The 53981-nt window shown below is 75.3% G+C and carries 60 protein-coding genes; 25 read left to right on the top strand and 35 right to left on the bottom strand.

Annotated features, from left to right (window positions below):
* A partial coding sequence (locus FHL79_RS13015; protein WP_138759020.1) for a DUF4190 domain-containing protein occupies nt 1-270 on the top strand: 270 nt, incomplete at its 5' end.
* 4 nt (nt 271-274) lie between these two features.
* Here the strand turns inward: FHL79_RS13015 and FHL79_RS13020 are convergent.
* The 3 genes from FHL79_RS13020 to FHL79_RS13030 all read right to left on the bottom strand — a co-directional run bounded on the left by FHL79_RS13020 (nt 275) and on the right by FHL79_RS13030 (nt 3145).
* A complete protein-coding gene (locus tag FHL79_RS13020) occupies nt 275-1228 on the bottom strand; it encodes an HpcH/HpaI aldolase/citrate lyase family protein (protein WP_138759021.1) in 954 nt (317 codons plus the stop codon).
* A 61-nt stretch (nt 1229-1289) separates the two neighbouring features.
* On the bottom strand, nt 1290-2264 hold the full coding sequence (locus tag FHL79_RS13025; RefSeq protein ID WP_138759022.1) for a DMT family transporter: 975 nt from the start codon (nt 2262-2264) through the stop codon (nt 1290-1292).
* Nucleotides 2261-3145, bottom strand: coding sequence for a PhzF family phenazine biosynthesis protein (locus FHL79_RS13030; protein ID WP_138759023.1), 885 nt, complete (start codon nt 3143-3145; stop codon nt 2261-2263). Before FHL79_RS13030 ends, FHL79_RS13025 begins: the two co-directional genes overlap by 4 nt.
* 49 nt (nt 3146-3194) lie before the next feature.
* Here FHL79_RS13030 and FHL79_RS13035 point away from each other — a divergent pair, with 49 nt between their 5' ends.
* Together FHL79_RS13035 and FHL79_RS13040 are read left to right on the top strand one after the other, a co-directional pair.
* Nucleotides 3195-4409, top strand: coding sequence for a magnesium transporter MgtE N-terminal domain-containing protein (locus tag FHL79_RS13035; protein ID WP_246080729.1), 1215 nt, complete (start codon nt 3195-3197; stop codon nt 4407-4409).
* Nucleotides 4402-4938, top strand: coding sequence for a DUF1003 domain-containing protein (locus FHL79_RS13040; protein WP_138759025.1), 537 nt, complete (start codon nt 4402-4404; stop codon nt 4936-4938). The genes FHL79_RS13035 and FHL79_RS13040 overlap by 8 nt, the downstream gene beginning before the upstream one ends.
* Here FHL79_RS13040 and FHL79_RS13045 read toward each other — a convergent pair.
* The 3 genes from FHL79_RS13045 to FHL79_RS13055 are packed head-to-tail and all read right to left on the bottom strand — an operon-like array spanning nt 4931 to nt 6603.
* Nucleotides 4931-5539, bottom strand: coding sequence for a DUF6518 family protein (locus FHL79_RS13045; protein ID WP_138759026.1), 609 nt, complete (start codon nt 5537-5539; stop codon nt 4931-4933). The two genes, FHL79_RS13040 and FHL79_RS13045, sit on opposite strands and share 8 nt — an antisense overlap.
* 54 nt (nt 5540-5593) lie before the next feature.
* Nucleotides 5594-5911: an AzlD domain-containing protein gene (locus FHL79_RS13050; protein ID WP_138759027.1), complete on the bottom strand. Its 318-nt coding sequence runs from the start codon at nt 5909-5911 to the stop codon at nt 5594-5596.
* Nucleotides 5908-6603 (bottom strand): AzlC family ABC transporter permease, encoded by a 696-nt coding sequence (locus FHL79_RS13055; protein ID WP_138759028.1) that lies wholly within the window; start codon nt 6601-6603, stop codon nt 5908-5910. The genes FHL79_RS13050 and FHL79_RS13055 overlap by 4 nt, the downstream gene beginning before the upstream one ends.
* Nucleotides 6604-6806: 203 nt before the next feature.
* Here FHL79_RS13055 and FHL79_RS13060 point away from each other — a divergent pair, with 203 nt between their 5' ends.
* Nucleotides 6807-7967, top strand: coding sequence for an Mrp/NBP35 family ATP-binding protein (locus FHL79_RS13060; RefSeq protein WP_138759029.1), 1161 nt, complete (start codon nt 6807-6809; stop codon nt 7965-7967).
* Nucleotides 7968-8017: 50 nt separating this feature from the next.
* Here FHL79_RS13060 and FHL79_RS13065 read toward each other — a convergent pair whose 3' ends face one another.
* From FHL79_RS13065 to sigE, 6 genes are all read right to left on the bottom strand, one after another.
* Nucleotides 8018-8251: a helix-turn-helix domain-containing protein gene (locus FHL79_RS13065; RefSeq protein WP_138759030.1), complete on the bottom strand. Its 234-nt coding sequence runs from the start codon at nt 8249-8251 to the stop codon at nt 8018-8020.
* Complete coding sequence (locus FHL79_RS13070; RefSeq protein WP_171058152.1) at nt 8248-8901, bottom strand: DUF2975 domain-containing protein; 654 nt, start codon at nt 8899-8901, stop codon at nt 8248-8250. Before FHL79_RS13070 ends, FHL79_RS13065 begins: the two co-directional genes overlap by 4 nt.
* A gap of 149 nt (nt 8902-9050) precedes the next feature.
* Entirely contained in the window at nt 9051-9443 is a 393-nt protein-coding gene (locus FHL79_RS13075; RefSeq protein ID WP_138759032.1) for a twin-arginine translocase TatA/TatE family subunit, read from the bottom strand.
* A gap of 92 nt (nt 9444-9535) precedes the next feature.
* Nucleotides 9536-10882: a S1C family serine protease gene (locus tag FHL79_RS13080; RefSeq protein ID WP_246080731.1), complete on the bottom strand. Its 1347-nt coding sequence runs from the start codon at nt 10880-10882 to the stop codon at nt 9536-9538.
* A 248-nt stretch (nt 10883-11130) separates the two neighbouring features.
* Nucleotides 11131-11727 (bottom strand): anti-sigma factor family protein, encoded by a 597-nt coding sequence (locus tag FHL79_RS13085; RefSeq protein ID WP_138759033.1) that lies wholly within the window; start codon nt 11725-11727, stop codon nt 11131-11133.
* Nucleotides 11724-12323: an RNA polymerase sigma factor SigE gene (sigE, locus tag FHL79_RS13090; RefSeq protein ID WP_246080733.1), complete on the bottom strand. Its 600-nt coding sequence runs from the start codon at nt 12321-12323 to the stop codon at nt 11724-11726. The genes FHL79_RS13085 and sigE overlap by 4 nt, the downstream gene beginning before the upstream one ends.
* Before the next feature lie 227 nt (nt 12324-12550).
* Here sigE and FHL79_RS13095 point away from each other — a divergent pair, with 227 nt between their 5' ends.
* Entirely contained in the window at nt 12551-13222 is a 672-nt protein-coding gene (locus tag FHL79_RS13095; RefSeq protein WP_138759035.1) for an O-methyltransferase, read from the top strand.
* Nucleotides 13223-13232: 10 nt separating this feature from the next.
* On the opposite strand, the gene FHL79_RS13100 is transcribed toward FHL79_RS13095, so the two are convergent.
* A complete protein-coding gene (locus tag FHL79_RS13100) occupies nt 13233-13745 on the bottom strand; it encodes a 2'-5' RNA ligase family protein (RefSeq protein WP_138759036.1) in 513 nt (170 codons plus the stop codon).
* Complete coding sequence (gene glgC, locus FHL79_RS13105) at nt 13742-14959, bottom strand: glucose-1-phosphate adenylyltransferase (protein WP_138759037.1); 1218 nt, start codon at nt 14957-14959, stop codon at nt 13742-13744. The genes FHL79_RS13100 and glgC overlap by 4 nt, the downstream gene beginning before the upstream one ends.
* A gap of 70 nt (nt 14960-15029) precedes the next feature.
* Here glgC and glgA point away from each other — a divergent pair, with 70 nt between their 5' ends.
* From glgA to FHL79_RS13120, 3 genes are all read left to right on the top strand, one after another.
* Nucleotides 15030-16220, top strand: a complete 1191-nt coding sequence (gene glgA / locus FHL79_RS13110) for a glycogen synthase (protein WP_138759038.1) — start codon at nt 15030-15032, stop codon at nt 16218-16220.
* Between the two features lie 184 nt (nt 16221-16404).
* Nucleotides 16405-17994, top strand: coding sequence for a multicopper oxidase family protein (locus FHL79_RS13115; protein WP_138759039.1), 1590 nt, complete (start codon nt 16405-16407; stop codon nt 17992-17994).
* Nucleotides 17995-17999: 5 nt separating this feature from the next.
* The gene (locus FHL79_RS13120; RefSeq protein ID WP_138759040.1) at nt 18000-18572 is read left to right on the top strand and encodes a hypothetical protein; all 573 of its coding nucleotides are present in this window, start codon (nt 18000-18002) and stop codon (nt 18570-18572) included.
* Nucleotides 18573-18597: 25 nt separating this feature from the next.
* Here the strand turns inward: FHL79_RS13120 and FHL79_RS13125 are convergent, their stop codons facing one another.
* The 6 genes from FHL79_RS13125 to FHL79_RS13150 form a co-directional block, all read right to left on the bottom strand.
* Nucleotides 18598-19776, bottom strand: a complete 1179-nt coding sequence (locus FHL79_RS13125; RefSeq protein WP_246080743.1) for an alcohol dehydrogenase catalytic domain-containing protein — start codon at nt 19774-19776, stop codon at nt 18598-18600.
* 95 nt (nt 19777-19871) lie between these two features.
* Nucleotides 19872-20462 carry a nitrile hydratase subunit alpha gene (locus FHL79_RS13130; protein WP_138759042.1) on the bottom strand — a complete coding sequence of 197 codons (591 nt, stop codon included), beginning with the start codon at nt 20460-20462 and terminating at the stop codon, nt 19872-19874.
* Nucleotides 20459-20743: an SH3-like domain-containing protein gene (locus FHL79_RS26350; RefSeq protein WP_138759043.1), complete on the bottom strand. Its 285-nt coding sequence runs from the start codon at nt 20741-20743 to the stop codon at nt 20459-20461. The genes FHL79_RS13130 and FHL79_RS26350 overlap by 4 nt, the downstream gene beginning before the upstream one ends.
* Nucleotides 20733-21026: an SH3-like domain-containing protein gene (locus FHL79_RS26355; protein WP_138759044.1), complete on the bottom strand. Its 294-nt coding sequence runs from the start codon at nt 21024-21026 to the stop codon at nt 20733-20735. The genes FHL79_RS26350 and FHL79_RS26355 overlap by 11 nt, the downstream gene beginning before the upstream one ends.
* Nucleotides 21027-21028: 2 nt before the next feature.
* Nucleotides 21029-21448 carry a DUF350 domain-containing protein gene (locus tag FHL79_RS13145; protein WP_138734584.1) on the bottom strand — a complete coding sequence of 140 codons (420 nt, stop codon included), beginning with the start codon at nt 21446-21448 and terminating at the stop codon, nt 21029-21031.
* Between the two features lie 112 nt (nt 21449-21560).
* Complete coding sequence (locus FHL79_RS13150; RefSeq protein WP_138759045.1) at nt 21561-22199, bottom strand: maleylpyruvate isomerase family mycothiol-dependent enzyme; 639 nt, start codon at nt 22197-22199, stop codon at nt 21561-21563.
* A 77-nt stretch (nt 22200-22276) separates the two neighbouring features.
* Between FHL79_RS13150 and FHL79_RS13155 the strand changes: the two genes are divergently transcribed.
* The 4 genes from FHL79_RS13155 (at nt 22277) to FHL79_RS13170 (ending at nt 26734) form a co-directional block, all read left to right on the top strand.
* Nucleotides 22277-22711 carry a MarR family winged helix-turn-helix transcriptional regulator gene (locus tag FHL79_RS13155; RefSeq protein ID WP_138759046.1) on the top strand — a complete coding sequence of 145 codons (435 nt, stop codon included), beginning with the start codon at nt 22277-22279 and terminating at the stop codon, nt 22709-22711.
* Nucleotides 22712-22817: 106 nt separating this feature from the next.
* Entirely contained in the window at nt 22818-23930 is a 1113-nt protein-coding gene (locus FHL79_RS13160) for a spore photoproduct lyase family protein (protein WP_138759047.1), read from the top strand.
* Nucleotides 23931-24041: 111 nt separating this feature from the next.
* Nucleotides 24042-25706 carry a SpoIIE family protein phosphatase gene (locus FHL79_RS13165; RefSeq protein ID WP_138759048.1) on the top strand — a complete coding sequence of 555 codons (1665 nt, stop codon included), beginning with the start codon at nt 24042-24044 and terminating at the stop codon, nt 25704-25706.
* Nucleotides 25700-26734, top strand: coding sequence for an MsnO8 family LLM class oxidoreductase (locus tag FHL79_RS13170; RefSeq protein WP_246080735.1), 1035 nt, complete (start codon nt 25700-25702; stop codon nt 26732-26734). Before FHL79_RS13165 ends, FHL79_RS13170 begins: the two co-directional genes overlap by 7 nt.
* Here the strand turns inward: FHL79_RS13170 and FHL79_RS13175 are convergent.
* On the bottom strand, nt 26683-27651 hold the full coding sequence (locus tag FHL79_RS13175; RefSeq protein ID WP_138759049.1) for an App1 family protein phosphatidate phosphatase: 969 nt from the start codon (nt 27649-27651) through the stop codon (nt 26683-26685). The two genes, FHL79_RS13170 and FHL79_RS13175, sit on opposite strands and share 52 nt — an antisense overlap.
* Before the next feature lie 121 nt (nt 27652-27772).
* On the opposite strand from FHL79_RS13175, the gene FHL79_RS13180 reads away from it, so the two are divergent.
* From FHL79_RS13180 to FHL79_RS13195, 4 genes are all read left to right on the top strand, one after another.
* Nucleotides 27773-28648, top strand: a complete 876-nt coding sequence (locus FHL79_RS13180) for a polysaccharide deacetylase family protein (RefSeq protein ID WP_138759050.1) — start codon at nt 27773-27775, stop codon at nt 28646-28648.
* A 139-nt stretch (nt 28649-28787) separates the two neighbouring features.
* On the top strand, nt 28788-29702 hold the full coding sequence (locus FHL79_RS13185) for an ABC transporter ATP-binding protein (protein WP_138759051.1): 915 nt from the start codon (nt 28788-28790) through the stop codon (nt 29700-29702).
* Entirely contained in the window at nt 29699-30724 is a 1026-nt protein-coding gene (locus FHL79_RS13190; protein ID WP_138759052.1) for a hypothetical protein, read from the top strand. Before FHL79_RS13185 ends, FHL79_RS13190 begins: the two co-directional genes overlap by 4 nt.
* A gap of 84 nt (nt 30725-30808) precedes the next feature.
* Complete coding sequence (locus FHL79_RS13195; protein ID WP_138759053.1) at nt 30809-32302, top strand: phytoene desaturase family protein; 1494 nt, start codon at nt 30809-30811, stop codon at nt 32300-32302.
* A gap of 51 nt (nt 32303-32353) precedes the next feature.
* Here FHL79_RS13195 and FHL79_RS13200 read toward each other — a convergent pair whose 3' ends face one another.
* The 8 genes from FHL79_RS13200 to FHL79_RS13235 form a co-directional block, all read right to left on the bottom strand.
* Nucleotides 32354-33175, bottom strand: coding sequence for an ABC-2 transporter permease (locus FHL79_RS13200; protein ID WP_138759054.1), 822 nt, complete (start codon nt 33173-33175; stop codon nt 32354-32356).
* The gene (locus FHL79_RS13205; protein WP_138759055.1) at nt 33172-34101 is read right to left on the bottom strand and encodes an ABC transporter ATP-binding protein; all 930 of its coding nucleotides are present in this window, start codon (nt 34099-34101) and stop codon (nt 33172-33174) included. Before FHL79_RS13205 ends, FHL79_RS13200 begins: the two co-directional genes overlap by 4 nt.
* A 134-nt stretch (nt 34102-34235) precedes the next feature.
* Complete coding sequence (locus FHL79_RS13210; RefSeq protein WP_138759056.1) at nt 34236-36608, bottom strand: ATP-binding protein; 2373 nt, start codon at nt 36606-36608, stop codon at nt 34236-34238.
* 226 nt (nt 36609-36834) lie between these two features.
* On the bottom strand, nt 36835-38295 hold the full coding sequence (locus tag FHL79_RS13215; protein ID WP_138759057.1) for a hypothetical protein: 1461 nt from the start codon (nt 38293-38295) through the stop codon (nt 36835-36837).
* Between the two features lie 67 nt (nt 38296-38362).
* On the bottom strand, nt 38363-38539 hold the full coding sequence (locus tag FHL79_RS13220; protein WP_138759058.1) for an antitoxin: 177 nt from the start codon (nt 38537-38539) through the stop codon (nt 38363-38365).
* Nucleotides 38540-38622: 83 nt separating this feature from the next.
* Nucleotides 38623-40095, bottom strand: a complete 1473-nt coding sequence (locus FHL79_RS13225) for a leucyl aminopeptidase family protein (protein WP_138759059.1) — start codon at nt 40093-40095, stop codon at nt 38623-38625.
* A gap of 149 nt (nt 40096-40244) precedes the next feature.
* A complete protein-coding gene (locus tag FHL79_RS13230) occupies nt 40245-40412 on the bottom strand; it encodes a DUF3117 domain-containing protein (protein ID WP_081807929.1) in 168 nt (55 codons plus the stop codon).
* 115 nt (nt 40413-40527) lie between these two features.
* The gene (locus tag FHL79_RS13235; protein ID WP_179966091.1) at nt 40528-41082 is read right to left on the bottom strand and encodes a DNA-3-methyladenine glycosylase I; all 555 of its coding nucleotides are present in this window, start codon (nt 41080-41082) and stop codon (nt 40528-40530) included.
* Between the two features lie 24 nt (nt 41083-41106).
* Here FHL79_RS13235 and FHL79_RS13240 point away from each other — a divergent pair, with 24 nt between their 5' ends.
* Nucleotides 41107-42165, top strand: a complete 1059-nt coding sequence (locus FHL79_RS13240) for an NAD-dependent epimerase/dehydratase family protein (RefSeq protein ID WP_138759061.1) — start codon at nt 41107-41109, stop codon at nt 42163-42165.
* Between the two features lie 25 nt (nt 42166-42190).
* On the opposite strand, the gene FHL79_RS13245 is transcribed toward FHL79_RS13240, so the two are convergent.
* Both FHL79_RS13245 and FHL79_RS13250 read right to left on the bottom strand, forming a co-directional pair.
* Complete coding sequence (locus FHL79_RS13245) at nt 42191-43099, bottom strand: DMT family transporter (RefSeq protein ID WP_171058153.1); 909 nt, start codon at nt 43097-43099, stop codon at nt 42191-42193.
* A 55-nt stretch (nt 43100-43154) separates the two neighbouring features.
* Complete coding sequence (locus FHL79_RS13250; protein ID WP_138759062.1) at nt 43155-44522, bottom strand: hypothetical protein; 1368 nt, start codon at nt 44520-44522, stop codon at nt 43155-43157.
* 152 nt (nt 44523-44674) lie between these two features.
* On the opposite strand from FHL79_RS13250, the gene FHL79_RS13255 reads away from it, so the two are divergent.
* The 7 genes from FHL79_RS13255 (at nt 44675) to FHL79_RS13285 (ending at nt 49972) form a co-directional block, all read left to right on the top strand.
* Entirely contained in the window at nt 44675-45625 is a 951-nt protein-coding gene (locus FHL79_RS13255) for a DUF808 domain-containing protein (protein ID WP_138759063.1), read from the top strand.
* A gap of 71 nt (nt 45626-45696) precedes the next feature.
* On the top strand, nt 45697-46350 hold the full coding sequence (locus FHL79_RS13260; RefSeq protein WP_246080737.1) for a glycosyltransferase family 2 protein: 654 nt from the start codon (nt 45697-45699) through the stop codon (nt 46348-46350).
* On the top strand, nt 46347-47006 hold the full coding sequence (locus tag FHL79_RS13265; RefSeq protein WP_138759065.1) for a TIGR04282 family arsenosugar biosynthesis glycosyltransferase: 660 nt from the start codon (nt 46347-46349) through the stop codon (nt 47004-47006). Before FHL79_RS13260 ends, FHL79_RS13265 begins: the two co-directional genes overlap by 4 nt.
* On the top strand, nt 47003-48253 hold the full coding sequence (locus tag FHL79_RS13270) for a molybdopterin-dependent oxidoreductase (RefSeq protein WP_138759066.1): 1251 nt from the start codon (nt 47003-47005) through the stop codon (nt 48251-48253). The genes FHL79_RS13265 and FHL79_RS13270 overlap by 4 nt, the downstream gene beginning before the upstream one ends.
* Nucleotides 48250-48765, top strand: coding sequence for a hypothetical protein (locus FHL79_RS13275; protein WP_138759067.1), 516 nt, complete (start codon nt 48250-48252; stop codon nt 48763-48765). Before FHL79_RS13270 ends, FHL79_RS13275 begins: the two co-directional genes overlap by 4 nt.
* 26 nt (nt 48766-48791) lie before the next feature.
* Nucleotides 48792-49253, top strand: coding sequence for a DUF2243 domain-containing protein (locus FHL79_RS13280; protein WP_138759068.1), 462 nt, complete (start codon nt 48792-48794; stop codon nt 49251-49253).
* A complete protein-coding gene (locus FHL79_RS13285; RefSeq protein ID WP_246080739.1) occupies nt 49223-49972 on the top strand; it encodes a cytochrome c oxidase assembly protein in 750 nt (249 codons plus the stop codon). The genes FHL79_RS13280 and FHL79_RS13285 overlap by 31 nt, the downstream gene beginning before the upstream one ends.
* Nucleotides 49973-49984: 12 nt before the next feature.
* On the opposite strand, the gene FHL79_RS13290 is transcribed toward FHL79_RS13285, so the two are convergent.
* Genes FHL79_RS13290 through dapE form a run of 4 tightly spaced genes read right to left on the bottom strand, consistent with a single transcriptional unit; the run spans nt 49985 to nt 52800 of the window.
* Nucleotides 49985-50446: an SRPBCC family protein gene (locus tag FHL79_RS13290; protein WP_138759069.1), complete on the bottom strand. Its 462-nt coding sequence runs from the start codon at nt 50444-50446 to the stop codon at nt 49985-49987.
* On the bottom strand, nt 50439-50849 hold the full coding sequence (locus tag FHL79_RS13295) for a DivIVA domain-containing protein (RefSeq protein ID WP_138759070.1): 411 nt from the start codon (nt 50847-50849) through the stop codon (nt 50439-50441). Before FHL79_RS13295 ends, FHL79_RS13290 begins: the two co-directional genes overlap by 8 nt.
* A gap of 2 nt (nt 50850-50851) precedes the next feature.
* On the bottom strand, nt 50852-51682 hold the full coding sequence (locus FHL79_RS13300; protein ID WP_138759071.1) for an LOG family protein: 831 nt from the start codon (nt 51680-51682) through the stop codon (nt 50852-50854).
* Nucleotides 51679-52800 carry a succinyl-diaminopimelate desuccinylase gene (gene dapE, locus FHL79_RS13305; RefSeq protein ID WP_138759072.1) on the bottom strand — a complete coding sequence of 374 codons (1122 nt, stop codon included), beginning with the start codon at nt 52798-52800 and terminating at the stop codon, nt 51679-51681. The genes FHL79_RS13300 and dapE overlap by 4 nt, the downstream gene beginning before the upstream one ends.
* A 52-nt stretch (nt 52801-52852) precedes the next feature.
* Here dapE and dapD point away from each other — a divergent pair, with 52 nt between their 5' ends.
* Entirely contained in the window at nt 52853-53839 is a 987-nt protein-coding gene (gene dapD, locus FHL79_RS13310) for a 2,3,4,5-tetrahydropyridine-2,6-dicarboxylate N-succinyltransferase (protein WP_138759073.1), read from the top strand.
* Nucleotides 53840-53981 lie beyond the last annotated feature (142 nt).

Here is a 53981-nt window from a genome sequence, read left to right on the forward strand (position 1 = left end):
AGGTACGGCCCGCCCCCCGGCTACGGCTGGCGGCCGCCGACCAACCAGCTGGCGGTCATCGCGCTGGTGCTCACCTTCGTCTTCCCACCGGCCGGACTGGTCTGCGGCATCGTGGCCCGCCGGCAGCTGCGCCGGACCGGGGAGGGCGGGGACGGGCTGACCCTCGCCGCGATCATCATCGGCGGCATCTCGACGACGCTGATCGCCGTCGGGCTGCTGCTGTGGATCTCCGTGCTCGCCTCGATCGCCAACGGCTCCTTCGCCCCGTAGCCCCTCAGGCCTCGGGTGGGGTGTAGGCCGAGGTGCGGGACAGCCCGGCGCCCCGGCCCTTGCCGGCGATGACCAGCGCCATCTTGCGGCTGGCCTCGTCGATCATCTCGTCGCCCAGCATCGCCGAGCCCTTCGTGCCACCGGCCTCCGACGTCGCCCACTCGTAGGCGTCGAGGATCAGCTCGGCGTGGTCGTAGTCCTCCTGCGACGGCGCGTAGATCTCGTTGGCGGCGTCGATCTGGCCCGGGTGCAGCACCCACTTGCCGTCGAAGCCGAGCACCGCCGAGCGCCTGGCGGCCTCGGTGAACGCGGGCACGTCGCGCACCTGCAGGAACGGGCCGTCGATCGCCTGCAACCCGTAGGCCCGGGCGGCCAGCAGGATCTGCATCAGGACGTGGTGGAACGGGTCGCCCGGGTAGTCCGGGTGCAGCGCCCCCACCACCAGCGACTTCATGTTGATGCTGGCCATGAGGTCGGCCGGGCCGAAGATCATCGTCTCGATCCGCTCGCTGGCGGAGGCGATGTCGTTGACGTTGACCAGGCCCTGCGCGGTCTCGATCTGCACCTCGATGCCGATCCGGCCGACCTCGAGCCCGTTGCTCTTCTCGATCTGGGTGAGCAGCAGGTCCAGCGCCTTCACCTGGACGGCGTCGGCGACCTTCGGCAGCATGATGCAGTCCAGCTCCGCGCCCGCCCCGCCGACCACCTCGATCACGTCGGTGTAGGTCCACTGCGTCGTCCAGTCGTTGACCCGCACGGTGCGGACCTTCGATCCCCAGCCGCCCTCGTTCAACGCAGCCACGATGTTCTTCCGGGCACCGGGCTTGGCCAGCGGCGCGCAGGCGTCCTCCAGGTCCAGGAACACCTGGTCGGCGGGCAACCCCTTCGCCTTCTCCAGGAACCGGGGGTTGCTGCCCGGGACGGCGAGGTTGGAACGGCGGGATCGGAGCTCGGCCACGGTGCCTCTCCTCATCGACGGCGGGTTCCCGGAGGGTAGCCATGCGCCGACACCGTTCGCGCTACAGCGGCTCGGCCTCCGGGGCGGGGCGGCCGGCCCGGACGACGAGGGCCACCCCGATCACGACGGCGACCATGCCGGGCACCGCCAGCAGGGGCGGTGCCTGCTGCAGCAGCACCAGGGCGACGACCAGCGCCCCGGGCACCTCCAGCAGGACGGCGAGCCCCACGACCGTCGGGCCGACCGAGGAGAGCACCAGGTTGAGCAGCGTGTGCCCGAGCAGCTGCGCGCAGAAGGTGATGGCCGCGATCAGCCACCAGTCGCGGGCGCTGAACCCGGTCAGCGGCACGTCGGCGACCAGCGCCGCGACGGCCAGCGCGACGGCGCAGGTGGAGTAGCAGACCACCGCGTAGACCGACGTGCTCAGCCTCTCCCGGGCCCGCGCACCGGCCAGCATGTAGCCACCGGCGGAGATCGCGCCGAGCAGCGCGAGCCCGTCACCGGCGAGCGCCTCCCAGGAGACGGTGACGTCGACCCCGGCGATCAGCGCGGCGCCGAACACCGCGAGCACCAGCCCCCACCACACCCGCGCGGGCAGCCGCACCCCGGCGGCGCGGGCGGCCAGCGACGTCCAGATCGGCGTCGTCGTCACCAGGGCGGTGGAGGCGGCGACCGTCGTCATCGACAGGCTCGGCAGCCAGGTGGCGAAGTGCGCGGCGAGGAAGATCCCGGCGACGACCGAGCTGCCGAGCTGCCGGGGACGCAGGGCCAGCACGGTCGACCGCTCGCGGACGAGCAGCACCGGCAGCAGCACGGCCGCACCCGCCGCGTTGCGCCAGAACGCGATGGCCAGGAACGAGGCGGCCACCAGCGTCGTCAACGGACCGGAGAAGGAGACACCGAGCACCGCGACGGCCATCAGCGCGACGTCCCGGCCGCCTGGCCGGTGCAGGGCCCAGGCCGGCGCCGCGGACCGGCCCTGCTGCAGGGTCCCGCCGCGAGCCTGCGCAGGGCGGGGGGAAGCGGGGTCCGTCACCGTGCGGGCAGGCGGACGGTGCCCGTGGCGATCGGGCGCACCGCCCCGGCCACGCTGACCTCGACCACCGCGCCGTCCGCGACGGTGACCCGGCCGGAGAGCTCGGAGGGCCGGCCGACCGCCGCGCCCTGCGCGAGCCGGTAGTCGGTGATGCCGTCGGCGGCCAGTCCCTCGGCGGCCAGCCAGATGCCGGTGCCCAGCGCCGCGGAGCCGGTGGCCGGGTCCTCTTGGAAGTCCAGCCCGTCGGCGAACACCCGGACGGTGCCGGTGCTGGTGGCCGCGTCCCACTCGAGCACCGAGACACCGCCCTGCACGCCGGGCAGCAGGGCGGTCAGCGCCGCCGGGTCGGGCACGGCCCGCTCGGCCGCCCCGGGACGCACCTCGAGCTGGGCGAAGTCGATGCCGCAGCCGACCAGGTGCGCGGGCCGGCCGGTCAGGTCGGCGGGCTCGAGGCCCAGGGCGCCGGCCAGCGCGCCGGCGTCCGGGCCGGGCCGCAGCGACACGGTCCCGCCGGTGAGCCGGGCGCCGTCGCTGCCCACCTCGACCGCGACCACCCCGGCGCCGCACTCCTGACGGAGCACGCCGGCGGGCAGCCGGCCGAGCCGGACCAGGGTGTGCGCGGTGCCGACGCTGGGGTGCCCGGCGAAGGGCAGCTCGGTGCGCGGGGTGAAGATCCGGACCCGGTAGTCGGCGTCCTCGGTGGTGGGCGCGCTGACGAAGGTGGACTCCGAGTAGCCGAACTCGGCGGCCAGCGCCTGGCACTGCGCGGTGGTCAGGTCACCGGCGTCCAGCACCACCGCGAGCTGGTTGCCGCTGAACGGCCGGGGCGCGAAGACGTCCACGATCTCGTAGCTGAGCTGGTCGGTTCCCAGGGCCACCACGAGGGCGACGGTAGCCTCAGCACCCGTGGCGACGGTGACGAGGGCGTACGTGAGTCGGGTGGCCGGCCTGACCGTCTTCGACCCCAACGGGGACCGGGTCGGCAAGGTGCGCGACGTGCTCGTCGCGCTGCGGGTCGACACGTCCGCGCCCCGCGCGCTCGGCCTGATCGTCGAGGTCGTCGCCCGCCGCCGGATCTTCGTGCCGATGGGCCGGGTGACCGGCGTGGACGCGAGCTCGGTGATGCTCTCCTCGGGCACGCTGAACGTCAAGCGCTTCGAGCAGCGGGCCGGCGAGACCCTGGTGCTGGGCGAGCTGCTGGACCGGTCGGTCAGGATCAACGAGTCCGGGCGTTCGGCCGCGGTCGTCGACGCCGCGATCGAGCAGACCCGGACCGGTGACTGGGTGCTCTCCCGCCTCGCCGTCTCCGAGCCCGGCCGGCTCGGCCGCCGCGGCCAGCTGCGCCAGCTGGCCTGGGACGAGGTCAGCGGGCTGTCGCTGCCGCAGACCGGGCAGAGCGCCGAGACGCTGATCGCCACCTACCGCGAGCTGAACGCCGCCGACGTGGCCCACGCGCTGCAGGAGCTGCCGATCAAGCGACGGCACGAGGTCGCCGAGGCGATGGACGACGAGCGGCTGGCCGACGTGCTCGGGGAGCTGCCCGAGGCGGAGCAGATCGTCATCCTGGGCACCCTGGAGGAGGGGCGGGCCGCCGACGTCCTCGAGGAGATGGACCCCGACGACGCCGCCGACCTGCTGTCGGAGCTGTCCAACGTCGACCGCGACCGGCTGCTGGAGCTGATGGAGCCCGACGAGGCCGAGCCGGTCCGTCAGCTGCTGAAGTACTCCGAGGACACCGCCGGCGGGATCATGACCAGCGAGCCGGTGATCCTGAGCCACGACGCGACGATCGCCGAGGCGCTGGCCCGGGTCCGCGCCCCGGAGATCACGCCCGCGCTGGCCAGCCAGGTGTACGTCTGCCGGCCGCCCTCGGCGACGCCGACCGGCCGCTACCTGGGGCTGGCGCACATCCAGCACCTGCTCCGGGAACCGCCGTCGACCCTGGTCAGCGGTGTGCTCGACGACCTGGAGCCGCTGCACCCGGAGGCCCCGCTCGCCGAGGTCACCCGCTACTTCGCCACCTACAACCTGGTGGCCGCCCCGGTCGTCGACGCGCAGGGCCGCCTGGTGGGTGCGGTGAGCGTCGACGACGTCCTGGACCACCTGCTGCCCGAGGACTGGCGCGAGCGGGCCCGGCGTGGCTGACGAGCGCCGTCCCGAGCAGCGGCTGGACCAGCCGCGCGGCACCCGGAACCTGGGGCAGTTCCTGCGGCTGGACCCCGACGCGGTCGGCAAGTTCGCCGAGGGGATCGCCCGGTTCCTGGGCACTGGCCGGTTCCTCGCCGTCCAGACGATCATCGTGATCGTCTGGATCGTGCTCAACGTCGCCGCGGTCAACCTGCGGTGGGACCCGTACCCCTTCATCCTGCTCAACCTGGCCTTCTCCACCCAGGCCGCGTACGCCGCGCCGCTGATCCTGCTGGCCCAGAACCGGCAGGCCGACCGGGACCGGGTGCAGGCCGAGGAGGACCGCAGCCGGGCCGCGGCGACCCGGGCGGACACCGAGTACCTGGCCCGCGAGCTCGCGTCGCTGCGGGTGGCGGTCGGCGAGCTGGCGACCCGCGACTTCATCCGCGGCGAGCTGAACCGGCTGCTGCCCGACGACGCCGCGGACGACGGCGGGGAGCGCAAGAAGAAGAAGAAGCGCCGCGAGCAGGCCGACCCGGTCAGCTGAGCAGGGCGCGCAGGACGTCGAGCAGCCGGTCGGCGAGCCAGGTCAGCGGCACGGTCAGCGCCACGGCCGCCACCCGGGTGCGGCCGTCGCGGGGCAGGACGGCGACCAGGACCACCGCGACGACGACGTCCGCGATCGCCTGCACCGGGTGGTCGGCCGCGTCCGCGAGCGCACCGCCGCCCAGGGTGATGCCGGCGGCCGTGGCCAGCAGCGCCGCTGCCGGCCAGCCCGAGCGCCGGCCGGCCCACTGCACCGCTGCTGCGGTGACCGGCACGGCCGTCGCCGACAGCACGAGCCAGGCGACCAGCAGCCGGACGTCCCAGCCGAAGCCGAGCACCAGCGCCGCCCACGTGTAGTAGGCCGGCGTCATCGCCGCGAAGAAGACAGCGGACCGGGTCACGGCTGCCTGCACCGACGGCGCCGCCCGCCCCAGCAGCGCGACCGCCAGCACCCAGGCCGCGGGGTAGCTGCCCAGGTCCGCCGCCCACCGCCAGCCGGACTCGTCCGCCGCCTTGGCCACGATCCCGGCGAGCACCCCGGCGACGGCGACGAGTGCGAGCGAGCTGGTGCGTCGGACGGGTGCCTGGGTGGTCGCCGTCACGGCCCGATCGTGCCGTCGCCGTCCGTCCGGGGTCGTGCGCCGCGCCGGGTGGGCTCAGCCGGCGAGGACGTGCACCAGCGCCCCGGCACCACCGGCCAGCAGCAGCACCACGATGAACGGCGCCCGCAGCGCCAGGGCCAGCGCCGCGACCGCCAGCCCGACCAGCCGGCCGTCGGCCACCAGCGCGCCGTCCGAGGTCGCCGCCTGCACCGCGACCAGCGCGGCGAGCAGCGCCGCGGGCACGAAGTCGACCACCCGGACCACCGCGGGGTGCTGCACCCAGGCCGCCGGCACCGCCAGCCCGGCGTACTTGAGCAGGTAGCACCCGGCCGCCCCGACCAGCACGACCGTCCACAGGGTCCCGGCGCTCACCCGGTCACCTCCCGCGTCCGTGGCCGGCCGGCGAGCGCGACCGCCACGACGGCGAGCACGACCTGCACCCCGGCCGGGACGAACGGCGTCAGCGCGAGCGCGACGACCGCGCCACCCAGCGCGACCCGGCGCTGGACCCCCGCCTCGGGAGCACCCCGCCGCAGCCGCGGCCACAGCAGCGCCAGGAACGCCGCCGGGACGACGGAGTCCAGCGCGGCCTGCGCCGTCTCCCCCAGAGCGCCCGCGCCCAGCGCGCCGACCAGCGTCGTCACGTTCCAGCCCAGGTAGATGGTGGCGCCGGTGACCCAGAAGGCGAGCCGGCCGAGCTCGCGGTCGGGGGCGGCGACCGCCATCGCCGTCGTCTCGTCGATCACCCAGTGCGCCGCAGCGGCCCGGCGGAGCCGGCCGCGCGGAGCCAGCATCGGGGCGAGCCGGACGCCGTAGACGGTGTTCCGGGTGCCCAGCAGCAGCGCGCTGCCGATCGCGGCGAGCGCTCCCCCGCCGGCGCCGAGCACGCCGACCAGCGCGAACTGCGACGCACCGGTGAACATCAGCAGCGACATGGTCAGCGCCTGCCACGGGTCCAGCCCGGCGCCCACCGCGGCCGCACCGAAGGCGACCCCGTACAGGCCGACGGCCACGCCGAGGCCGATGGCGTCCCGGAGCGTGGCGGAGCGGGCGGACCGGGGCACCCCGAGGACCCTAGTGATCCGCCGGCCCTGGTGATCACCCGACCGTGGTGACCGGGACCCCGGTGACCGGACCGCGCGGAGTTCCGGGCGTCACACCCCGGGCCGGGCAGGCACCCCTCCTCGCCGCCGTACAGTGGCAGGACGCCCGCGCGCTGGTCACGAGCAGGTGCGCGCAGGCTCCCCGTCGAAGGAGACATCCGCCCATGACCGACACGTTGACCGGTTCGCCGGCGCTCGACGCCGTGAACGCGGCGCTGGCGACCGTCCAGGACCCGGAGATCAACCGCCCGCTGCCCGAGCTGGGCATGGTCAAGGACGTGCAGATCGGCGTCGGGGGCGACCCGGGCGCGGTGCGCATCGAGGTCTACCTGACCGTCGCCGGCTGCCCCATGCGCGAGACGATCACCAACCGGGTCACCCAGGCCGTGGGTGCCGTCCCCGGCGTGACCGCCGTCCAGGTCGGCCTGGACGTGATGAGCGACGAGCAGCGCACCGAGCTGCGCAAGACCGTCCGCGGCACGGACGCCGCCGAGCCGGTCATCCCGTTCGCGCAGCCCGGCTCGCTGACCCGCGTCTACGCGGTCGCCTCGGGCAAGGGCGGCGTGGGCAAGTCCAGCGTGACGGTGAACCTGGCCGCCGCGCTGGCCAGGAAGGGCCTGTCGGTCGGCGTCGTGGACGCCGACATCTACGGCCACTCGGTGCCGCGCATGCTGGGCGTCGACGAGAAGCCGACCCAGGTCGAGAGCATGATCATGCCGCCGCAGTCCTACGGCGTGAAGGTCATCTCGATCGGCATGTTCACCCCCGGCAACACCCCGGTCGTCTGGCGCGGGCCGATGCTGCACCGCGCGCTGCAGCAGTTCCTCGCCGACGTGTGGTGGGGCGACCTCGACGTCCTGCTGCTGGACCTCCCGCCGGGCACCGGTGACGTCGCGATCTCGGTGGCTCAGCTGGTGCCGAACGCCGAGATCCTGGTGGTGACCACGCCGCAGCTCGCCGCCGCCGAGGTGGCGGAGCGGGCGGGCGCGATTGCCACCCAGACGCACCAGCAGGTGGTCGGGGTCGTGGAGAACATGTCCTGGCTGGAGCTGCCCGACGGCCAGCGCATGGAGGTCTTCGGCTCCGGTGGTGGCCAGGCGGTGTCCGACGCGCTGACCAAGACCCTCGGCGCCCGGGTGCCGCTGCTCGGCCAGATCCCGCTGGACACCCGGCTGCGCGAGGCCGGTGACGCGGGTGCGCCGATCGTGCTGGCCGAGCCCGAGGCGCCGGCCGCCCAGGCGCTGGCCGCGATCGCGGACTCCCTCGCCGTCCGCCAGCGCGGGCTGTCCGGCATGTCCCTGGGGCTGACGCCGGTCCGCCGCTGAGCTGAGCACGTACGACGGCCGGTCTCCCGCGGGAGGCCGGCCGTCGCCGTTCACGGGCCCGGTGTGACGGAGAACAGGTCCCCGGGCTGGCACCCGAGGGCGTCGCAGATCGCCGTCAGGGTGGAGAAGCGGACGGCGCGGGCGCGGTCGTTCTTCAGCACCGACAGGTTCACGACGGTCACGCCGACCCGCTCGGCCAGCTCGGTGAGGGTCAGCCCGCGGTCGCTGAGCAGCCGGTCGAGGTGGCAGGTGACCCGGTGCGTCTCCAGGTCCGCGGGGCTCACACCAGGCCCTCGACGTCCTGACTGAGCCGCTCCCCCTGCCGGAACGCCTCGGCCAGGACCACGAGCAGCAGTCCGGTGAGCAGCACCGGGGGAAAGCCGAAGGTCAGGCCCATGACGAACGGGCTCCCGGCGCCGACGAGGTCCAGCCGGTCGAGGACGACGAGCGAGCCGATCTGCGGCAGCAGCGGCCCGATGCCGCCGGCGACGACCACCACCACCGCCAGCCCGTTGAGCCGCCGGGCGTTGTCGGTGCCGAAGGCGCGGCCGGCCGCGACCGAGGTCAGCACCGAGCGCAGCAGCCAGGCACCCACGCCGACCGCGAGGCCGAGCACGACGGCGTCCCCGCGGGCGAGCAGCTGCTCGGCGATCGTGGAGTCCCAGGCGGAGAGCGCGAGCCCGTCGCCCTGGTTCTGCGCGGCGACCGCGGCCCCCTGCGGCAGATCCGGCACCGCCAGCGGGACGCGGTCGAGCGCGCCGGAGTCGCCGACACCGGCGAGCTCGACCGGCACCTCGACCGCGGCGCCCGCCTGGGTCGCCCCGTTGACGGCGTAGACCGGCCCGGCGACGGCGGCCACCACGCCGACCAGCCCGACGAACCAGCTCAGGGACCGGATGGTCGCCGGTCTCACATACGCCTCGCGACGCGACATGCCGCCTCCGGTGTATCGAACGTCGATGGGTCGGACGTTGAGTGTGCCCATCGACAGTCGATGTGTCCAGCATCCCCGGGCAGCGACTCACCCAGCCCCGGTGCACGGGCCGTCGCCGCGTCAGCCCGGGGTGGGAGGACCGGGCCCCGTCAGGTCGCGTCGGGGTCGAACGGCGGGGGTGTCGCGGAGTCCCGTGCCCGGGTGCGCTGCGAGGGCCGGACCCGGCCCGCGGCGGTGGCCGCCGTCGCGCCGGTCGTCCCGGAGGCACTCCCGCGCCGCACCGGGGTGTCGTCGTCGGCGAGCAGCTGCTGCCGGATGAACGTCTTGGGGTGGTACTGCCGCAGGTCGACGTCCCGCAGGTGGTCGAAGTCGTCACCGAGGGACTCGTGCAGCTGCCCGCGCACGCCGGTGATCGCCTCGCGGGCCTTCTTCAGCCCGGCGGCCGCGTCCTTGGCCAGGGTGGGCAGCCGCTCGGGACCGAAGATGAACAGCGCGGCCAGCGCGAGGACGACGATCTCGCCCCAGCCGATCGAGTCGAACACCGTTCCTCCCCTGAGTCGTGCCCAGCGTAGTTCGGCCCCCTGCAGGGGCCCGCCGCGAGCGTGCGAGTGGTGGGGGGGCAGGGGGTCCTTCGTCAGGCGGTGGCGAGGGTGGCCGTGACCTCGCGTGAGCCGCCGTTGCGGACGAGCTCGAGGGTGATCGTGTCGCCCGGTTCGTGGGCGTCGACCGCGACGACGAGCTCCTCGGAGCTCGCCACCGGTGCACCGTCGACGGCGATGACCACGTCCTGCTCCTGCACCCCGGCGTCGGCGGCCGGGCTGTCGGGCTCGACGTTGAGCACCAGCGCGCCGTCCCGGGTGCCGTCGGTGACGGTGCGGGCGTTGACGCCCAGCGAGGCGTGCACCGCGGTGCCGGTGGAGATGAGCTGCTCGGCGATGTCGCGCACCGTGTCGATCGGGATGGCGAAGCCGAGGCCGATCGAGCCGCCGGTCGTGCTGCTGCCGCCGACGGAGGCGATGGCGGTGTTGATGCCGATCACCGCACCGGTGCCGTCGACCAGCGCGCCACCGGAGTTGCCCGGGTTGATCGGGGCGTCGGTCTGCACGGCGCTGATCACCGCGTTCGTGTCGCTGCCCTCACCGGAGAGCCGCACCGGCCGGTCCAGTGCGCTGACGATGCCGCTGGTGACCGTGCCGGCCAGCCCGAGCGGCGAGCCGATGGCCACGACCGGGTCGCCGACCACCAGGTCGTCGGACTCCCCCAGCGCCGCCTCGGCGAGCCCGGGCTTGTCGACCTTGAGCACGGCGATGTCGCTGGCCGGGTCGCGGCCGACGATCTTGGCCGCGGAGCCGCTGCCGTCGCTGAACACCGCGCGGATCGAGGCGTCCTCGGCGTCGGCTGCCCCGGAGACGACGTGGTTGTTGGTGACGATGTAGCCGCCGTCGGCGTCGATCACGACCCCGGAGCCGGTGGCGCCTGCGTTGGTCAGCGTGACCTCGATGGAGACGACCGTCGGGTTGACCCGGCCGGCGATGTCGGCGACCGACCCGGGCTCGCGGCTCACCCCCGGCGACACCGAGGACAGCTGGGTGCCCGGGGCGAGCAACGGCTCCTCGTCGGCGGTCCGCCCCAGCCACCAGGCGGTGGTGCCACCGACGACGCCCACCAGCAGCAGGCTCAGCAGCGCCAGGACCGCGAGCCGGACGGAGACGTCGCGCAGCCGGAGCTTCCTGCGGCCCTGCGCGTCGACGACGACCGGGCCGTCGTCGGTCTCCTCCTCGGCCGGGTACTGGGCGGGGGCACCGAGACCAGCAGGCGCGTACGGGTCACGCCACGGGTCGGCGGCCGCGTCGGGCTTCCAGAACGGTGCGGTCGCGGTGCGGCGGGCGGTCCGCCGGCCGCCGGGCGGCTCACCGAGCCCGCGGGCGCCGTCGCGCGGGGCGAAGGCACGCAGCAGGGCCTCCGGCGGTGGCGGGGGCACCGGACGGGGCGGGGCGCTGGGCCGGTCGGCGCCGAAGGAACCGGCGACGTCACGGGGCCGACCGAAGGCCGCCTGCTGCGCGGGGGGCGTCGGCGGCGGTGCCGGCGTGCTGGGCTGCAGCCGCTCGCCGGTCGGCGCGAACGCCCCGGTCGTACCGGCGGGACGGGCGAAGGTAGCCGCGGCAGGGCGGCCGTCGGCCGGCTCGGCCGGCGGACCGGTCGAGGACGGCTCGGTGCCGGGGGTCTCGCTCAGGGCGTCCCGCCGTTGGGCAGCGGGGTGGTCGCACCCACGGTGAGGGTGCGCGCCACGGGCGGCACGATGTCGGTGCGCTCGGCGGAGTCGGTGCTGCGGACCGCGCCGGCCACCGCTCCACCGGTCGGGCCGTCGTCGCTCGGGACGTCGGCACCGGGCAGCGTCACGGCCAGGACGGCGACGCCCAGACCGATCCCGGCCAGCGCACCGGTCATCCCCCGGCGCAGCCAACGGCCGCCGGTGTCGGCGGGGCGCTCCGGCTCGGGCGGCGTCAGCGGGATCGCCCAGGACCCGCCCGAGCCGCTCAGGGTCAGGCCGTCGGCGTCGGCGCTGAGCCCGCTCAGCCCCCCGCCGCCGGGGACGTCAGCGGTGAACGGGATGGCCTTCAGCCGGGACAGCAGGTCACCGGGGACGGCGACGTCGTCATCGCGCTGCAGCGCGGCCTTGGCCTCGCGCTGCGCGGCGACCGCCATCCGGCACTGCGCGCAGCCGCCGAGGTGCCGGGCGGCCCGGCCCGCGGCGCCGCCGGAGAGCTCGCCGTCGACGAGCGCGGCGATCGCCTCCTGGGCGAGGTGGCTCTCCGGGATGCTCATGAGGTCGCGCCCGCCTCGGTCAACGGCGTGCGGCCGGGGGCGAGGTGGGCCAGCGCCTCGCGCAGCTGCACCCGCCCGCGGTGGATCCGGCTGCGCACCGTGCCCAGCTTGATCCCCAACGTCGCCGAGATCTCCTCATAGGTCAGACCCTCGATGTCACACAGCACCACCGCCACCCGGAACTCCGGGGACAACGCATCCAGCGCCGCCTGCACCTGCGGGTCCAGGTGCGTGTCGGCGTACACCTGCTCCGGACTCGGCGCCGACCCCGGCAACCGCTCGGTGTCCTCGGGCAGCGCGTCGAACCGGATCCGCGCCCGGCGCCGCACCATGTCCAGGAACAGGTTCGTGGTGATCCGGTGCAACCAGCCCTCGAAGGTGCCCGGGGAGAAGTCCGCCAACGACCGGAACACCCGCACGAAGGTCTCCTGGGTCAGGTCCTCGGCGTCCTGCTGGTTGCCCGAGAGCCGGTAGGCCAGCCGGTACACCCGCGCCGAGTGGTCCCGCACGACCTGCTCCCAGGACGGCGCCACCCAGCCCTCGACCGCGGCGACCGGCTCGGGACCGGCGGGTGCGGTCGCAGCGGGTCCGGTCACCACCTCAGGATCGCAGACGGCCGCCGGCGGCGACACCGCCCCATCGGGGGTGGTCCGCAGGGCAGGACGCTGACTGGTGGTACGCGACAGACGCACGTCTCGTCCAACGGGTGGGGACGGGGGCGGTGTTCCCGTCGGCGGCGGACCCACAGGGAGTTCCCAGGCGGTGGTCCCGACCGGCCACCCACTCGGGCGGCCACCTCCCTCCCGCCACTACCCTCGCCCGGGTGACCACCGCCGCCGGACCGCCCCCCGCCGGGTCCCCCACCGGCGCGGCCGACTACGCGGACAGCTTCGCGGCCGAGACCCCCGAGCAGCTGGGGGCCCGGCACCGCGCGCTCGCCTCGGCCACCGCCTTCGGCACGCCCCGGCCGGTGGAGCCGGCGGTCGGCGCGACGCTGGCCGTGCTGGCCGCCAGCGGCAGCGCCCGCTCGGTGGTCTCCATCGGCAGCGGTGGCGGCGTGGCCGGGCTGTGGCTGCTGCAGGGCATGCGCAGCGACGGCGTCCTCACCGCGCTGGACGGTGACCCGGCGGAGCTGCGGGCCGCCCGGCGCGCGTTCGGCGAGGCCGGCATCGCGTCCGGTCGCACCCGGCTGATCTTCGGCACGCCGGGCGAGGTGCTGCCGCGGCTGTCCCCCACCGCCTACGACGTGGTCTTCTGCGACGGCCCGCCGCTGGAGTACTCGGCCCACCTGGCCGGGCTGCTCGGCCTGATCCGCCCCGGCGGCTCGCTCGTCTGCCACGGCCTGCTGGCCGACGGCGGGATCGCCGACCGGTCGGCCCGGGACCCGCAGAGCGTGGCCTGGCGGGAGATCGCCCGCACCGTCCGGGAGGACGAGACGCTCACCTGCGCGGTGCTGCCGATCGGCGCCGGCCTGCTGGTGGCCACCAAGCGCTGAGCCGAGAGGCTCAGGAGAAGGGGAACTCCGAGTCGGGGTCCCAGGGCCCGCCCCGGTAGTGCCAGAGGCCCAGACCGCGGGCGGTGACCGTCTCGGCGACGAACGCCGCGGACAGGTCCGCGTGCAGTGCCCGCGCGACGGCCGGCTCGACCTTGTTCTGCACGGTGACGTGCGGCCTGGACCACTGCCGGTCCTGCGGGGTCAGCCGGGACGCGAAGACCGCGGCCACCGACGCGCGCAGTGCCGTGAGCTCCGGGGCGTCCAGGTCCAGCGCCACCCCGCGGCCGAGGAAGCGCACCCCGGTGACGGCCACACCGAACGGCGGCCGGTCGGCCGCCGTCCGCAGGGCGTCCCGGACCTCGGGCAGCAGCTCGCCGGGCAGCGCGTGGAACAACGTCACGTGCGCGGCCAAGTGGTTGCGCGATGGCGGGAAGTGTGCCGCCCGCAACCGGTCGAACCGCTGCTGCGCGCCCTCGTCGAGCAGCAGCGTGACGATCAGGGGCGAGGGGCCGCCGTTGCTCAAATCGCGCGGGCGCCCTTGCCCAGGACCGTCACGCCGCCGGCGCTGACCTGGTAGCGCTCACGGTCCCGCTCGAGGTCGACCCCGATGTGCGCACCCGGCGGGACGACGACGTTCTTGTCCAGGATCGCCCGGCGCACGATCGCGCCCTCGCCGATGTGGACGCCGTCCATCAGGACGCTGCCCTCGACCCGCGAGCCGCGCTCCAGGCGCACGTTCGGCGAGACCACCGAGCCGTGCACCGAACCGCCGTCGATGATCACCCCGGCGCTGACCATCGACTCCTCGGCCCGGCCGCCGAGCACGAACTTCGCCGGCGGCAGCATGGGCGGCAGGGTGTAGATGGGCCAGCGGTCGTTGTAGAGGTTGAAGATCGGGCTGACCGAGACCAGGTCCATGTGCGCGTCGTAGTAGGCGTCCAGGGTCCCCACGTCGCGCCAGTAGCCGTGGTCGCGTTCGGTCTCGCCGGGCACCTGGTTGTTGCTGAAGTCGTAGACGTAGGCGTCGCCCGCCCCCGCCATCATCGGCATGATCGAGCCGCCCATGTCGTGCACGGAGGACTCGTCGGCGGCGTCGACCCGCAGCGCCTCGAGCAGCGCGTCGGTGGTGAACACGTAGTTGCCCATCGAGGCGAAGGTCTCGTCGGGGTTGTCCGGCAGGCCGGGCGGGTCGGACGGCTTCTCCAGGAACTGGAGGACCTTGCCGTTCACGTCGGAGTCGATGACACCGAACTCCGAGGCGTCCTTGCGGGGCACCCGGAGGCCGGCGACGGTGACGCCGGCGCCGGTGGCCAGGTGCTGCTCGATCATCTGCGCCGGGTCCATCCGGTACACGTGGTCGGCACCGAAGACGACGACGATCTCCGGCCGGTCGTCGTAGATGAGGTTCAGGCTCTGGAAGATCGCGTCGGCGCTGCCGGTGTACCAGCGCGGGCCGAGACGCTGCTGCGCCGGGACCGGCGTGATGTAGCTGCCGAGCAGGGTCGACATCCGCCACACCGTGGTGATGTGCCGGTCCAGCGAGTGGCTCTTGTACTGGGTGAGCACCGCGATCCGGCGGATGTCGGCGTTCACCAGGTTGGAGAGCACGAAGTCGATGAGCCGGTAGTTGCCGCCGAAGGGCACCGCGGGCTTCGCCCGGTCCTCGCTGAGCGGGGCGAGCCGCTTGCCCGCTCCGCCTGCCAACACGATGCCGAGAACTCGGGGGCCGCCACGCATGGGGGCAACGTATCGGCTGTGGTGCCCGTTCGCCCCATCTGCGGCTGCGTTCACCACCTAGGGTGAGCCTGTGCGCGTCGGAGTGATCACCAGGGAATGGCCGCCGGACGTCTACGGAGGGGCCGGGGTGCACGTCGAGCACCTCGTCGCCGCGCTGCGCGGCCTGGACGCCGGACCGGACATCGACGTCCACGCCTTCGGCGGCCCGCGGGTCCCGGGCCAGGCGGGGTACCCGGCGACCGGGTACGGCGTGCCCGCCGGCCTGGAGGCGGCCAACGGCGCGCTGCAGGCGGTCGGGGTCGACGTGGAGATCGCCGCGGCGCTCGGCGGCGTCGACCTGGCGCACTCGCACACCTGGTACGCCAACCACGCCGGGCAGCTCGCGAAGCTGGTGCACGGAGCGGCCCACGTGGTGACCGCGCACTCGCTGGAGCCGCGCCGGCCGTGGAAGGCCGACCAGCTCGGCGGTGGCTACCGGCTCTCCTCGTGGATCGAGCGGACCGCCTACCTGCACGCCGATGCGGTGATCGCGGTCAGCCGCGGCATGCGGGCCGACGTGCTGGAGGTGTACCCCGACCTCGACCCGGACAAGGTCGTGGTCGTGGGCAACGGCGTGGACGCCGAGGCCTACCGCCCGGTCGAGGCCCCCGACGTCGTCCGGTCGCTCGGGGTCGACCCGGACCGTCCCTACGCGCTCTTCGTCGGCCGGATCACCCGGCAGAAGGGCCTGGTGCACCTGCTGGCCGCGGCCGAGCAGCTGCCCGCCGAGGCCGGCCTGGTGCTGTGCGCCGGCGCCGCGGACACCCCGGCGGAGCGCGCGCAGGTCGCCGACGCGGTGGCCGAGCTGCAGACCCGGCGGTCCGGGGTGGTCTGGATCGAGCAGATGCTGCCCCGGGAGCAGCTGGTCCCGCTCATCACCGGCGCCACGGTCTTCGTCGTCCCGTCGGTCTACGAGCCGCTCGGCATCGTGAACCTGGAGGCGGCGGCGTGCGGCACGGCCGTGGTGGCCAGCGACGTGGGCGGCATCCCGGAGGTCGTCGACGACGGCCGGACCGGGCTGCTGGTGCACTACGACGCGGACCGTCCGGCCGACTTCGCCGCCGGCCTGGCCGCGCGGATGGCCGAGCTGCTGGCCGATCCGACGCGGGCGACCGCCATGGGCGCGGCCGGGCGGGAGCGCGTGCTCGCCGAGTTCGGCTGGCCGGCCATCGCCCAGGCCACCGTGGGTGTCTACGAGCAGGTGCTTGCCGCCCGCGGCTGACCTCTCCCCCGCGTCGGCCGGCCGCACCGGGCCGCTCACGGTCGGTCACGGCACTCCGAGCGGTGTCGGCCAGGAACGCCCTGCTGCACGTGCGGGTGCGACGCGTCCCGGTTGCCGGGGCGGGAGGACGAAACTGTCCGCACCCGAGGCCAGGGCCCCCGACCGGCCGTCCAGGAGCTCTGCGATGGACACCCCCGCACTCAGCCGGCGTGACCTCCTCAAGGTGTCGCTGCTCGGCGCCGCCGCGGTGGCCCTGCCCTGGCACCCCGGGCCCTCCCCGCAGGGCACCTCCCGCCTCGCGGCCAGCAAGCTGCCCCGGCCCTACACCGTGCCGTTCGCCGCCCCACCGGTGCTGCGGCCGATCGCGAGCGACGCCACCACCGACTGGTACCGGATCACCCAGACGCCCTTCGTCGGCGAGGTCCTGCCCGGCGTCGCGACACCGCTGTGGGGCTACAACGGCATGGTCCCCGGGCCGACGATCAAGGCCCGCCAGGGCCGGCAGACGGTGGTCCGCCAGGTCAACCAGCTGCCGGCCACCCACCCCACGCTCGGCTACGTGCCCTGGACGTCGACCCACCTGCACGGCATGCCGGCCAAGCCGCAGTTCGACGGCTACGCGAGCGACGTCTCGCAGCCCGGGGAGTGGAAGGACTACGTCTACCCGAACAGCGGCGCCGCCCGGACGCTCTGGTACCACGACCACGGCGTGCACCACACGGCGGAGAACGTGTACATGGGGCTGGCGGCGCAGTACCACCTGACCGACCCGCAGGAGGAGCAGCTGCCGATCCCGAAGGGCCGCTACGACCTGCCACTCATCCTCAGCGACGTGTCGTTCGCCGAGGACGGCTCGCTGCTCTGGGACGACCACGGCCACACCGGGGTCCTCGGCGACGTCGTCCTGGTCAACGGCCGCCCATGGCCCACCCTGCCGGTCGAGCAGCGCAGGTACCGGTTCCGGGTGCTCAACGCCTCGGTGTCCCGCGGGTACGCGCTCGAGCTCAGCACCGGCCAGCCGATGCAGGTCATCGCGACCGACGGCGGGCTGATGGCCGCGCCGCAGTCGGTGCAGCGGCTGCGGGTCGGCACGGCGGAGCGGTACGAGGTCGTCGTCGACTTCAGCTCGCTCGGGGTCGGCGCGACGGTCCAGCTGCGCAACGCCGGGGTGCCCGGCGCCCCGGCCGATGCGGGCACCGGCGAGGTGGTGCAGTTCGAGGTGACCGGGCCCGCGACGAGCACCGAGGGCAACGAGGTGCCCGACGCCCTGGGGAACCCGGCCGCGATGGCAGTGTCGCCGGCCTCGGCCCGGGTCACCCGGACCATGCGGTTGGACCGGAGGCGCGGGCTCTGGACCATCAACGGCGAGACGTGGGACGACGTCGTGGCCAGCGGGTTCACCCGGGTCTTCGCCGACCCGGCGGTGGGTGACGTGGAGATCTGGGAGGTGGAGAACCGCTCCCGGGGCTGGTCGCACCCGCTGCACACCCACCTGGTCGACTTCCAGGTGCTCAGCCGCAACGGCGCGCCGCCACCGGCGCAGGAGCTCGGCGCCAAGGACACCGTGTACGTCGCCGAGGGCGAGGTGGTCCGGCTGCTCGTCCAGTTCGGACCGGAGCACGGGCGGTACATGATCCACTGCCACAACGTGGCCCACGAGGACCACGACATGATGATCCAGTACCAGGTGGGGCCGTACGACGCCGCCAGCGACCCGATCACCGCCGCCCCGCCCCGCTCCGGACCGGAGACGCCGCTCGGCCCGCCGGGGTGAACGCCGTGACCGTCCCCGCTCCCACGGCCGCGCGGTGGCGGTGGGTGGCCGCCACGGCGCTGCTGGCCGCCGGCGGGCTGCACGTCGCCGTGACCGCCGAGCACCTCGCGGCCCACGACCTCGTGGTCGGTCTCGCCCTGTCGAGCGCGTACGCCCAGCTCGGTCTCGGGCTCTGGCTGCTGGTGGGCCCGTGGCTCGGCAGCACTCCGGGGACGGCGCCCCTGGTGGTCGCGCTGGCGGGGACGGTGCTGCTCATCTGCCTGTACCTGGTGGTGCACCTGACCGACCTGCTGGCCGGGATCACCGCCCCGGGGGCGGGCGGAGGCACGGCCGCTGACCACCCTCACTCCCCCGGAGCCCCGATCGACGTCGAGGGCCCGGTCGCCCTGGGCGGCCGGGCGCCGTCGCGCCCGGCGCCAGCCGACCTGCTGGGCACCGTGATGGTCGCCGCGGAGCTCGTGTCGGTGGTCGGGCTGACCGCGTTGCTCCCCCGGTCCTGGCGCGGCCGGGCGCTGGACGCACTGCTCGCGGTCGGCGTCCTGGTCTGGCTCGGGTGGCTGACCGGCGCACTGCGCTGAGCCCGACCGGCACGCGCCGCCCCGGTCAGAGCTCCGGCTTGAGCTGCACCTTCACGTAGCCGTCGGTCTTCTCCTGGAAGGCCTTGTACGCGGCCGGCGCCTCGGACAGCGGCAGCCGGTGGGTGGCGAAGGTGTCGACGCCCAGCGGGTCGGCGTCGGTGAGCAGCGGCATGATCTCCGGGATCCACTTCTTGATGTTCGCCTGGCCCATCCGCAGCTGGACCTGCTTGTCGAACAGCGTGATCATCGGCATCGGGTCGGCGGCGCCACCGTAGACACCGGAGACCGAGATGGTGCCGCCGCGGCGGACGATGTCGATCGCGGAGTGCAGGGCGTTCAGCCGGTCGACCCCCGCCTCCTGCATCACCGGCGCCGCGACGGCCCGCGGCAGCAACCCGACCGCCTTCTGCACCAGGCCGGTGGCCGGCGAGCCGTGCGCCTCCATGCCGACCGCGTCGAGCACCGAGTCCGGCCCGCGCCCGTCGGTCATGTCCCGGATGGCGTCGCCGAGGTCGTCCTCGTGCTCACGCAGGTCCACGACCTCGATGCCCCGCGCGGCGACCCGGGCCAGCCGCTCGGGCACCAGGTCCACGCCGATGACGCGGTAGCCCTTGTGCTGGCCGATCCGGCAGGCGAAGTCGCCGATCGGCCCCAGCCCCAGGACGACGAGGGTGCCGCCGTCGGGCACGCCGGCGTACTCCACGCCCTGCCAGGCGGTGGGGAGGATGTCCGACAGGTAGGCGAACCGGTCGTCGGCCGGGCCCTCGGGCACCTTGATGTGGGTGAACTGGGCCTGCGGCACCCGGAGGTACTCCGCCTGCCCGCCGGGCACCTCGCCGTAGAGCTTGGAGAAGCCGAACAGGGCCGCGCCCATCCCCTGGTCCCGCACCTGCGTCGTCTCGCACTGGGTGTACAGCTGCTGGTCGCACATCCAGCAGTGCCCGCAGGAGATCTGGAACGGGACGGAGATGCGGTCGCCGACCGCCAGGTCACCGACCGCCGAGCCCACCTCGACCACCTCGCCCATCGCCTCGTGGCCGAGCACGTCACCCACGCCCATGAAGGGCGCGAGCGGGTCGTACAGGTGCAGGTCCGAGCCACAGATGTTGGTCGTCGTCACCCGGATGACGGCGTCGGTCGGCAGCTGCACGAAGGGGTCGTCCACCGTGTCGACGCGGACGTCCTGCTTGCCGTGCCAGGTCACTGCCTTCAAGGGTGCTCCACTCATCAGGACGCGCTGGTGCGTCGTCCCTGAGCGGGTGCCCTCCCCTGGAGCAGCGCAACCCCGGGAGCCCGTCCTCAGACGACGGCGGTGCCGATCAGGCCCTTGCGGGTGACGAGGGCGGCCAGCTCGTCCTCGGCCAGCCCCTCGGTGCCGTCGGGACGGCGGGGCAGCACCATGTACCGCGACTCCGCGCTGGCGTCCCACACCGCGACCGACGTCCCGGCGGGCAGTTCGACCCCGAACTCGGCGAGCACGCCGCGCGGGTCCCGGACCACCCGGGAGCGGTAGGCCTCGCTCTTGTACCAGCCGGGGGAGGGCCCGAGCAGCGCGATCGGGTAGCACGAGCACAACGTGCAGACGACGACGTTGTGCTCGTCCGCGGTGTTGGCGACGACCTTGAGCCGCTGCTCCTGCAGCCCGCCGGCCATCGACAGCCCGACCTCGCGGATGGCGCTGTTCGCATCCGCCAGCAGCCGCTCGGCGAACCCGGGGTCGACCCAGGCCCGGGCGACGATCCGCGCACCGTTGGCCGGGCTGCCCCCGGCCAGGAACTCGTCGATGCGGGTGTCGATCTCCCCGGCGTCGAGCAGCCCGCGGGACTCCAGCAGCGACTCGACGTGCCGGACCTGCGCGGAGATCACCGAACTGCCGTGGTCGTCGCTCATGGCGCCTCCTCGATCGGGGTGAGGTAGTCCTGCCACAACTCGACGGTCACCGTGTGGTCACCGACGCCGAACAGGTCCGCGGCGGCGAACCGCACGTGCCAGACCGGCTGCGGGTCCGCCGGGACGCCGCGGGCGCGGTCGTCGGCCAGCGGGTGCCGCCCGGCCTGCTCGACCAGCACGCCGACCGCGCCGCGGGCGTACCGGGGCAGCCGGGTGTGCCCGGCCGGGTCGGTGGCCCGGGTGCGCACCCGCACGCCGGGCGCGAAGGGGTCAGTGCCCATCGGGGAGCTCGAGCTCCTCCGCGGCGACCACGCCCTTCTCCCGGAGCAGCGTGGTGATCGCGGCGAACCAGCGTTCGTAGTAGGAGGCCGCCAGGTACTGCTGCACCGGCAGCCGCTCCTGGGCGTCCCGGAACTCGTCGAGGTTGTAGACGCCCCGCTTGATCAGCGCGCCGTTGAGCGCGAAGACGTGCGCCTCCCAGTCGGAGTGGAACGGTGGCTCGTCCGGCTCCTCGATGACCGCCGGGAACCCGGCCATCCCGCCCACGTCGTTGACCCGGCTCATCGTCAGGGCCAGATCGAGGCGACGATGATCGCCGACACGGCCAGCGTCGAGGCCGCGCTGACCAGGCTGGCCGGGTGGAACGGCACCTGCACGAGCATGTGCCCCAGCTTGCCCGGCGTCAGCACGTCGAGCACCAGGAACGCGACCACCTGCAAGGCGATGCCGACCAGCCCGAAGACCACGGTGTCGGCGAGTGCGTCGCCGAAGCCGCTGGTGCCGTTGGTCCAGATGGTGGCGAAGGCGATGGCGCCCTGGCCGAGGAAGACGGCGGAGAGGGCGATGCCGGCGTTGACCGAGCGCTCCTCGTAGATGTGCTTGGCCAGGTGGCCGGGGGTGAGCAGGTCGAGGACGAAGGCGCCCACGATGAGGAGCAGGATGCCGACGCCGGTGTAGGCGACGGCGTATCCGATGCTGGCCAGCACAGAAGACCTCCGGGGTCGGGACGGCGGAGCGGTGCGAGCCTAGGGGGCCAGGTGACGCACTGGAGCGGCGCCGCCCCGAGCCTGCGAGGGGTGAGGCCGACGGGGTCCTCCGTCAGCCCCGCGCCGCTGGTGCCCTCTCGATCACCGCCACCCCCGGTCCGGACAGCAGCGGGAGGACCGCCCGCCGACCGGTGAGCAACAGCAGCAGCTCGCCGGTGCTGCCGTGCACGACCGGACCGGCACCGGCCTGCCAGTTCGAGTCGGTGGCGACCAGCCGCACCCCGCGCAGCCGCCGGCGCGGCCAGAACGGCCATCCCATCGACCACACCCGGGCAGCCGCGACGGCCGCCGCTGCCGGGGGGACCGCCCGGTGGCGCCCCAGCGGCACGACGATGTCCTGGCCGTGCACCAGGACATCGGTCAGCGGCTCGACCTGCGTCGTCCCCACCGCGTGCCGACGGGAGCCCACCATCGCGCGGATCTGCGCCACCAGCTGCTCCGGTGGCGCGCCGGCCGCGGCGCAGGCGGTGTCGTGCACCATCCGGTCGAAGCTCCCCCGTGCGCGGACCAGCGCCGGGACGGCGGTGGTCGCCCCGGTGTGCGCCAGCGTCAGGTGGGCCGCGACGTCTCGCACCCGCCAGCCGCTGCACAGCGAGCGGTGCTCCCACTCGGCGGGGGTCAGCTCGCTCAGCAGGTCCGCGAGGGTCGACCGCTCGGCATCGATCGTCCTCCAGAGCTCGTCGCGGTCCATGTCGGCCTCCTCGACCGGTACGGTTTGGTCAGGTTTCCTGACCATCCTCCGGCGGAGGCGGCCGCACAAGGGGCGCGATGACCGAGTCCGAGCAGAACACCGGGCTGCTGCTCTTCTACCCGTACCGGGCGATGGAGACCCGGGTGCTCGCCGCCCTGGCCGAGGCCGGCCACGAGGTCACGCTCGCCCAGGCCCGGCTGCTGCAGCGGGTGGCCCGCGAGGGCAGCCGGCTGACCGACCTGGCCGCCCAGGCGCAGGTGACCAAGCAGAGCGCCGGGTCCCTGGTCGACCAGCTCGAGGCGCGCGGCTACGTCGAGCGCGTGCCCGACCCCCGCGACGGCCGGGCGCGGCTCATCCGGCCGGCCCGCCGTGGGCTGGCGGCGGCCGCCCTGGCGGCACCGGTGGTGGCCGCGGTCGAGGCGGAGTGGACCGCCCACCTCGGCGAGGAGGCGATGGCCGCCCTGCGGGCGACGCTGACCCGGCTGCGCGAGGTCACCGACCCCTGGGCCTGACCTCTGGGCAGAAGTGGCCACTCCTGCCCCTCCGGGGGGCGTCGAGGAGTCCGAGGCCACGCCGTCGGGGTGGAACAGCGCAGGTCCGGGCGGTGCTGGACCTGGTGTGACGGACGCGTTGACCCTCTTCGACGACCTCGAGCCCGCCGAGACCCCGGTGGACAGCCGGCTGCTGCAGGTGCGCACCGTCTACGCCGAGCCCGCGGCCGCGGCGTCGGCGCGCGGCCGCCAGGTGCTGGCCCGCTTCCCCGACGCCGAGCTGGTCGAGGTGCCCTCGCACTGGCAGATCCCCGACCTGCACGGCAACGAGGGCAACGTCGAGCGCTGGGTGCGGGTCAAGACCGAGACGCTGGTGCTCGGGGTGAAGAAGGCGGTCTCCGTGCGGCCCAACGGCCGGTCGGCGGACTTCATCGCGCCCTCCACCGCCAACGGTTGCGCGATGGCCTGCGCGTACTGCTACGTGCCGCGGCGCAAGGGCTACGCCAACCCGATCACCGTCTTCACCAACATCGACCAGATCACCGGAGCCGTGCGCCGGCACGTCGGGCGGCAGGGCGTCAAGCCCGAGCCGAACGAGTGCGACCCGGTCGACTGGGTCTACGACCTGGGTGAGAACAGCGACTGCTCGGTCGACGCGCTGGTCAGCGACAACGTCGCCGACCTCGTGGCCACCTTCCGCACGCTGCCGACGGCCAAGGCGTCCTTCGCCACCAAGTTCGTCAACCGGCAGCTGCTCGACCTCGACCCGCAGGGCCGCACCCGGGTGCGCTTCTCCCTCATGCCCGACGCCGACGCGAAGCTGCTCGACGTGCGCACCAGCCGGGTCGACGAGCGGATCGCGGCGATCGACGACTTCGTCGAGGCCGGCTACGAGGTGCACCTCAACTTCTCCCCCGTCGTGCTGCGCGACGGCTGGGAGGCGGACTGGACGGCGCTGCTCCGCCAGCTCGACGACGAGCTCTCCGGCGCCGCCAAGGCCCAGGCGGCCACCGAGGTGATCATGCTGACCCACAACGAGCAGCTGCACGAGGTCAACCTGGGCTGGCACCCGCAGGCCGAGGAGCTGCTCTGGCGCCCGGAGCTGCAGCAGCCCAAGGTCAGCCAGAACGGCATGCGCAACGTCCGCTACCGCAACGACGTCAAGCGCGCCGGGGTGGACCGGGTCCAGGAGCTCATCGGCCAGCACGCGCCCTGGCTGCGGGTCCGGTACGCGTTCTGAGCGGAGCCCTGCCGGGGCACACCGACCCACGGCCGGCCCCGTCGGGCGGCCGGTGTGGGACCCTCGGCAGCCAGAGGTGGGGTGATCAGCCTCGATGCCGGGGGAGGGTCTGTGCGACCGGAGTCGAGTGCTGCGCTGCGCGCGCCGGCACTGCTCGAGGCCCTGCCCGACACCGTCGTCGTCGCCGACCGCGGCGGGCGCATCGCGTACGTGAACCCGGCGGTCAGGACGCTGCTCGGCCACCGTCCCGAGGACCTGGTCGGCCAGTCGCTGACCGTGCTCATGCCCGAGCGCCTGCGCCGGGGGCACGGGACCGGCTTCGCCCGGTATGCGGCCACGGGACGGGGCGAGCTGGTCGGGGCGACCACGCAGCTGCCCGCCCTGCACGCCGGCGGTCATGAGGTGCCGATCGACCTCACGCTCTCCCGCCTGGCCCCCGAGGGTGACGACGGCGATGGCGCCCTCGTCGTCGCCGTCCTGCGTGATGCCAGCACGACCATCCTGCTGGAACGCCAGTTCCAGGTGAGCCGGTACCTGGCCGCCATCCAGCGGGTCACCGCCGCGCTGACCGAGGCGCCGGACGCCGACGCCGCGTTCCGACAACTCCTGTCGACCATCTGCACCGAGCTGGACTGGGACGCCGCGATGATCTGGCGGCCCGACGAGTCCACCGACCGGCTCCGCTATGCCGGCGTCTGGGCTGCGCCGGAGGTGGCCGTGCCGCGGCTGCACGCCCAGGCGCACGGGTCGGCCCTGAGCCGGGGGCATGGACTGCCCGGCATCACCTGGCAGCAGCGCACGCCGGTGGTGATCGAGGACCTCTGGAGCGACGCGCGCTTCGTCCGCGGGGAGAGCGCCCGGGCCGACGGCATCCGCACCGGCCTGGCCTTCCCCGTCCTGCACGGGGACACCCTGCTGGGGGTCTGCGAGCTGTTCTCCCGCCGGGCACGGCCGGTCCCGGCCGACCTGCTCGACGTGCTGGCCACCGCCGGCCGGCAGATCGGTCAGTTCCTGAGCCGGCTGCGCGCCGAGTCGCAGGTCCGCTCGCTGGCCGAGACGCTGCAGCGCAGCCTGCTGCCGCCCTCGCTACCGACCGTCCCCGGCGTCGAGCTGGCTGCTCGGTACCGGGCAGGTGGTGAGGGGCTGCTGGTCGGCGGCGACACCTACGACGTGCTGCCGCTGCCGGACGGCAGGTGGATGGTCCTCATCGCCGACGTCTGCGGCAAGGGCGCCGAGGCAGCAGCCACGGCCGCTCTCGCCCGGCACACCGCTCGGGCCGCGGCAACCGCCGCCTTGTCCGGGCCTGCCGACGTACTGCAGGCGGTGAACTCCGCGCTCGTCCGGGACGCCGGCGCGGGCCCGCTGCGCTTCGTCACCGCCTGCTGTCTGGTGCTCCGGCCGCACGAGGGCGGCGTGACCGCCCGACTCAGCATCGCCGGTCATCCGCGGCCGGTACTGCGCTCACCCGCCAGGGAGTGCACCGAGGTGGGCGACCCGGGCCGCCCGCTCGGCGTCGCAGCCGAGACGCGGTACCAGGAGATCGACGTCGAACTGCCGGCCGGGAGCACCGTGGTGCTCTACACCGACGGCGTGACCGAGGCCCGGGACGACGCCGGTGTCCAGTTCGAGGAGACCGGCCTGATCCGGGTGCTGGAGAGCATCCCGTCGGGCTCCGCCGAGGAGACCGTGGAGGCCGTGCAGAACGCCGTCGACCGGCACCGGGAGGGCTCGCCGCACGAGCGGGACGACCTGGCTGTGCTCGCCCTCCGGTGCTGACCGCCCGGCTCTCGCTGCTCGACCGCGCACGGACCCGGGTCGGGGAGCCCGACACCGCGGCCCTGACCGGCGTCGTGGAGCGGGCCGTCGCCGCCGAGCGGCTCGGGTACGCCCGGTTCTGGGTCGCCGAGCACCACGGTGTGCCCGGCATCGCCGGGTCCGCGCCGGCGGTGCTGCTCGCCGCGGTCGCCGGGCGCACGGCGACGATCCGGCTCGGCTCGGCCGGCGTGATGCTGCCGCACCACCAGCCGCTGGTGGTCGCCGAGCAGTTCGCCACCGTGAGCGCGTTCGCCCCCGGCCGGGTCGACCTGGGGCTGGGCCGCTCCCCCGGCTTCACCCCGCCGGTGCGCCGGGCGCTGCGGGAGACCGAGCGGGACTTCGCCGCCGACCTCGCAGAGCTGCGCGGGTACCTCACCGGGACGGCGGAGATCACCCTGCACCCGCAGCCCGCCGGGCCGGTGCCGCTGCACGTGCTGGCCACCGGCCGCGGGCTGCAGGTCGCCGCCGAGCTGGGCCTGCCGGTGGTCGTCGGCGGTCCGCTGCTCGGCGTGGCCGGCGACCCGGGACCGGGGCGGGCCGCGCTGGCGGACTACCGCCGCCGCTACCAGCCCTCGGCGCAGCAACCGGAGCCGCGGGTGGCGATCAGCCTCGACGTGCTGGTCGCCGACACCGCCGCCGAGGCCGCCGACCTCCTCCTGCCGGAGGCCTGGGCGATGGCCCAGGCCCGCACGACCGGGGCCTTCCCGCCGCTGGAGCCGGTGGCCGCCCTCCGGGGGCGGACCCCCACCGCGCGCCAGCAGCAGTACCTGGAGCAGACCGCCGCCGGTGCGGTCGCGGGCACCCCCACGCAGGTGGCGAGCCGGCTCGCCGAGCTGGTCGAGCGCACCGGCGCAGCCGAGCTGGTCGCCGCCGGCAGCACGTTCGACCGGGCCGCGCTGGCCGCCTCCGACGCGGCCCTCGCCGAGCTCGCCGGGGCTCAGCTGGTGGCGGGCAGCGCGGCCGCGATGGCGTCGCCGTCGGTCCCGTAGACGACCGGCACGTCCCCGAACCGTTCCTGCCGGGACGCTCCTCCGGTCGTGTCCCGCAGCAGCACCGCGCGCACCCGGTCCGGCTGGGCGCGGGCGAACTCCTCGTACAGCGCCGGGTCGTGCTCGCCGGTGTCCCCGACCAGCGTCCAGCGCACCCCGGGCAGGTCCGCGGCCAGCCGCTGCAGCGAGGTGCGCTTGTGCGAGCGGCCGTCGCGGAACCAGCGGGTCGGGGTCGGGCCCCAGTCGGTGAGCAGCAGCGCACCGGGCGGGAAGCCGCTGTGCTCCAGGAACCGGCTGAGCGGGCCGGCCAGGTTCCACGGCCCGTTGCTGAGGTAGACCACCGGCACGTGCGGCGCCCCTGACGTCAGCTCGCGGAGCAGCCGCGCCATGCCGGGCACCGCCTGCCGGCGGGTCATCGGCTGCACGAAGGTGCGCCAGGCGGCGCGCAGCGGGGTGGCGATGCCGGTGACCAGCACGGTGTCGTCGATGTCGCAGACCACGCCGCGTGCGGCGTCCGGCGAGGCGAGGTGGACCACGGTCGCGGACGAGCGCTCACCGGCGGTCAGCCGCACCGGCAGCGCCCCGACGTCGGGCAGGTCCAGGGTCAGGGTCGCGTCGATCAGCCCGTCGTCGTCGCTGCGCACCACCGTGCGGGTGCCGGCGACGTCGACGACCACCTCCGCGGCCGCGCTCTCCAGGGTGAGGAACCGCTGCCAGCCCGGCACCGCCCGGCGGTCCTCCGGATGGGCGCCGGCCGGGGCCAGCAGCACCCGGCCGAGCACCCGCACCCGCCCGCCGCTGCCGTAGCCGGGATGGGCGAGGACCGTCGCCGTCCAGCCGGCGCGACGGGCTCCCCGGGACAGCAGTTCGCGGGTCGCGGCGTCTCCGCGTCGGGCCAGGGCAGGGAGGGAGACCACCCGGGCAGCGTGCCATCCGGACCTGCCCCGGCGGACACGCCGCCGCACGAGGCGCCGGACGGGCGGTTCGGCACGCTCCTCGACGGTTGCAGTCCGCACCGCGACCCGCAAGGGTCGCGGGATGCGCAGACGCGAGTTCCTGGCCCTCGGCGGCGCGTTCGTGCTGGCCGGTTGCACCGCCGAGGCCGCCCGACCGACCGCCGCCTCGGCCCCGGTGACGACGACCGCCGCGTCGACCCCGACCGCCACGCCGACGCCCACCCCGGTGGCGCCCCCGACGCCCGGGACGCCGGAGGAGATCACGGCGCGCTCCACCGTGCCGGTGCTCTGCTACCACCAGCTGCGCGAGTTCGAGGCCGACGACGGCGCGTACACCCGGTCGATCACCACACCACCGGCGGTGTTCACCGCGCAACTGCAGGCGCTGCGCGACGGCGGCCGCACGCCCGTCCGGGCCGAGGAGCTGGTCGACCACCTCGAGTTCGGCACCACGCTGCCGGACCGGCCGGTGCTGCTGAGCTTCGACGACGGCTCGGCCACCCACGTCACCGTGGCGTTGCCGGCGCTGCAGGCGATGGGCTTCCCGGCGGTCTTCTTCCCGATGACCGTCGTGCTGGACAAGCCGGACTGGCTCAGCAGCGAGGACCTCCGCCGGCTGGACGCCGCGGGCATGACGATCGGCGCGCACACCTGGGACCACCAGCGGCTGGACCGGCTCCCCGACGACCAGTGGACGACGCAGCTCGACGAGCCGGCCGCCACGCTGGCGGAGATCCTCGGGCACCCGGTGGACCTGATGGCCTACCCCTACGGCGCCTGGGCGCCGGAGACCCTCCCGCACGTGGCGTCGGCGGGGTACCGGGCGGCCTTCCAGCTCTCCGACCCCGTGGAGCCGACCCAGCCGATGCTCTCCATCCGCCGGATCATGCCGCCGCCGACCTGGGACGGCCCGACGCTGCTCGCCCACCTCGACTCGGACTTCGGCCCGGCCGGCTGACCGCCGTCGGCGTCCTGCGCCGGGCCGGGCGGGCCGTGGGACCAGCCTGGCACCGGTCGGACACGCGCGCCGATGCGGTTCCACCTGGGCGCGGGCTGTGCCACCGTGCAGCGTCCGTCGACCCCCCGAGGAGGCCCTGGTGCCGGCCGTCGAGCTGCACGCGGTGAGCAAGAGCTACACCCGGCGGGGCAGACCGCCCCAGAAGGCGCTGGACGACCTGCACCTGGTCGTCGAGTCCGGCGGCGTGCACGGCTTCCTCGGCCCCAACGGCTCGGGCAAGACGACGACGATCCGGGTGCTCCTCGGGCTGGTCCGGGCCGACGCCGGCGACGTGCGGCTGCTGGACCGGCCGGTGCCCGCCGGGCTGCCCGAGGTGATCGGCAGCGTCGGGGCGCTGGTGGAGACGCCGCTGTTCTTCCCGGGCTTCTCCGGCCGGCGCAACCTGCGGCTGCTGGCCGAGACCGCCGGTGTGCCCCGCGGCCGGGTGGAGGAGGTGCTCGACGTCGTCGCCCTGCGCGACCGGGCCGACGACCGGTTCAAGGGCTACTCGCTCGGCATGAAGCAGCGGCTGGGCATCGCCGCCGCGCTGCTCAAGCGCCCGCGGCTGCTGGTCCTCGACGAGCCGAGCAACGGGCTGGACCCGGCCGGCATCAGGGACGTGCGCGAGCTCATCCGCCGGCTGGGCTCCGACGGCTCGACGACGGTGCTGCTCAGCTCGCACCTGCTGGCCGAGATCGAGCAGGTCGCCGACTCGGTCTCGATCATGGCCCGCGGCCGGTGCATCGCCTCCGGGCCGGTGCGCGAGGTGCTCGCCGGGCGCTCGTCCGGCGACGTGCGGGTGCGGGTGCCCGACCGCGCCGCAGCAGCCGCGGTCCTCACCGCCGCCGGGTACCGGGTCAGCCCCGCCGACGACGCGCTGCTGGTCTCCGCGGTGCGCGCGCCCGGCGAGGTCACCCGGCTGCTCGCCGAGCACGGTCACTACCTGGAGGAGCTGTCGCCGGTGGCCGCGGACCTGGAGAGCGCGTTCCTGGCGCTGACGGCGGACCCGGCATGAGCGCCGTCCTCACCCCGCCACCGACCGCCCCGGCCGGGTCCTTCGGCGGTCTGGTGCGCGCCGAGACGCACCGCTTCCTGGCCCGCCGCTTCATCCGGGTGCTGCTGCTGGTGGCGCTGGCCGGCTGGGCGACCGCGCTGGTGGTCTCCCTGCTGGCGTTCCAGACACCGAGCCCGGAGCGGCTCGCCGAGGCCCGGGCCGCGCAGCAGGAGCAGATCCAGCTGGCCGGCGAGGGCCGGGAGCAGTGCCTGGCCGACCCGGCCCGCCCGGCCGACGTCGCCCCCGACGACTGGTGCGGGCCGCCGGCGACCGCCGACCAGCTGCCGCTGTCGATGTTCCTGCAGCCCGAGCCCTTCTCGCTGTCCGCGGACGGCACCGCCGGCGCGGTATCGGTGGCCGCGCTCGCCGCAGCCCTGGCCTTCCTCGTCGGCGGCACCTTCGTGGGGGCGGAGTGGTCCACCCGGTCGATGGTGGCCCTGCTGTTCTGGGAGACCCGCCGTCCGCGGGTGATGGCCGCCAAGCTGCTGGTCACCGCGGTCGCCTCGGCGGTGCTCGGGCTGCTCATGCAGGCGCTGTGGCTCGGACTCGCCACCCTGCTGCAGTCGGTGGTCGGCGACGGGGTGACCCCGCCGGCGGGCTTCTGGTCCGAGCTCCTGGGTGCGCAGGGCCGCGGCGTGCTGCTGGCGGTGTTCGCCGGGCTGCTCGGGTTCGGGCTGACCAACCTGCTGCGCAACACCGGTGCGGCGACCGGTGTCGCGTTCGTCTACGTCGCGATCGCGGAGAACGCCGTCCGGGCCCTCCGGCCGGCCTGGCAGCCGTGGCTGCTGACCAACAACGCCGCCGCGCTGGTGCTGCCCGACGGGCTGACCCTGTACCTGGACGACCGCGTCGACTCCCAGGGCGTCTACCGACAGGTCGAGTACCTGCTCACCAGCGGGCAGGCCGCCGCCTTCCTGACCCTGGTCACCGCGGCGGTCGTCGGCGTGGGCGTCGTCCTGTTCAACCGCCGCGACCTGCACTGAGGTGCGGCGGGCACCGTTGTGGCAGGAACGCTGCGGCGACAGGACGGCGGCGCCCGCCCCGACCCGCTGGCTACCGTGGGCGGCGTGGCCCGGGTCGTCGTCGTCGGTGCGGGTCTGGGCGGCCTGGCGGCCGCCGCTCGGCTGGCCGCCGCCGGCCATGCGGTCACCGTGGTCGAGGCGGCGCCGCAGGTCGGCGGCAAGCTCGGCTGGTACGCCCGTGACGGCCACGGCTTCGACACCGGGCCGAGCCTGGTCACGCTGCCCCAGGTCTTCGAGGACCTCTTCGCCGCCACCGGCGCACCGCTCGCCGACGTGCTGGACCTGCAGCGGCTCGACCCGGCCGTCACCTACCGGTTCGCCGACGGGACGACGACCTCGGTGCCCGGGTGCCTCGACCGGGTCCCGGGCGCGCTGGACGACGACCTCGGGGCCGGCCGCGGTGCCCAGTGGGCGGCGCTGCTGGCCCGGGCCGAGGCGATGTGGGCCGCGACCGAGCAGCCGTTCCTGCGCTCGCCGCTGGCCGGCGCGGCGACGCTGGCCCGGCTGGCCCGGCGGACCGCCGACCTGCGCACCATCGCGCCCGGGCGGACGTTGCGCGGCATCGGCCGCGGGTACCTGACCGATCCGCGGCTGCGCATGCTGCTGGACCGCTACGCCACCTACTCCGGCTCGGACCCGCGCCGGGCGCCGGCCGCGCTGCTGACCGTGCCGTGGGTCGAGCAGGCCTTCGGCTCCTGGTACGTCCGCGGCGGGCTGCGCCGGCTCCCCGAGGCGGTCGCCGACCGGGCCGTGGAACGGGGCGCCGTCGTCCGCACCGGCGCCGCGGTGGCCGAGGTCCTGATGAGCGGTGGGCGCGCCGCCGGGGTGCGGCTGGCGGACGGCGAGCGGGTGCCGGCCGACGTCGTCGTCTGCAACGCCGACGCCGCCGCCCTCTACGGCCGGCTGCTCCCCCGCCGGGCCCCGGTGCGCCGGGCGCGGGCGGCGCTGCGCCGGGTCGACCCGTCCTTCTCCGGCCTCGTCCTGCTGCTGGCGCTCGACGGCCGGACACCCGGTCTGGCGCACCACACCGTCCTGTTCCCCGAGCGCTACGACGCCGAGTTCGACGCGCTGTTCGGTCGGCGCGGCCCGAAGCGGCCGGTCGAGGACCCGACCGTCTACGTGAGCGCACCCGACGACCCGGCGACCCGGCCCGACGCGGCCAGCGAGTCGTGGTTCGTGCTGGTCAACGCGCCACGGCACGAGCCCGACGGCGGGCTCGACTGGGACGCTCCCGGCGTCGCCGACGGCTGTGCGGACCGGGTGCTGGCGACGATGGCGAGGCGGGGGCTGGACGTCCGGGACCGGGTCCGCTGGCGGGTGGTGCGCACCCCGGCCGACCTGGAGCGGGAGACCGGGAGCCCGGGGGGCTCCATCTACGGCACCTCGAGCAACGGCGCCCGGGCGGCGTTCCTCCGGCCGGCGAACGCCTCTCCGCTGCCCGGCCTCTTCCTCGTCGGCGGCTCCGCCCACCCCGGGGGCGGGCTCCCGCTGGTCGCGCTGTCCGCCGAGATCGTCGCGGGACTCATCGGCCCGGCATGACGGAGGACCCCGCTGCGTGCTCGCGGCGGGGTCCTCCTGCGGGGTCCTCCTTCAGGCGTCGCGGTGGCGGAAGACCAGCCAGCCGGCCAGCAGGAGCGCCGCCACCTCGGCGGTGAAGACGGCGAACCCGGTCCACGGCGCGAGCAGCTCCGGGTTGAAGGAGACCGGTGTGGCCACCCCGCTCCCGGCGTTGCCCGGCAGCAGCTTCGCCACCCACTCCCCCCACGTCCCGGGCAGCAGGAACGCCATGTTGCCGACGACGAAGACCAGCGCCAGGCCGATCGACAGCGCGGCCGCGGTGTGCCGGACGAGCAGCCCGATCGCCATCGCGAACAGGCCCAGACCCGCCAGGTACAGGCCGCTGCCCAGCATCGAGCGCAGCACGCCGTCGTCGGACAGCGCGATGCCGATGCCCTCCCGGTCGAGGAACCAGTTGCCGCCCAGGTAGCCGGCGAACGCCGTGACCACGCCGGCGACGAGCAGCGTGCCGGTGAGCACCGCTGCCTTGGCGGCCAGCACGGCGCCTCGCCGGGGCGTGGCCGACAGCGTCGCCCGGATCATCCCGGTGCCGTACTCGCTGGTCACGATCAGCGTGCCGAGGGCCAGCGCGGTGATCTGGGCGAAGAACAGGCCCCAGGTGATGAACGAGGCCGGCGACTCGTCGGCCTCCCCGCTGGCCAGCCAGGCGGCGCTGGTGGCGCACACCAGGGTGGTCAGCCCGGCGCCGAGCACGAAGAGCATCGCGGTCGACCAGCCGGTGGAGCGGACCGACCAGAACTTCAGCCACTCGGCGTGCAGCGTGTCGGCGGCCCGCGGGTGCCGCCGCGCGCCGGGGACGTGCCGGTCGGGATTCAAGGCGACGGTGTCGATCATCGGGTGGCCTGCGCTTCCTGGGGAGCCGGGTGCGTGGAGTACTCCACGCTGTCGGCGGTGAGGGTCATGAAGGCCTCCTCCAGCGAGGACTGGACGAGGGTCAGCTCGTGCAGGAGGAGCCCCGCCCCACCGACCAGCTCACCGATGCCGGCCGCGTCGAGCCCCTGGACGCGGAGCTCGGCGCCCTGGCGGTCGACCTCCAGGCCGCGGCCGCGCAGCAGCGCCTCGACGTCCCCGGTCCGGGGGCTGCGCACCCGCACGTGGGAGGCGGCGTGGTCGGCGATGAACTCGGCCATCGAGCAGTCGGCGAGCATCCGGCCGCGACCGACCACGAGCAGGTGGTCGGCGGTGAGCGCCATCTCGCTCATCAGGTGGCTGGAGACCAGCACCGTCCGGCCCTGCCCGGCGAGCTCCCGGGCGAGGGTGCGCACCCAGCGGATGCCCTCGGGGTCCAGTCCGTTGACCGGCTCGTCGAGGACGACGACCGGTGGCTCGCCGAGCAGCGCCACCGCGATGCCCAGCCGCTGGCCCATGCCCAGGGAGAAGCGGCCGACCCGCTGGTCGGCGACGGCGTCGAGGCCGACGAGGTCGAGCACCTCGTCGATGCGGGTGCGCGGGATGCCGTTGCTGGCGGCCAGCCAGCGCAGGTGGTTGCGGGCGGTGCGCCCGGGGTGCAGCGCCCGGGCCTCGAGCAGCGCGCCGACCTCGCGCAGCGGCGCCGCCGAGTCGGCGTAGGAGTGGCCGTTCACGGTGACGCTGCCGGCGGTCGGCCGGTCCAGGCCGAGCACCATGCGCATCGTCGTCGACTTGCCGGCGCCGTTCGGGCCGAGGAAGCCGGTGACCCGCCCGGGTTCCACGGTGAAGCTCAGGTCGTCGACGGCGAGCTTGGGGCCGAAGGTCTTGGTGAGCCCGCGGGCGACGATCATCGGGTCCCCCGGAGCGGCCGGGGAGGTGTGGTGTCCATGCCCAGCAGCCTGTCGACGCGCGACTGCCCGGACCATCGGGGAGCGCCCTGACCCGACCCTGAACCGTCCCCGAGCCCCGACCCCGAGGTGTCGGGTCAGCCGGTCGGGGTCTCCCGACGGAGGGCCAGCGCCAGGACGGCCGGGACGTCGAGGACCTCCCCGGCGGCCAGCCCTTCCTCGACGGCGCAGTCCCCGAGCGCCGCGCGCGCCTGCGCCTCGGCCCGCGCGCGCAGCTCCGGGTCGGGGAGGTAGTAGCCGTAGACCCGCGAGCCGACCCGCTCGCGCAGCCCGTGCGCCGCGCCCAGCAGCACCGCCGCGCGGTCGTGCGCACCTCCCGCGCCCTCGACCACCGCCAGGCTCTCCACGAAGAAGGCCAGGTTGGCCAGGTCACCGGTCTGCTCGGAGAGCTCGATCCCCTCGACGAGGTGCTCCCGCGCCGCCGCCGGCCGGCCCTCCGCGAGCTCGGCCTGGACCAGCCCGAACAGCGCGACGTAGGTGGCCAGCCGGTCACCGCGGCGGCGTGCCGAGGCCAGTCCCCGCTCGATGTGCGGCACGGCGCCGCGCGGGTCGCCGGAGACCTGCCGGACCGTGCCCAGCCACACGTGGGTGAGCGCGGCGACCCAGTCGGTGGCCGGGCCGACCCGCTCGGAGACCGCCAGGGCCGCGACGAAGAACGGCTCGGCCCGGTCCGGTGCGCCGCCGCCGAGCGCGGCGAGGCCCTGCCCGGCGAACCCGTAGGCCTGGCCCTCGAGGTCCCCGAGCGCCACCGCCAGCTCCGCCGCCTCGGACCACCGCGCCCCGCTGTGCGGCAGGTCGCCCTGCGCGAACGCCATCGACGCGGCGGTGAGCATCGTCCGCACCCGCACCTCGGGCGGCTGGTCCCGCTCCAGCGCGGCCTCGGCCAGCCGGCGCCCCTGCCGGAGGCGGCCGCGCAGCCACCAGAACAGCCACAGCGCCCACGCCATCCGGCCGGCCCGGGAGCCGTCGCCGACCTGCAGCCACCACTCCACCGCGGCGGCCAGGTTGGCGGCGTCCCGCTCCGCCCGGTCCAGCCAGCCGACCTGCTCACCACCCTGGTAGCCGGGCGCCGCCTGCTCGGCGAGTTCGAGGTAGAAGGTCGCGTGCGCGGTCCGCGCCCGGCGCGCCTCCTCCTCGCCCAGCAGCGACCGGGCGAACTGCAGGACAGGTTCGAGCATCCCGTAGCGGCGCGCGCCGCCCTCCCCCGACACCTCGACCAGCGAGTGCTCCACGAGCCGCTCCAGCGAGCCGAGCGGGTCCTCCAGGTCGGCCGCGACCGCCTCGGCGGCCTCCAGCGTGCAGCCGCCGGTGAACACCGCCAGGCGCTGCAGCAGCAGCCGGTCGGGCGGGTCGAGCAGCCGGTGGCTCCAGTCCAGGGTCGCGCGCATCGTGCGCTGCCGCGGCGGCAGGTCCGCGGCGCCGTCCCGGCTCATCGCGTCGTCGAGCCGCTCGAGCAGCGCGGCGGCGTCCAGCACCCGGGCGCGGGCGGCGGCGAGCTCGAGTGCCAGCGGGATCCCGGCCAGCCGCCGGCAGAGGGCGGCCACCGCGGTCGCTCCCCCCGGGCCGCTGCCGAAGTCCGGCGACACCGCCCGGGCCCGGTCCAGGAACAGGGCGCCGGCGGCGGCCGACGCGACCTGGGTGAGGTCCCGGGCCACCGTCGGCGGCAGGGCCAGCGGGTGGACCGCGTGCTCCCACTCGCCGCGCAGCCGCAGCGCCGCCCGGCTGGTGGCCAGCACCACCAGCCGGGGGCACTGCTCCAGCAGCCGGGCGACGACCGGCACCGCTCCGGGCAGGTGCTCGAGGTTGTCCAGGACGAGCAGCAGGTGTGCGTCGCGGAGCTGGTCGACCACCCGGCCGTCGAGGTCGCCGTCCTCCACCGTCGGCAGGCCGGTGACCCGTCCGATCGCCGGGAGGACCAGCGCCGGGTCGTCCACCGCGGCCAGCGCGACGAAGGCGACGCCGTCGGCGTACCTCCCCGCGGTGCGCTCCGCGACGGCCAGGGCGAGCCGCGTCTTGCCCACGCCCCCGGTGCCGGTGAGCGTCACCAGGCGGGCGTCGGAGCGGTGCAGGGCCTCCGCGACGGCGGCCACGTCGTCGTCCCGGCCCAGCAGCGCGGTCACCGGCGCCGGGAGTCCGCGCAGCACGGCCGTCCGGTCGCCGCGGCCGGGTGGGTCGGCGGGCACCGCGACCAGGCCGGTGCTGGCCACCGCGGACAGCAGCGCCGCGCGTTCGGTCGGAGAGCTGTCGAGGGCGTCGGCGAGGGACCGCACGGTGTGCGGGTACGGGCGTCGGCGCACTCCGCGCTCCAGGGCGCTGACACCGTGCACGGTCAGGCCCGCCCGCGCGGCGAGCTCCTCCTGGGTCAGCCCCCGGGACTCGCGCAGGCGTCGGAGCAGCACGGCGAACGACTCCGGCGGGACGGAGCCGGCGGTGACGTCCGGCGGCGGCACGCCGGGAGCCTACGACCCGTACAGGGCCCGTACAGCGCGACTGTGCGTCCGCTGGTCGTGGTGCACCGCGGCCCGACCGGCCAGGGTCGTCCCTGGCGCGGCGCGACGGGGCGCCTCCTCGTCGCGGCCTGCTCGCCATCGGTGCGCCCGCGACCCCCTGCCCCCGGGCCGGCGGTCGCCCGTTCAACAGCGAGCGGGCGACCGCCCGGTGCGGCCCGCGGCCACGTCAGCTGCGGGCCGCGCCGAGGCCCAGCACCGCGGCCAGGCCGAGGGCGCTGCGCGGGGCGTACGGGCTCCGCCACAGCCCGCCGTGCGCCGCCCCGTACGCCTCGTCCTGCCAGGGGTGCGGGTGTGCGGGGCCGCCCCCGGTGTTCAGGTCGTGCACCAGCAGCGCCGCCATCAGCACGTTGGACGTCGCCGGCTCGAAGACCTCCACCCCGAAGCGGTGCGCGCCGGCATAGGCCGCGGCCAGTGCGCGGTTCTTGAGCACCGACCGGGTGCGCGTCGGCGGCGCGACGTTCATCGAGACGGTGCTGCCCGCGGCCCGGGCGACCGAGGCGCGCCACCGCTGCAGCCGCTTGGCCAGCGCGTAGTTGGGACCCTGCTGCGGCACCAGGCTGTCGTTGACCCCCGGGTCCGAGCCCGGCAGGTAGTTGCGGCGGAGCAGCCGCCCGGCGGACAGCGTGCGCAGCGGCCGGCCCAGCAGCTTCCCCACCGCCGAGCGCCGGGCGTAGCCGGCGACGGAGGCCTCGACCGCCTCGCCCGGGACGGCGAACACGTCGGTCGGGGTGGCCAGGAAGGCCAGCGCCAGGTCGGGGCGGGCCTCGGTCAGCCGGAGGGTGAGCGCGTCGACGGCGACGGAGACCCGCACGTTGGTGGCGCCGTCGGCGTAGACGTAGTTGCCCAGGACCGGCGTCCCCGGAAGACCGGTGAGCCAGTCGGCCACCTCCGGGACCTCGGTGATCAGGTCCGCGCCGGCCGCGTCGTCCGCACCGACCGGGAGCAGCAGGGTGCCCGCCCCCCGGCGGCCGGTGTCCCGGACCCGCTGCCACAGCGCCGGCCGGGGCAGGTCGACGGCGGCCACCCGGGCGCCCCAGCGCAGCAGGGCGGTGAGCGGGCCCATCTCCGCGCCCGCCCCCAGCACGGCGACCGTGCGGTCGGGCAGCGAGAGCCACTCGGGGTGGTCGGCGACCGTGCGCACCGCGTCGGCGCAGCTCGGCTCGACCACGCCCGCGTCGACCCACGCGGTCAGCCGGCGGTCCAGCGCCTCGCCCCGCAGCCGCTGGCCGGCGAAGGGCAGGGACAGCTCCCGTTCGGGCTCGGCCTCGCCGCGCACCTCGACCGTGGTCAGCTCAAGGGCGGCCGTGGCGGTGCGCAGGGCGGCGAGGTCGGTCTCGCCGTCCGGACCGGCCACCCGCATCCGGGTGTGCAGCGAGTCGAGCCCGGCGGCGGCCACCTGCAGGGCCGCCTCGCGGGAGGCCAACCCGGCCTCCACCGTCCGGCGGACGTGCGTCAGGTACCCGGCCCGCCAGTTGGTCTCGTGCTCGGCGGCGAGCGCACCGGCGTGGTCGACCGGGCGCAGCGCGTCGGCGACGACGGCGCGGCCGAGCGTGGCGGTGCTGCGCCGCCCGTCCGCTCCGGCGGGGAAGACGACACCTCGGAGGTCCTGCTCTGCTGGGCCGGTCACCCGGCCGATCCTGCCCGACCGACCGCGGGACGGCGCTTGCTGGCGCCGTCCCACGGTCCCCGGTCTGCTACTCGGTGCCGAGCTTCTTGTCGGCCATCGTGACGCCCTTCTCGATCTGCGCGTCGTGCGTGCCGCCGGTCTTCTGGTCGACGACCTGGCCGGCCTTGTCCAGGCCCTTGTCGCTGACCTGCTCGCCCTTGTCGCTGCTCAGGAAGTCCTTGGCCTTGTCCGCCATGCCTGCCATGTCGTTCCTCCTCGCATCGGTCGCGCCGGGTGCGCGGCTCAGCAGTGCCTGCCCAGGACGCGCCGGGTCCAACCGGGAGGCGGTCAGTCCAGGACGACGGGCCCGGGCAGCTCGGCCGGCGCCCCGGCCTCCAGCCAGCGCAGCAGCGTGCGGGCGGCGAACCCGGTGCCGCCGCGGACCAGCTCGGCGTCGTCGCTGCCCGACCGTGCCGGTCCCGCGATGTCCAGGTGTGCCCAGGGCAGGCCGCCGGTGAAGGGCTGCAGGAACAGCGCGGCGGTCGTCGACCCGGGGTTGCCCGGGGCGTTGTTGGCGTCGGCGACCGCGGACTCCAGCTGCGACCGCAGGTGCCCGACGTGCTCGTCGGTCAGCGGCATCCGCCAGAACGGCTCACCGGCGTGCCCGGCGGCGGTGAGCAGCGCGTCGGCCAGGCCGTCGGTGCTCGCGTACAGCCCGGCGGTGCGCGAGCCCAGCGCCGTCCGCATCGCGCCGGTGAGCGTCGCGACGTCGACCAAGACGGTCGCGCCCAGCGCGAGGCGGGCGTGCGCGAGGCCGTCGGCGAGCACCAGCCGGCCCTCGGCGTCGGTGTTCAGCACCTCGGTGGTGCGCCCGCCGACGTGCCGGACGACGTCGGCGGGCCGGTAGGCGGCGCCGGACACGGAGTTCTCGCACAGCCCCACGACGGCGCTGACCGCGACCGGCAGCTGCAGCCGGGCCGCGGCGTCGACGACGGCCAGCACCGCGGCGGCGCCGGCCATGTCGGTCTTCATGTCCCGCATGCCGGCGTTGGGTTTGATCGAGATGCCGCCGGTGTCGAAGGTGACGCCCTTGCCGACCAGCACCGGGTGTCCGGCGTCGGCCGTGGCCGGCCGGTACGTCGCGACCACCACCCGCGGCGGCGACGCGGCGCCGCCGCCGACGGCGAGCACCCCGCCGAAACCGCCGGCGACGAGCTCCGCAGCGCCGAGCACGGTGACGGTGACGTCGGCCGGCCCGCGCAGTCGCTCGACGGCCTGCTCGGTGAGCCAGCCGGGGTCCGCGGTGTCCGGCGGGGTGTTGACCAGGTCGCGGGCCCACGCCACGGACTCCGCGGTGACCTGCCCGGCGCGCGCGGCCCGGGCCACGGCGTGGTCACCGGCGTCGGCGCAGACGATCGTCACCTCGGCGAGCCGGACCGGGTGCGGGCCGGAGGTCTCCCGGAACCGGTAGCCGGCCAGCAGCACGGTCTCCACGGCGGCGCGCACCTCGTCGGCGCCGGCCGGTGCCACCCCGGTGTCCAGCGGCAGGACCAGCCGGCGGGCACCGTGCTCGGCGAGGGTCTGGCCGCGGCGGACGGCGACCGACACGTAGGAGCGCAGCTCCGGCACGGTGGCGTCGCCGACGCCGACGGCGACCACGCTGCGCGGCCGGCGGCCGGGCACCGGCACGTTGGTGATCCCGCCGGGCTTCCCGCCGTTGCCGGTGTCAGCGAGCGCGCCGGCCAGGAACCCCGGGTCGACCGGCGGCTCGGTGGCCGCGGTCAGCCACTCGGGCAGCGCCCCCCTGGCCCCGACCGGCACGGCCAGGACGTCGTCCTCGCCCAGCGCCGGCAGCGCGGCGACGACCTCGACCCGGGGGAACGGCGCGGCCCCGGTCGCCGGCAGGGTGCCGGCGGCCGGGGCCGTGACGTCGTCCGCGGGGCTGCCGGGCGGCAGGCTCGCGGCGGTGTTCAGCTGGTTGCGCCCTTCAGGGCCTCGGAGAGGGCGGTCGCCTCGTCGGGGGACAGTTCGACGACCAGCCGGCCGCCACCCTCCAGCGGGACGCGCATGACCAGGCCGCGGCCCTCCTTGGTGACCTCGAGGGGACCTTCACCCGTGCGCGGCTTCATGGCCGCCATGCGTGCCTCCTTCACCGGCCACCCACGCACCTGCTGGCCGTGGTGTGGCGACTGTTCGTGCAGAGCTCCGCACACATGATCCCGTATCCGCAGGCGTTCGACCAACCCGGTCCCCTCAGCGCGGGTCGGCGGACCCCGCCCGGAAACACGTCGCGACGTGGTCGTCGACCATCCCGGTGGCCTGCATGAGGGCGTAGCCGGTCGTCGGCCCGACGAAGCTGAAGCCCCGCCGCTTCAGCTCCTCGGCCATCGCCACCGACTCGACACTGGTCGCCGGGACGTCGGCGACCGTCTGCGGCCGGGGCCGCGGTGCGGTCGGCGCGAAGGACCACAGCAGCGCCGACAGACCGCCCGGGACCTCGAGTGCCGCCCGGGCGTTCCGGACGGCGGCGTCCACCTTCGCCCGGTTGCGGACGATGCGGGCATCGGCCATCAGCCGCTCGACGTCGTCGTCGCCGAACTCGGCGACCGCGGGGATGCGGAAGCCGGCGAACGCCTCCCGGAACGCCGGTCGCTTGCGCAGGATGGTGATCCAGGACAGCCCGGACTGGAAGGCCTCCAGGGTCATCCGCTCGAACAGGGCGTCGTCGCCGTGCAGCGGCCGGCCCCACTCCTGGTCGTGGTACTCGACGTACTCCGGGGCACTCGTCGCCCAGCCACAGCGCTCCACGGGGTCCGAAGCTAGCGTCTGCGCGTGCACATCCTGATCACCGGAGGCGCGGGCTTCATCGGCTCGCACGTCGTCGCCGCCTGCCGCGCGGCCGGGCACCAGGTGCGGGTGCTCGACGCCCTGCTGCCCGCCGTCCACCCCGGCTACCCCGACGGCGTGCCCGGGTTGGCCGGGGTGGAGCTGGTGACCGGGGACGTGCGGGACGCCGGCACCGTCGACCGGGCGCTGACGAGCGTCGACGCGGTGTGCCACCAGGCGGCGATGGTCGGACTCGGCGTCGACGTGCAGGACATGCCCGCCTACGCCGGCATCAACGACCTCGGGACGGCGGTGCTGCTGGCCGCGATGGCCCGCGCGGACGTCGGCCGGCTGGTGCTGGCCAGCTCGATGGTGGTCTACGGCGAGGGGCGGTACGAGTGCCTGGAGCACGGCGTCGTCCCGGCCGCCCCGCGCCGGCGGTCCGACCTGGACGCCGGCCGCTTCGAGCCGCCCTGCCCGGTGTGCGGCCGGCAGCTGAGCTGGGGCGAGGTCGGCGAGGACACCCCCGCCGACCCGCGGAACACCTACGCCGCCACCAAGCTGGCCCAGGAGCACCTGGCCGCGGCGTGGGCCCGGTCGACCGGCGGGAGCGCGATCGCGCTGAGGTACCACAACGTCTACGGCCCGCACATGCCCCGGGACACCCCCTACGCCGGGGTCGCGTCGATTTTCCGCAGCGCGCTGGAGTCCGGGCGCGCGCCGCGGGTGTTCGAGGACGGCGGGCAGCAGCGGGACTTCGTGCACGTCACCGACGTCGCGCAGGCCAACCTGGTGGCGCTGGCAGCCACTCCCCCCGACTCGGCGCTGCGGGCCTACAACGTGGCCTCCGGGGTGCCGCACACGGTCGGCGACATGGCCGGCGCGCTGGCCGAGGCCTTCGGCGGCCCGGCGCCCGAGGTCACCGGCGAGTACCGGATCGGCGACGTCCGGCACGTGGTCGCCTCCCCGGCGCGGGCCGAGGAGGAGTTGGGCTTCCGGGCCGGGGTGGACTTCGCCGACGGCATGCGCGAGTTCGCCACCGCCCCCCTGCGCCCGGCCCCCTGAGGGCCATGTTGGCCACCATGGCCCCTTAGGGGACGGCGGCGTCCACGTCGCCGAGCGCGGCCGGCCGGGTCCGGGCCGGGCTGCGCCGGGTGGCCAGCACGCAGCCGAGCAGGACCAGCGGCAGCCCGACGGCGAGCCCCAGGGTGAACGGCTCGTCGAGCAGCAGGACGCCGAGCAGCACGGCGACCGCCGGGTTCACGAAGGTGATGATCAGCGCGCGCTGCGGCCCGGCCTCCCGGATCAGCGCGAAGAACAGCGCCAGGGCGAGCGCGGTGCACACGGTGCCCAGGCCGATCACGGCCAGCCAGGCGGTGCCCGAGGCGTGCGTCGCGTCGCCGAGCCGGGGGACGGCGAACGGCGCGTAGACCAGCGCGGTGAACAGCAGCGCGAACGACGCCGCCGTCACGCCCGGCACGTCCGGGAGCCGGTGGCTGATCACGATCGGGGCGACGGCGTAGCCAATCACCACGAAGCCGACGGCGACGATCGCGGACAGCTGCGCGCCACCGACGTCCAGGCCGAGCAGCGCGCCGATCCCGACCACCCCGAGCACCATGCCGACCACGCGCACCGGGGAGAGCCGGTCGTCGTCGCCGGCCAGCAGCGCGGCTCCCGCCGCGACGAAGGGGACCGCGGCGACCAGCAGCCCGGTCAGCGAGGACGACAGCGACTGCTCGGCCCACGGCAGCAGCAGCCAGGGGCCGGTCATCTCCAGCACGGTGAAGACCAGCAGCGCCCGCCAGTGCCGGCGGAGCGCGGCGCCGAGATGTCCGCGGGCCAACGTCCACGGCACCAGCAGCACCGCGCCGATCGCACAGCGCAGGAAGACCACGACGACCGGCGAGAAGTCCTCGACGGCGACCTTGATCAGCAGGTAGGGCACACCCCAGATCACCGCCATCGCCACGAACAGCACCCAGCCACGGCGGCTCACCCACGTCCTCCCGTCGTCACCGGGACATCATGACGGTCGGCTCGGACAGCCCCGGTCACCACTCGGTGCGGACGACGACCTCGATCCCGATCGCCAGGACCGCCGACAGCAGCAGCCACGCCCGGCGCCCGCGGCGCGGCAGGAACGCGGTGGCGGCGAGCACCCACACGTAGAACGGCAGCCAGATCCGCTCGGTCTCCCCCCGCACCAGGCCCGAGAGGTCGCTGACCCCCATCCCGGCGAGCGCGGCCAGCGGCACCAGCGCGAGCGGGGTACGGCGCAGCGACGCGAGCCCGGCGACGGCGGCCGGGCCCAGCGCGAGCGCGGCGGCGGCCAGGTTGGCGACGAGGAAGAACGACAGCGGCCGGTCGGCGTAGGAGGGCCCCGAGCGCACCCGGTCGCCGGCGGCGGAGAACCCGTCGACCCACCAGTAGCCGCCGACGGCGAACGCCACGACCACCGCCAGGACGCCGACCGCGCCCACCCCGAGCACCCGGACGACGCCGCCCCAGCCGAGCCGGCCGTGGTGCACCCCGACGACGGCGAGCACGACCAGCCCCAGCGCGGTCAGCCCGAAGGACAGGAACAGCGCGACCCCGACCAGCAGCCCCCCGGCGAGGGCACGGACGTCGGCCGCCCGGCCCGGTGCCCGGGCGGCCGCCGCCGCCAGCAGCGCGACCCCCCACGCGGCGACCCCGGCGAACAGCGCGTCGGCGCTGGTGGCCACCCACAGCGCCACCGGTGCGAGCACCAGGAACGGCGCCGCCGTCCGTGCCGGGTCCTCCCCCGCCACGGCACGCACCCCGGTCAGCACGGCCGGCACCGCCAGCGCACCGCCGGCGACGCACAGCGCCGCCGCCCACCCCAGTCCGGTCAGGCCCACCCGGTCCAGCAGCACGAAGGCCAGCAGCGCCCCGGGCGGGTGACCGGCGACGTGGGTGGTCCAGGGGTCGGCGGCGTCGGCCGGCACCGAGTCGACGAACCCGGACAGGAAGGCGCCGATCGACCCGACCCGGGGCACGTCGTGCGGGTACTCGTGGACCACGGCCAGCGGCTTGGTCAGCCGGTCCCGCCCCGACGTCCGGGCCAGCGCGACCGCCCAGCCCGCCGCCGCCAGCGCCGAGCCGGGCAGCAGTGCCCGCCACGGCAGCCGCGCGGCGACCGTCGGACCGGCGAGCACCCCGACCAGGGCGACCACGACGGGCAGCCACACGCGCGAGGACCAGACGACGTCGAACCCGCCGCGCAGCACCCAGCCGCCGAGCAGGTGCAGCACCGTCCCGTCGAGCGTCAGCCGGCGCCCGATCCAGCCCACGACCAGCACGGACGCCACCACGACCAGCACCGCGAGCAGCGGCAGCCACCCGCGCGAGCGGCGCTCCGAGGCCACCTGCGCAGGCGGGTCGGACAGGACGGCGTTCACGGGGAGCGAGCGTAGGTCGGCACCCGGCCATCGAGGCCCGGCGGGGGCCGCCGGAGCCGGGCCGCGGAGATGGTTGCCAGGCACAAGAGGGGCCGGACGGACCACCATCCAGGGCAACAGCACACCGGTGCTGATGATCAGGAGGACCTCGCGTGGCTGGTGGACTGGTAGCGCTGCTGGACGACGTGGCGGTGCTGGCCCGTGCGGCCGCCGCCTCGATCGACGACATCGGGGCCGCGGCCGGCAAGGCCAGCGTCAAGGCCGCCGGCGTCGTCGTCGACGACACCGCGGTCACGCCGCAGTACGTGCACGGGCTGAACGCCGACCGGGAGCTGCCGATCATCCGGCGGATCGCCCTGGGGTCGCTGCGCAACAAGCTGCTGATCATCCTGCCGGCGATCCTGCTGCTCAGCGAGTTCCTGCCCTGGCTGCTGACCCCGATCCTGATGCTCGGCGGCACCTACCTCTGCTACGAGGGGGCCGAGAAGATCTGGCACCGGCTGAGGCCGCACGACGAGGCCCACGGTTCGGTGGAGGACGCCCTGCCGGACGAGAAGACCATCGTGTCCGGAGCCGTGCGCACCGACTTCATCCTGTCCGCCGAGATCATGGTCATCTCGCTGAACGAGGTCGTCGACCAGGGCTTCTGGTCCCGGGCGGTCATCCTGGCGATCGTCGCGGTGGGCATCACCGTGCTGGTCTACGGCGTGGTCGGCCTGATCGTGAAGATGGACGACGTCGGGCTGCACCTGTCCCAGCTCCCCCGCACGGGGGTGGCCGCGTTCGGCCGCGGGCTGGTCCGGGGCATGCCGAAGCTGCTCACCGCCCTCACCGTGGTCGGGACCGCGGCGATGCTGTGGGTCGGCGGCCACATCCTGCTGGTGGGCACCGACGACCTGGGCTGGCACGGGCTGTACGACGTCGTGCACCACCTGGAGGAGGCGGCGCACGAGGCCACCGGCGCCTTCGGCGGGGTCGTCGGCTGGCTGGTGAACACCGTCGCCAGTGCGGTCATCGGGCTCGTCGTGGGCGCACTGGTCGTGCTGGTCATGACCGTCACGGTGCACCGGCGCACGGCCGGCAAGGACGCCGCAGCGCACTGACCGTCCCATCCGGGAACCGCCCGGCCGACGAACACCGGGCGATGACCACCGACCGCGGCTACCGTCCGTCCGTGCCGGACGTCGTCTTCCCCTGCCTGGACGAGGCCGGGGCGCTCCCCCGGGTCCTCCCCCGACTGCCCGCCGGCTACCGCGCGATCGTCGCCGACAACGGCTCCACCGACGGGTCCGCCCAGATCGCCCTCGACCACGGCGCCACCGTGGTGACCGTGCCGCAGCGCGGGTTCGGGGCCGCGGCGCACGCCGGGCTGGAGGCCGCCACCGCCGACGTCGTCTGCTTCTGCGACGCCGACGCCTCGATGGACCCCGCCCAGCTGCCCCGGGTCGCCGGTCCGGTGCTGGCCGGGGAGGCCGACCTGGTGCTCGGCCGCCGGCGACCCACGCACCGCAGCGCCTGGCCGCTGCACGCCCGGGTGGCGAACACCGCGCTCGGGCTGATGCTGCGCCGGCGCACCGGCCGGTCCCTGCACGACCTGGGCCCGATGCGCGCCGGCCGCCGGGAGGCGCTGCTCGCCCTCGGCATCACCGACCGCCGCTTCGGCTACCCGCTGGAGATGGTCACCCGGGCCGCCGACGCCGGCTGGCGGATCGTCGAGGTGGACGTCGACTACGCCCCGCGCGCCGAGGGCACGAGGTCCAAGGTGACCGGCACCGTGCTCGGCACGCTCCGGACGATCCGCGACATGCGCGAGGTGCTGGCCCGGTGACGCAGCTGCTGGTCATCACCAAGGCACCGGTGGCGGGCCGGAGCAAGACCCGGCTGACCCCGCCCTGCACGCCCGAGCAGGCCGCGCAGATCGCGGCGGCCGCGGTCGGCGACACCCTCGACGCGGTCCGTGGCACCCCGGTGCGGCGCCGGGTGGTCGCCCTGGACGGTGCGCCCGGCGACCTGGACCTGTCCGGCTGCGTCGTCCTCCCGCAGGCCGACGGCGACCTGGGCACCCGGCTGGCGCACGCCTTCGCCGACGCCATGCGAGCGCCCGACGGCGACCTGCCCACGCTGCTGATCGGGATGGACACCCCGCAGGTCACCCCCCGGCTGCTCACCGCCGCGCTGGACCGGCTGGTCACGGCCGGACCGGGGACGGCGGTGCTCGGCACCGCCCCGGACGGTGGCTGGTGGGCGCTGGGCCTGCACTCGCCGGTGGCCGCCCAGGTGCTCCCGGACGTCCCGATGTCGCGCGAGGACACCGGCGAGCTCACCCGGGACGCCCTCGAGCTGGCCGGGCTGACCGTGCTCGACCTGCCCTCGCTGACCGACATCGACCACTTCCCCGACGCGGTCGCCGTGGCGGCGCTGTGCCCGCCGGACAGCCGCACCCGGCGGGTCGTCGACGCCGTCCGGACCGCGATCCCGACATGACCTCCGCCCTGGACCGGGTGCTCGGCGCCCGGCTGCCCGAGCCACCGGAGCAGCTGCGCCGCGGCCCGTTCCGGCGCGGCGCGTTCCCCAGCCCGCTGCACTCCGAGCGGCGTGCGGCCCGCACCGGTGCGTTCCTGGGCGTCGCCTTCGCCGTCTGCTTCCTCACCGGGCTGGTCAGCCACTGGGTGCAGCACCCGCCGGGCTGGCTGAGCTGGCCGGCGTCGCCGTCCTGGCTGTACCGGGTCACCCAGGGCCTGCACGTCGCCACCGGCCTGGCCTCGATCCCGCTGCTGCTGGTCAAGTTGTGGACGGTCTACCCGAAGTTGTTCGAGTGGCCGCCGGCCGGGTCGCCGTCCCGGGTGGTCAGCCGGCTGTCGGTCCTGGTGCTGGTCGGCGCGAGCACCATGCAACTGCTGACCGGCCTGATCAACATCGCCGAGTGGTACCCGTTCGGCTTCTTCTTCACCACGACGCACTACTGGACCGGGTGGCTGGCGATCGGCGCCGTCGCGGTGCACGTGGGGGCCAAGGCCCCGGAGATCCGCCGCGGCCTGGCCCGCCGCGGCTCGGCGGGGGCCACCGCCGGGCTCACCGGGGAGCAGGCCGCCGAGCGTGCGGGGGTCGACGACGCCGCGGAGACCAACGGCGTCCCCCGGCGGGCGTTCGTGGTCGCCGCCGGGCTGAGCGTCGGCGCGGTCACCCTGACCACCGTCGGGCAGACGCTCTCGCCGCTCGCGCAGGTGTCGGTGCTCGGCCCACGCATCCCCGGGGTCGGCCCGCAGGGGCTCCCGGTGCGGCAGACGGCGGCGCGGGCCGGCACCACCGCGGTCGGCGACGGCTACCGCCTGGTGGTGGAGGGGCCGCGCCGGCTCGAGCTGTCGCTGGCCGACCTGCAGGGGTTCCCGCAGCGCACCGAGCGGCTGCCGATCACCTGCGTGGAAGGCTGGAGCTCGAACGCCACCTGGTCCGGTGTCCGGCTCGGTGACCTGCTCGAGGCGGCCGGGTTGCCCCGGGACACCGAGGTGACCGTCGAGTCGCTGCAGACCGGCGGGCTCTACCGCGTCTCCACCGTGTCGGCGCCGCACGCGCGCAGCCCGCGCACGCTGCTGGCGCTGCGGCTCGGCGGTGAGCAGCTCGCGCCCGACCACGGGTACCCGGTGCGGCTGATCGCGCCGAACCGGCCCGGTGTCATGCAGACCAAGTGGGTCACCCGGGTGGCCCCGGGCCGCGGCGGGATCGGCGGATGAGCCTCGCCGACGAGGCCGGCCGGACCGTCGACGACCGGGCCGCCGGGCTCGACGACCCCTACGCCTCGGACCCGCGCCGGCCGGCGAGCAGCGCGCTGACGCCCTGGTGGCGCTGGCTGTTCCTGCTGCCCGGTCTGGCCGCCGTTCTGTACGGCGCGCACGGGCTGCTCACCGCGGGCAGCCGGGTCCCGCTGGGCTCGTGGCTGACCTGGTTCCTCGGCAGCGCACTGCTCCACGACCTGGTGCTCGCGCCGGTCTGGGTCGGCCTCGGCTGGCTGTCGGCCCGGCTGCTGCCCCGTGCGGCCCGCCCGGCGGTCGTGGTGGGCGCGGCGGTCACCGGGGCGCTGACCCTCGTGGCGCTGCCGTTCGTGCTCGGCTTCGGCGCCGACCCGGCCAACGACTCGTTCCTGCCCCGCGCCTACGGCCGGGACCTGCTGCTGGTCGCCCTGGCCGTGTGGGTCGTCGCCGCCGGCTGGGCGCTCGTCGCCGTCCGGCGGTCCCGGGTTCCCTGACGCACCGCCCGGGTAGCCAGCTGCGCGTGACCGCGCCGCAGACAGTCCCGGGCAGCCGCCGGCGCGTCGTGGTCTCCGGGCTGCTGCTGGGCGCGGGGGCGATGGGCGCGGTCGACGAGATCGTGTTCCACCAGCTGCTGCACTGGCACCACTTCTACGACCGGGCCAGCGGCGCCGCCGGCCTGGTCTCCGACGGCCTGCTGCACGCCGCCACCTGGTCGGCGACGGTCGCCGGGCTGGCCCTGCTGGCCGACGTCCGCCGGCGGCAGGCCTTCTCCGCCGGCACCTGGTGGGGCGCGATGCTGCTCGGCGCCGGGGGGTTCCAGACCTGGGACGGCGTCGTCGACCACAAGGTCCTGCGGGTGCACCAGGTGCGCTACGGCGTCGACCTGACCGGCTACGACCTGCTCTGGACCGGCGGCGGTGTGCTCCTGGCGCTGGTCGGGGCGCTGCTGCTGTGGCGGGGCCGCACCCGGCCGGCACCGTGATCGCGCTGGCCGCGGGGGCGGCCGCAGTCCTCTACCTCGTCGCCGTCACCGTCGACCGGCGGCCCTGGCCGGTCGCCCGGACGGCGTGCTGGCTGCTCGGCTGGGGCTGCCTCGCCGGCGCGCTGACCGGCCCGCTGGCGGCGTCGCACATGGACCTGCACGCCCACATGGCCGGCCACCTGCTGCTGGGCATGGTCGCGCCGCTCGCGCTGGCCCTGGCGCGGCCGGTGACCCTGCTGCTGCGGGTCCTGCCGGTCGGTGCTGTCCGGCGGGTGAGCCGGGTGCTGCGGACGGGGCCGGTCCACGTCCTCACCGACCCCTTCGTCGCCACCGGCCTCAACGTCGCCGGGACCTGGCTGCTGTACCGGACCGGGCTGCTCATGGCCGCCGCGCACTCCCCCGGGCTGCACCTGCTGGTGTCGGTGCACGTGCTGCTCACCGGGTGGCTGGCGACCGCCGCCGTCCTGGCGCTGGAGCCGCTGCCGCACCGGCGCGGCGTGGTGGCCCGCGCCGTCGCCCTCGCCGCCGGGATGGCCGCGCACGACGTGCTGGCCAAGTCCCTCTACGCCGCGCCGCCGACCGGCTTCAGCGGTGCCGCCGCCGGTGCGCAGCTGATGTACAACGGCGGCACGGTGGTCCACCTGGCGGTGGCCGCGCTGCTGTGGCGGCAGTGGTACGTCTCCCGGGGCGCCGTGCGGGCCGCGACCGTGCCGGCCTGACCCACGCCCCGCTCAGCCCCGGTGGTCGCGGGCGAACCGGGCGAACCGGCGCAGCGAGAAGCGCACCCCGGCCGACATCACCGGGCGCACCAGCGGCCAGCCGGCCCGGCCGAGCGCCCCGAGCGGCAGGTCCAGCCCCTCGGTCCAGACGAACGTCGAGCCGCCGCCGGCCCGTGGCCGCACCTCGAAGGTGCCGGTGCCGCGGACGACCCGGCCGGTGTGCCGGACGTCGACCCGGCGCGGGAACTCCCAGGCGGTGATCAGCATGGTGTCCAGCACCCCGACCCGCCGGCGTCCGGGCAGCTTGACCCCGGTCACCGCGGCCAGCCGACCGCCGACGCACTGCCCGTCGCCGTCCACCGCGCGGACGTCGGTCAGCGCCATCCACTCGCCCTGCCGGTCCCAGTCGACCAGCGCCGCCCAGACCTGCTCCGGCGGCGCGTCGACGTCGACCTGCTCGATCAGCTCAGGCACCGGTCCGGTCCTCCTCGTCGGTGGAGGGCACGGAGACGCCCTCGGGGTCGGTGTCCTCGGCGTCCGCCCGCGCCAGGGCCGGTGGCGCCGCGGTGGCGCCCGCGGCGGGCCGGCCGGTCGCCGCGCGGAGCTGCGCGATCTCGGCGTCCCGCTCGTCCAGGACCTGAGCCAGCTGGTCGACCAGCCAGTCCACCTCGCTCATCCGGTAGCCGCGGAGGGCCACCGAGACGCGCAACGCCCGGACGTCGTCCCCGACCACCGGCCGGTCGTCGGGCAGCTCCACCGGCGAGCGGCCGGTCTCGGCGGGCGGCTGCGTCTCCCCCCGGCCGAGCAGCAGCGACGCGCCGAGGAAGAGCAGCCCGCCGACCACCAGCAGGCCCAGGACGAAGACGACGCCGGCCACGGTCAGTCGTCGACGGTCAGCGGGTCGGGGACCGCGTCGCCGGGCGGCGGCTCGTCCGCGTGCTGCGCCCGCGCGGCGTCCGCGGCCTGGATGAGCGCGACCGCCTCGGCGACGTCGTCGGTGACGTGCAGCAGGTCCAGGTCGGCCTCGCTGACCGTGCCCTGGGCCAGCATCGAGGTGCGGATCCAGTCCACCAGCCCCGACCAGTAGGCGGAGCCGAACAGGATCACCGGGAACCGGGTGACCTTGCGGGTCTGGACCAGCGTGAGGGCCTCGAACAGCTCGTCGAGGGTGCCGAAGCCGCCGGGCAGGATGACGAAGGCCTGCGCGTACTTCACGAACATCGTCTTCCGCACGAAGAAGTAGCGGAACAGGATGCCGACGTCGACCCACTCGTTGAGCTCCTGCTCGAACGGCAGCTCGATGCCCAGCCCCACCGACATGCCCCCGGCGTCGCAGGCGCCCTTGTTCGCCGCCTCCATCGCACCGGGCCCGCCGCCGGTGATCACCGCGTAGCCCGCGTCGGCCAGCGCTGCGCCGAGCTGCACGCCGACCTCGTAGTACTCCGATCCCCGTGGGGTGCGGGCGCTGCCGAACACGCTGACCGCGCGGGGCAGCTCGGCGAGCAGGCCGAAGCCCTCGACGAACTCGGATTGGATCCGCAGCACTCGCCAGGGGTCGGTGTGCACCCAGTCGCTCCCACTGCGGCGGTCCAGCAGCCGCTGGTCGGTCGTCGTCCCGTCCGCGGCGGGGTCGGTCCCGCCGCCGCGCGTGGTGATCCCGCCGCGGTGCCGGATCGGTCGGCGGCGCTGACCGTCGTCGGACTCGCTCATGCGTCACTCCCGCTGAGGTAGGCGATCAGGGCGTCCTCGGCCGGCTGCAGCCGGTCGATGCGGACGTGCTCGTCGACGGTGTGGGCCAGGTTCGGGTCGCCCGGGCCGTAGTTGAGCGCCGGGATGCCGAAGGCGGCGAACCGGGCGACGTCGGTCCAGCCGAGCTTGGCCCGCGGCGGCTGCCCGACCGCGGCGACGAAGTCCGCCGCCGCCGGCTCGGACAGCCCGGGCAGGGCCCCTCCGGAGGAGTCGGTGAGCTCAAGGGTCACCCCCGCGGCCAGCGCGTCGGCGAACACCTCACGGACGTGCGCCAGGGCCTGGTCCTCGTCCCGGTCGGGGGCGAAGCGGAAGTTCACGGTCACCCGGCACTCGTCGGGGACGACGTTGCCCGCGACCCCGCCCTCGATCCGCACCGCGTTGAGCCCCTCCCGGTAGGTGAGGCCGTCGATCTCCACCTCCCGGGCGGGGTACCCGGCGAGGATGGCGAGCACGCCCGCGGCGCCGTGCACGGCGTTGACGCCCAGCCAGGAGCGGGCGCTGTGCGCGCGCGTGCCGGGCACGGTCAGCACCACCCGCAGGGTGCCCTGGCAGCCGCCCTCGATGACCCCGTCGGTGGGCTCGAGGAGGATCGCCAGGTCGCCGTACAGCCAGCCGCGGCGCTCCCGGGCGACCCGCCCCAGCCCGTTGCGGACCGCCTCGACCTCCTCGTTGTCGTAGAAGACGAACGTGAGGTCCCGGGCCGGATGCGCGCCGGGGACGCCGAAGCGCGCCGCCAGCCGGAGCATCACCGCGTCGCCGGCCTTCATGTCGCTGGTGCCGCAGCCGTAGAGCCGGTCCTGGCCGTCGACGGTGTCGGTCCGGCTGGGCAGGTTGCCGGCGACGGGCACCGTGTCCAGGTGCCCGGCGAGCACGATCCGGGTCTCCCGGTCCAGGCTGGTCCGGGCCAGCACGGTGTCGCCCACCCGCTCGACCTCCAGGGCACCGAGCCCGCGCAGCGCCGCCTCGACGGCGTCGGCGAGGGCCCGCTCGGAGCCGGAGACCGACGGCGCGTCGACCAGCCGGCGGGTGAGGGTGAGGACGTCGGCGGTCAGGTCGAGCTCGGGCAGCAGGTCGCTCACGACTCCCGAGCCTAAGGCGTGGGCACACACGGCCCTCGGTAGCGTGCACGGCGTGACGAGCGCAGAGCAGACCACCGGTGCCAACGGCGTCGGGCTGGCCACCCTCACCGCCGACGGGACGGTGCTGGACACCTGGTACCCCGCCCCGGCGCTGAGCGGTGCCGACCAGGGCGAGACCGGCACCCAGCAGATCGGCGTCCTGGAGCTGGAGGGCCTGCTCGGCCCGGACCACTCCGGCCTGGTCCGCAGCGACGAGGCCCGCGGGGTGCAGGTCATCGCCGTCGCCACCACGATCGCCGACCTCTCCGCGCCGCCGGTCGACGCGCACGACGTCTACCTGCGGCTGCACCTGCTGTCCGCCCGGCTCGTCCGGCCGCGCAGCATCAACCTCGACGGCGTGTTCGGCCTGCTCGCCAACGTCGCCTGGACCAGCGCCGGCCCGGTGCTGGCCGCCGAGCTGGACGCGGTCCGCGCCCGGACGCGGGTCGCCGCCGGCGGTCACCTCACCGTCTTCGGGGTGGACAAGTTCCCGCGGATGGTCGACTACGTCGTCCCCGCGGGGGTCCGGATCGCCGACGCCGACCGGGTCCGGCTGGGCGCGCACCTGGCCGAGGGCACCACCGTCATGCACGAGGGCTTCGTCAACTACAACGCCGGGACGCTGGGCCCGTCGATGGTCGAGGGCCGGATCAGCGCCGGCGTCGTCGTCGACGCCGACTCCGACATCGGCGGCGGCGCCTCGATCATGGGCACGCTCTCCGGTGGCGGGAAGCAGGTCATCTCCATCGGCAAGGGCTGCCTGCTGGGCGCCAACGCCGGCATCGGCATCTCGCTGGGCGACGGCTGCGTCGTGGAGGCCGGCTGCTACGTCACCGCCGGGTCCAAGGTCGTCCTGCCCGACGGGTCGGCGGTCAAGGCCGGTGAGCTGTCCGGCCGCGACGGGCTGCTGTTCCGCCGCAACTCGGTCAACGGCGCGCTCGAGGCCCTGCCCCGCAACGGCGACTGGGGCTCCCTCAACTCCGCCCTGCACGTCAACTGAGCGACGCGCGGTTTCGCGCGCGAAAGTACGCGCGGTTTCGCGCGCGAAAGTACGCGCGGTTTCGCGCGCGAAAGTACGCGCGGTTTCGCGCGCGAAAGTACGTCAGAGGTCGTCGGGGCCGGGGGTCTCGGGGGTGTTGGAC

This window comes from Modestobacter altitudinis (assembly GCF_005930475.1).
Taxonomy (GTDB): Bacteria; Actinomycetota; Actinomycetes; order Mycobacteriales; family Geodermatophilaceae; genus Modestobacter; species Modestobacter altitudinis.

What these genes read in the sequence shown, in the direction of transcription:
- FHL79_RS13060 (WP_138759029.1), top strand. Translation starts at nt 6,807, where the DNA reads ATGACCGACACGTTGACCGGTTCGCCGGCGCTCGACGCCGTGAACGCG.
- FHL79_RS13070 (WP_171058152.1), bottom strand. Translation starts at nt 8,901, where the DNA reads ATGTCGCGTCGCGAGGCGTATGTGAGACCGGCGACCATCCGGTCCCTG.
- FHL79_RS13085 (WP_138759033.1), bottom strand. Translation starts at nt 11,727, where the DNA reads ATGAGCATCCCGGAGAGCCACCTCGCCCAGGAGGCGATCGCCGCGCTC.
- glgC (WP_138759037.1), bottom strand. Translation starts at nt 14,959, where the DNA reads ATGCGTGGCGGCCCCCGAGTTCTCGGCATCGTGTTGGCAGGCGGAGCG.
- FHL79_RS13115 (WP_138759039.1), top strand. Translation starts at nt 16,405, where the DNA reads ATGGACACCCCCGCACTCAGCCGGCGTGACCTCCTCAAGGTGTCGCTG.
- FHL79_RS13130 (WP_138759042.1), bottom strand. Translation starts at nt 20,462, where the DNA reads ATGAGCGACGACCACGGCAGTTCGGTGATCTCCGCGCAGGTCCGGCAC.
- FHL79_RS26350 (WP_138759043.1), bottom strand. Translation starts at nt 20,743, where the DNA reads ATGGGCACTGACCCCTTCGCGCCCGGCGTGCGGGTGCGCACCCGGGCC.
- FHL79_RS26355 (WP_138759044.1), bottom strand. Translation starts at nt 21,026, where the DNA reads ATGAGCCGGGTCAACGACGTGGGCGGGATGGCCGGGTTCCCGGCGGTC.
- FHL79_RS13150 (WP_138759045.1), bottom strand. Translation starts at nt 22,199, where the DNA reads ATGGACCGCGACGAGCTCTGGAGGACGATCGATGCCGAGCGGTCGACC.
- FHL79_RS13155 (WP_138759046.1), top strand. Translation starts at nt 22,277, where the DNA reads ATGACCGAGTCCGAGCAGAACACCGGGCTGCTGCTCTTCTACCCGTAC.
- FHL79_RS13180 (WP_138759050.1), top strand. Translation starts at nt 27,773, where the DNA reads ATGCGCAGACGCGAGTTCCTGGCCCTCGGCGGCGCGTTCGTGCTGGCC.
- FHL79_RS13190 (WP_138759052.1), top strand. Translation starts at nt 29,699, where the DNA reads ATGAGCGCCGTCCTCACCCCGCCACCGACCGCCCCGGCCGGGTCCTTC.
- FHL79_RS13200 (WP_138759054.1), bottom strand. Translation starts at nt 33,175, where the DNA reads ATGATCGACACCGTCGCCTTGAATCCCGACCGGCACGTCCCCGGCGCG.
- FHL79_RS13205 (WP_138759055.1), bottom strand. Translation starts at nt 34,101, where the DNA reads ATGATCGTCGCCCGCGGGCTCACCAAGACCTTCGGCCCCAAGCTCGCC.
- FHL79_RS13220 (WP_138759058.1), bottom strand. Translation starts at nt 38,539, where the DNA reads ATGGCAGGCATGGCGGACAAGGCCAAGGACTTCCTGAGCAGCGACAAG.
- FHL79_RS13230 (WP_081807929.1), bottom strand. Translation starts at nt 40,412, where the DNA reads ATGGCGGCCATGAAGCCGCGCACGGGTGAAGGTCCCCTCGAGGTCACC.
- FHL79_RS13270 (WP_138759066.1), top strand. Translation starts at nt 47,003, where the DNA reads ATGACCTCCGCCCTGGACCGGGTGCTCGGCGCCCGGCTGCCCGAGCCA.
- FHL79_RS13275 (WP_138759067.1), top strand. Translation starts at nt 48,250, where the DNA reads ATGAGCCTCGCCGACGAGGCCGGCCGGACCGTCGACGACCGGGCCGCC.
- FHL79_RS13300 (WP_138759071.1), bottom strand. Translation starts at nt 51,682, where the DNA reads ATGAGCGAGTCCGACGACGGTCAGCGCCGCCGACCGATCCGGCACCGC.